At 40.9% G+C, this 57,163-nt stretch carries 58 protein-coding genes and 3 tRNA genes (1 of these 61 cut by a window edge); 41 read left to right on the top strand and 20 right to left on the bottom strand.

Going from position 1 to position 57,163, the window contains the following annotated elements; all coding sequences use genetic code 11:
- The 10 genes from BGO42_RS11655 to BGO42_RS11610 form a co-directional block, all read left to right on the top strand.
- Nucleotides 1-961: the 3' portion of an Mrp/NBP35 family ATP-binding protein gene (locus BGO42_RS11655; protein ID WP_177730200.1), read on the top strand. 170 nt of this gene lie to the left of the window's left edge; 961 of the gene's 1,131 nt are visible here — the last part of the coding sequence; its start codon lies beyond the left edge, outside the window; it ends in the stop codon at nt 959-961.
- A gap of 1 nt (nt 962) precedes the next feature.
- On the top strand, nt 963-1,202 hold the full coding sequence (locus BGO42_RS11650) for a NifU family protein (RefSeq protein ID WP_177730198.1): 240 nt from the start codon (nt 963-965) through the stop codon (nt 1,200-1,202).
- Between the two features lie 179 nt (nt 1,203-1,381).
- Nucleotides 1,382-2,440, top strand: coding sequence for an NAD(P)/FAD-dependent oxidoreductase (locus BGO42_RS11645; RefSeq protein ID WP_177730196.1), 1,059 nt, complete (start codon nt 1,382-1,384; stop codon nt 2,438-2,440).
- Between the two features lie 40 nt (nt 2,441-2,480).
- On the top strand, nt 2,481-2,813 hold the full coding sequence (locus tag BGO42_RS11640) for a 2Fe-2S iron-sulfur cluster-binding family protein (protein WP_177730194.1): 333 nt from the start codon (nt 2,481-2,483) through the stop codon (nt 2,811-2,813).
- A gap of 94 nt (nt 2,814-2,907) precedes the next feature.
- The gene (locus BGO42_RS11635; protein WP_177730192.1) at nt 2,908-3,270 is read left to right on the top strand and encodes an S-adenosylmethionine decarboxylase family protein; all 363 of its coding nucleotides are present in this window, start codon (nt 2,908-2,910) and stop codon (nt 3,268-3,270) included.
- A 3-nt stretch (nt 3,271-3,273) separates the two neighbouring features.
- Nucleotides 3,274-4,506, top strand: a complete 1,233-nt coding sequence (locus BGO42_RS11630) for a DUF4178 domain-containing protein (protein WP_273244516.1) — start codon at nt 3,274-3,276, stop codon at nt 4,504-4,506.
- A 207-nt stretch (nt 4,507-4,713) separates the two neighbouring features.
- A complete protein-coding gene (locus tag BGO42_RS11625; protein ID WP_177730188.1) occupies nt 4,714-4,929 on the top strand; it encodes a DUF350 domain-containing protein in 216 nt (71 codons plus the stop codon).
- Between the two features lie 31 nt (nt 4,930-4,960).
- Entirely contained in the window at nt 4,961-6,439 is a 1,479-nt protein-coding gene (locus BGO42_RS11620; protein ID WP_273244518.1) for a polyamine aminopropyltransferase, read from the top strand.
- The gene (locus BGO42_RS11615) at nt 6,417-8,042 is read left to right on the top strand and encodes an NAD(P)-binding protein (RefSeq protein WP_273244520.1); all 1,626 of its coding nucleotides are present in this window, start codon (nt 6,417-6,419) and stop codon (nt 8,040-8,042) included. The genes BGO42_RS11620 and BGO42_RS11615 overlap by 23 nt, the downstream gene beginning before the upstream one ends.
- Nucleotides 8,020-9,036: a hypothetical protein gene (locus tag BGO42_RS11610; RefSeq protein ID WP_177730181.1), complete on the top strand. Its 1,017-nt coding sequence runs from the start codon at nt 8,020-8,022 to the stop codon at nt 9,034-9,036. Before BGO42_RS11615 ends, BGO42_RS11610 begins: the two co-directional genes overlap by 23 nt.
- A 32-nt stretch (nt 9,037-9,068) precedes the next feature.
- Here BGO42_RS11610 and BGO42_RS11605 read toward each other — a convergent pair whose 3' ends face one another.
- The 6 genes from BGO42_RS11605 to BGO42_RS11580 form a co-directional block, all read right to left on the bottom strand.
- Nucleotides 9,069-9,854 (bottom strand): DUF3050 domain-containing protein, encoded by a 786-nt coding sequence (locus BGO42_RS11605; RefSeq protein WP_273244522.1) that lies wholly within the window; start codon nt 9,852-9,854, stop codon nt 9,069-9,071.
- 94 nt (nt 9,855-9,948) lie between these two features.
- Nucleotides 9,949-10,443 carry a DinB family protein gene (locus BGO42_RS11600; protein ID WP_273244523.1) on the bottom strand — a complete coding sequence of 165 codons (495 nt, stop codon included), beginning with the start codon at nt 10,441-10,443 and terminating at the stop codon, nt 9,949-9,951.
- Nucleotides 10,444-10,539: 96 nt separating this feature from the next.
- Nucleotides 10,540-11,718 (bottom strand): acyl-CoA dehydrogenase family protein, encoded by a 1,179-nt coding sequence (locus BGO42_RS11595; RefSeq protein WP_177730175.1) that lies wholly within the window; start codon nt 11,716-11,718, stop codon nt 10,540-10,542.
- Nucleotides 11,719-11,981: 263 nt separating this feature from the next.
- Entirely contained in the window at nt 11,982-12,689 is a 708-nt protein-coding gene (locus tag BGO42_RS11590) for a tRNA1(Val) (adenine(37)-N6)-methyltransferase (RefSeq protein WP_273244526.1), read from the bottom strand.
- A 23-nt stretch (nt 12,690-12,712) separates the two neighbouring features.
- Nucleotides 12,713-13,243 (bottom strand): ribosome maturation factor RimM, encoded by a 531-nt coding sequence (gene rimM / locus BGO42_RS11585; RefSeq protein ID WP_273244528.1) that lies wholly within the window; start codon nt 13,241-13,243, stop codon nt 12,713-12,715.
- 17 nt (nt 13,244-13,260) lie between these two features.
- Complete coding sequence (locus BGO42_RS11580; protein ID WP_177730169.1) at nt 13,261-13,806, bottom strand: 30S ribosomal protein S16; 546 nt, start codon at nt 13,804-13,806, stop codon at nt 13,261-13,263.
- 228 nt (nt 13,807-14,034) lie between these two features.
- Here BGO42_RS11580 and BGO42_RS11575 point away from each other — a divergent pair, with 228 nt between their 5' ends.
- The 11 genes from BGO42_RS11575 to BGO42_RS11525 all read left to right on the top strand — a co-directional run bounded on the left by BGO42_RS11575 (nt 14,035) and on the right by BGO42_RS11525 (nt 26,179).
- Complete coding sequence (locus BGO42_RS11575; RefSeq protein WP_177730167.1) at nt 14,035-14,718, top strand: DUF6252 domain-containing protein; 684 nt, start codon at nt 14,035-14,037, stop codon at nt 14,716-14,718.
- 148 nt (nt 14,719-14,866) lie between these two features.
- On the top strand, nt 14,867-16,228 hold the full coding sequence (locus BGO42_RS11570) for a TolC family protein (RefSeq protein WP_273244531.1): 1,362 nt from the start codon (nt 14,867-14,869) through the stop codon (nt 16,226-16,228).
- Between the two features lie 41 nt (nt 16,229-16,269).
- The gene (locus tag BGO42_RS11565; protein WP_177730165.1) at nt 16,270-17,310 is read left to right on the top strand and encodes an HlyD family secretion protein; all 1,041 of its coding nucleotides are present in this window, start codon (nt 16,270-16,272) and stop codon (nt 17,308-17,310) included.
- A gap of 2 nt (nt 17,311-17,312) precedes the next feature.
- Nucleotides 17,313-18,896: an efflux MFS transporter permease gene (locus BGO42_RS11560; RefSeq protein WP_273244534.1), complete on the top strand. Its 1,584-nt coding sequence runs from the start codon at nt 17,313-17,315 to the stop codon at nt 18,894-18,896.
- Nucleotides 18,897-18,998: 102 nt separating this feature from the next.
- A complete protein-coding gene (gene dnaE, locus BGO42_RS11555; RefSeq protein ID WP_177730162.1) occupies nt 18,999-23,510 on the top strand; it encodes a DNA polymerase III subunit alpha in 4,512 nt (1,503 codons plus the stop codon).
- Between the two features lie 149 nt (nt 23,511-23,659).
- Nucleotides 23,660-23,977, top strand: a complete 318-nt coding sequence (trxA, locus tag BGO42_RS11550) for a thioredoxin (RefSeq protein ID WP_177730160.1) — start codon at nt 23,660-23,662, stop codon at nt 23,975-23,977.
- Nucleotides 23,978-24,085: 108 nt separating this feature from the next.
- Complete coding sequence (locus BGO42_RS11545) at nt 24,086-25,012, top strand: DUF58 domain-containing protein (protein WP_273244537.1); 927 nt, start codon at nt 24,086-24,088, stop codon at nt 25,010-25,012.
- Between the two features lie 86 nt (nt 25,013-25,098).
- Nucleotides 25,099-25,175 (top strand) — tRNA-Asp (locus BGO42_RS11540).
- Between the two features lie 284 nt (nt 25,176-25,459).
- Nucleotides 25,460-25,536 (top strand) — tRNA-Asp (locus BGO42_RS11535).
- 57 nt (nt 25,537-25,593) lie between these two features.
- Entirely contained in the window at nt 25,594-25,827 is a 234-nt protein-coding gene (locus BGO42_RS11530) for a GIY-YIG nuclease family protein (protein WP_286749336.1), read from the top strand.
- Between the two features lie 118 nt (nt 25,828-25,945).
- Nucleotides 25,946-26,179 carry a GIY-YIG nuclease family protein gene (locus tag BGO42_RS11525; protein ID WP_273244541.1) on the top strand — a complete coding sequence of 78 codons (234 nt, stop codon included), beginning with the start codon at nt 25,946-25,948 and terminating at the stop codon, nt 26,177-26,179.
- 153 nt (nt 26,180-26,332) lie between these two features.
- Here the strand turns inward: BGO42_RS11525 and BGO42_RS11520 are convergent, their stop codons facing one another.
- From BGO42_RS11520 to BGO42_RS11510, 3 genes are all read right to left on the bottom strand, one after another.
- A complete protein-coding gene (locus tag BGO42_RS11520; protein WP_273244543.1) occupies nt 26,333-27,181 on the bottom strand; it encodes an EamA family transporter in 849 nt (282 codons plus the stop codon).
- A gap of 23 nt (nt 27,182-27,204) precedes the next feature.
- On the bottom strand, nt 27,205-28,017 hold the full coding sequence (gene dapB, locus BGO42_RS11515; RefSeq protein WP_273244545.1) for a 4-hydroxy-tetrahydrodipicolinate reductase: 813 nt from the start codon (nt 28,015-28,017) through the stop codon (nt 27,205-27,207).
- 129 nt (nt 28,018-28,146) lie between these two features.
- A complete protein-coding gene (locus tag BGO42_RS11510; protein WP_177730152.1) occupies nt 28,147-28,860 on the bottom strand; it encodes a S24 family peptidase in 714 nt (237 codons plus the stop codon).
- 123 nt (nt 28,861-28,983) lie between these two features.
- On the opposite strand from BGO42_RS11510, the gene BGO42_RS11505 reads away from it, so the two are divergent.
- The 5 genes from BGO42_RS11505 to BGO42_RS11485 all read left to right on the top strand — a co-directional run bounded on the left by BGO42_RS11505 (nt 28,984) and on the right by BGO42_RS11485 (nt 35,229).
- Nucleotides 28,984-29,178 (top strand): hypothetical protein, encoded by a 195-nt coding sequence (locus tag BGO42_RS11505; RefSeq protein WP_177730150.1) that lies wholly within the window; start codon nt 28,984-28,986, stop codon nt 29,176-29,178.
- A gap of 546 nt (nt 29,179-29,724) precedes the next feature.
- Nucleotides 29,725-31,194, top strand: a complete 1,470-nt coding sequence (locus tag BGO42_RS11500; RefSeq protein ID WP_273244548.1) for a helix-turn-helix transcriptional regulator — start codon at nt 29,725-29,727, stop codon at nt 31,192-31,194.
- The gene (locus tag BGO42_RS11495) at nt 31,172-32,644 is read left to right on the top strand and encodes a sigma-70 region 4 domain-containing protein (RefSeq protein WP_273244550.1); all 1,473 of its coding nucleotides are present in this window, start codon (nt 31,172-31,174) and stop codon (nt 32,642-32,644) included. Before BGO42_RS11500 ends, BGO42_RS11495 begins: the two co-directional genes overlap by 23 nt.
- A gap of 169 nt (nt 32,645-32,813) precedes the next feature.
- Nucleotides 32,814-34,235 carry a T9SS type A sorting domain-containing protein gene (locus BGO42_RS11490; RefSeq protein WP_353681431.1) on the top strand — a complete coding sequence of 474 codons (1,422 nt, stop codon included), beginning with the start codon at nt 32,814-32,816 and terminating at the stop codon, nt 34,233-34,235.
- A 136-nt stretch (nt 34,236-34,371) separates the two neighbouring features.
- Entirely contained in the window at nt 34,372-35,229 is an 858-nt protein-coding gene (locus BGO42_RS11485) for a DMT family transporter (protein WP_273244552.1), read from the top strand.
- On the opposite strand, the gene BGO42_RS11480 is transcribed toward BGO42_RS11485, so the two are convergent.
- Complete coding sequence (locus BGO42_RS11480) at nt 35,226-35,726, bottom strand: DUF456 domain-containing protein (protein WP_273244554.1); 501 nt, start codon at nt 35,724-35,726, stop codon at nt 35,226-35,228. The genes BGO42_RS11485 and BGO42_RS11480 overlap by 4 nt on opposite strands.
- 105 nt (nt 35,727-35,831) lie before the next feature.
- On the opposite strand from BGO42_RS11480, the gene BGO42_RS11475 reads away from it, so the two are divergent.
- Nucleotides 35,832-36,311: a hypothetical protein gene (locus BGO42_RS11475; RefSeq protein ID WP_177730143.1), complete on the top strand. Its 480-nt coding sequence runs from the start codon at nt 35,832-35,834 to the stop codon at nt 36,309-36,311.
- Nucleotides 36,312-36,320: 9 nt separating this feature from the next.
- Here the strand turns inward: BGO42_RS11475 and BGO42_RS11470 are convergent, their stop codons facing one another.
- Together BGO42_RS11470 and BGO42_RS11465 are read right to left on the bottom strand one after the other, a co-directional pair.
- The gene (locus tag BGO42_RS11470; RefSeq protein WP_273244556.1) at nt 36,321-37,451 is read right to left on the bottom strand and encodes a glycosyltransferase family 2 protein; all 1,131 of its coding nucleotides are present in this window, start codon (nt 37,449-37,451) and stop codon (nt 36,321-36,323) included.
- On the bottom strand, nt 37,439-38,383 hold the full coding sequence (locus BGO42_RS11465) for a hypothetical protein (RefSeq protein ID WP_273244558.1): 945 nt from the start codon (nt 38,381-38,383) through the stop codon (nt 37,439-37,441). The genes BGO42_RS11470 and BGO42_RS11465 overlap by 13 nt, the downstream gene beginning before the upstream one ends.
- A gap of 23 nt (nt 38,384-38,406) precedes the next feature.
- Between BGO42_RS11465 and ruvC the strand changes: the two genes are divergently transcribed.
- From ruvC to BGO42_RS11430, 7 genes are all read left to right on the top strand, one after another.
- Entirely contained in the window at nt 38,407-38,961 is a 555-nt protein-coding gene (ruvC, locus tag BGO42_RS11460) for a crossover junction endodeoxyribonuclease RuvC (protein WP_177730140.1), read from the top strand.
- Nucleotides 38,962-38,971: 10 nt separating this feature from the next.
- Entirely contained in the window at nt 38,972-40,099 is a 1,128-nt protein-coding gene (gene hemW / locus BGO42_RS11455) for a radical SAM family heme chaperone HemW (protein WP_273244560.1), read from the top strand.
- Between the two features lie 135 nt (nt 40,100-40,234).
- Nucleotides 40,235-41,002 carry a cyclase family protein gene (locus BGO42_RS11450; RefSeq protein ID WP_273244562.1) on the top strand — a complete coding sequence of 256 codons (768 nt, stop codon included), beginning with the start codon at nt 40,235-40,237 and terminating at the stop codon, nt 41,000-41,002.
- Nucleotides 40,999-41,361, top strand: a complete 363-nt coding sequence (locus tag BGO42_RS11445) for a DUF4260 domain-containing protein (protein ID WP_273244563.1) — start codon at nt 40,999-41,001, stop codon at nt 41,359-41,361. Before BGO42_RS11450 ends, BGO42_RS11445 begins: the two co-directional genes overlap by 4 nt.
- Nucleotide 41,362: 1 nt before the next feature.
- Complete coding sequence (locus BGO42_RS11440) at nt 41,363-41,734, top strand: MmcQ/YjbR family DNA-binding protein (protein WP_177730136.1); 372 nt, start codon at nt 41,363-41,365, stop codon at nt 41,732-41,734.
- 99 nt (nt 41,735-41,833) lie between these two features.
- Nucleotides 41,834-42,562, top strand: a complete 729-nt coding sequence (locus tag BGO42_RS11435; RefSeq protein ID WP_273244565.1) for a PH domain-containing protein — start codon at nt 41,834-41,836, stop codon at nt 42,560-42,562.
- A gap of 10 nt (nt 42,563-42,572) precedes the next feature.
- Complete coding sequence (locus BGO42_RS11430; protein WP_273244567.1) at nt 42,573-43,001, top strand: 3-hydroxyacyl-ACP dehydratase FabZ family protein; 429 nt, start codon at nt 42,573-42,575, stop codon at nt 42,999-43,001.
- A gap of 46 nt (nt 43,002-43,047) precedes the next feature.
- On the opposite strand, the gene BGO42_RS11425 is transcribed toward BGO42_RS11430, so the two are convergent.
- The 6 genes from BGO42_RS11425 to BGO42_RS11400 all read right to left on the bottom strand — a co-directional run bounded on the left by BGO42_RS11425 (nt 43,048) and on the right by BGO42_RS11400 (nt 48,593).
- Nucleotides 43,048-44,148, bottom strand: coding sequence for a DUF4407 domain-containing protein (locus BGO42_RS11425; protein WP_273244569.1), 1,101 nt, complete (start codon nt 44,146-44,148; stop codon nt 43,048-43,050).
- A 165-nt stretch (nt 44,149-44,313) separates the two neighbouring features.
- Nucleotides 44,314-45,765, bottom strand: a complete 1,452-nt coding sequence (locus BGO42_RS11420; RefSeq protein WP_273244571.1) for a M56 family metallopeptidase — start codon at nt 45,763-45,765, stop codon at nt 44,314-44,316.
- Nucleotides 45,762-46,133: a BlaI/MecI/CopY family transcriptional regulator gene (locus BGO42_RS11415; protein WP_177730131.1), complete on the bottom strand. Its 372-nt coding sequence runs from the start codon at nt 46,131-46,133 to the stop codon at nt 45,762-45,764. The genes BGO42_RS11420 and BGO42_RS11415 overlap by 4 nt, the downstream gene beginning before the upstream one ends.
- A 6-nt stretch (nt 46,134-46,139) precedes the next feature.
- Entirely contained in the window at nt 46,140-46,559 is a 420-nt protein-coding gene (locus tag BGO42_RS11410; RefSeq protein ID WP_273244573.1) for a hypothetical protein, read from the bottom strand.
- A gap of 78 nt (nt 46,560-46,637) precedes the next feature.
- Nucleotides 46,638-47,186: a class I SAM-dependent methyltransferase gene (locus BGO42_RS11405; RefSeq protein WP_218618736.1), complete on the bottom strand. Its 549-nt coding sequence runs from the start codon at nt 47,184-47,186 to the stop codon at nt 46,638-46,640.
- Between the two features lie 18 nt (nt 47,187-47,204).
- The gene (locus BGO42_RS11400; protein WP_177730129.1) at nt 47,205-48,593 is read right to left on the bottom strand and encodes a dipeptidase; all 1,389 of its coding nucleotides are present in this window, start codon (nt 48,591-48,593) and stop codon (nt 47,205-47,207) included.
- Nucleotides 48,594-48,727: 134 nt separating this feature from the next.
- Between BGO42_RS11400 and BGO42_RS11395 the strand changes: the two genes are divergently transcribed.
- Both BGO42_RS11395 and BGO42_RS11390 read left to right on the top strand, forming a co-directional pair.
- Nucleotides 48,728-48,809, top strand: a tRNA-Leu gene (locus BGO42_RS11395).
- A gap of 142 nt (nt 48,810-48,951) precedes the next feature.
- Entirely contained in the window at nt 48,952-49,494 is a 543-nt protein-coding gene (locus BGO42_RS11390) for an N-acetyltransferase (protein ID WP_273244577.1), read from the top strand.
- Here the strand turns inward: BGO42_RS11390 and BGO42_RS11385 are convergent.
- Nucleotides 49,491-49,847 carry a winged helix-turn-helix transcriptional regulator gene (locus tag BGO42_RS11385; RefSeq protein ID WP_177736125.1) on the bottom strand — a complete coding sequence of 119 codons (357 nt, stop codon included), beginning with the start codon at nt 49,845-49,847 and terminating at the stop codon, nt 49,491-49,493. The genes BGO42_RS11390 and BGO42_RS11385 overlap by 4 nt on opposite strands.
- 111 nt (nt 49,848-49,958) lie before the next feature.
- On the opposite strand from BGO42_RS11385, the gene BGO42_RS11380 reads away from it, so the two are divergent.
- On the top strand, nt 49,959-50,567 hold the full coding sequence (locus BGO42_RS11380; RefSeq protein ID WP_273244581.1) for an FMN-dependent NADH-azoreductase: 609 nt from the start codon (nt 49,959-49,961) through the stop codon (nt 50,565-50,567).
- Between the two features lie 87 nt (nt 50,568-50,654).
- Here the strand turns inward: BGO42_RS11380 and BGO42_RS11375 are convergent, their stop codons facing one another.
- A complete protein-coding gene (locus BGO42_RS11375) occupies nt 50,655-51,092 on the bottom strand; it encodes a hypothetical protein (RefSeq protein ID WP_273244583.1) in 438 nt (145 codons plus the stop codon).
- A 93-nt stretch (nt 51,093-51,185) separates the two neighbouring features.
- Here BGO42_RS11375 and BGO42_RS11370 point away from each other — a divergent pair, with 93 nt between their 5' ends.
- The 4 genes from BGO42_RS11370 (at nt 51,186) to BGO42_RS11355 (ending at nt 56,996) form a co-directional block, all read left to right on the top strand.
- Nucleotides 51,186-51,866, top strand: a complete 681-nt coding sequence (locus tag BGO42_RS11370) for a glycerophosphodiester phosphodiesterase (protein WP_177730125.1) — start codon at nt 51,186-51,188, stop codon at nt 51,864-51,866.
- The gene (locus tag BGO42_RS11365) at nt 51,863-53,074 is read left to right on the top strand and encodes a BaiN/RdsA family NAD(P)/FAD-dependent oxidoreductase (protein ID WP_273244586.1); all 1,212 of its coding nucleotides are present in this window, start codon (nt 51,863-51,865) and stop codon (nt 53,072-53,074) included. Before BGO42_RS11370 ends, BGO42_RS11365 begins: the two co-directional genes overlap by 4 nt.
- Nucleotides 53,075-53,162: 88 nt before the next feature.
- Nucleotides 53,163-55,730, top strand: a complete 2,568-nt coding sequence (locus tag BGO42_RS11360) for a ligand-binding sensor domain-containing protein (RefSeq protein WP_273244588.1) — start codon at nt 53,163-53,165, stop codon at nt 55,728-55,730.
- A 102-nt stretch (nt 55,731-55,832) separates the two neighbouring features.
- The gene (locus tag BGO42_RS11355) at nt 55,833-56,996 is read left to right on the top strand and encodes a T9SS type A sorting domain-containing protein (protein WP_273244590.1); all 1,164 of its coding nucleotides are present in this window, start codon (nt 55,833-55,835) and stop codon (nt 56,994-56,996) included.
- Nucleotides 56,997-57,163 lie beyond the last annotated feature (167 nt).

Raw genomic sequence — 57,163 nt, 5'->3', positions numbered from 1 at the left:
TGAGGTGGATATCATGAAAGTAATTCATGAGCAGGTTTACGATAAAGCCAAAGTAAAAGTAAATATAAAAGTTGAAGCCCCTGAAAAACCGGAAATTAAAGGCAAATCAATTCCGGGAATCAGTAATATTATTGCTGTTTCTTCTGGAAAAGGGGGAGTAGGAAAATCTACTGTAACGGCTAACTTAGCGGTAACACTGGCTAATATGGGCTTTAAAGTTGGTGTCCTGGATGCCGATGTATACGGACCGTCGATGCCTATCATGTTTGACGTTGAAAAGGCCAGACCTATTTCTGTTGAAGTGGATGGCAAATCAAAAATGAAACCAATTCAGAGTTATGGCGTGGAAATACTATCCATCGGATTTTTTACAAATCCGGATCAGGCAGTAATCTGGAGAGGACCAATGGCTTCAAAAGCATTAAACCAGATGATTTTTGATGCCGATTGGGGAGAATTAGACTTTATGTTACTGGATTTACCACCGGGAACCGGAGATATCCATTTATCCCTGATGCAGTCACTGCCTATTACCGGAGCGGTAGTGGTAAGTACGCCACAGGCAGTCGCTTTGGCCGATGCTAAAAAAGGTGTGGCAATGTTCCAGGCAGAAAGCATCAATGTTCCGGTTTTAGGAATTATTGAAAACATGGCCTACTTTACACCGGAAGAATTACCAGATAATAAATACTACATCTTCGGAAAAGAAGGTGCGCGAAACCTGGCAGAAGATTTACAGGTGCCGTTTTTAGGAGAAATTCCAATTGTTCAGAGTATCAGGGAAGCAGGCGATTACGGTCGTCCGGCGGCTTTACAGACCGCTTCTCCGGTAGAAAAAGCATTTGAAGACTTAGCGCGTTCCGTAGTACAGGAAGTAGTAGACAGAAATGAAAGTCTGCCTCCTACAGAAGCAATAAAAATTACCACGATGGCTGGATGTTCAGCTGTAAAAAAGAAATAAAATGACAACAGAAGAAATCAAATTAAACGTTGAGAAAGCACTGGAAGAGATTCGTCCCTTCCTGAATTCAGACGGAGGTGACATCACACTTATTGACATCGAAGATGATAAGCATGTGAAAGTCCGCCTTGAAGGCGCTTGTACAGCTTGTAGCGTGAATCAGATGACCTTGCGTGCCGGAGTTGAAACAACTATAAAAAAATATGCTCCACAGATCGAGACTGTGGTTAATGTAGCATAAGTTCAGGATATTTAAGTCTCAATTTTCGATAACAATATTGAAAATTGGGACTCTTTTTGCTTTCAGGATCCTATCCTGTATAGTTTTTTAATGCTTTCCATTGTTAGATTTCTTGATATTTGTCATAGAATGTGAAAATAATTCTAAGGACTTTTGTGTCCTTAAAAATCCATTAAATAATGATTGAAACAGATATACTAATTATTGGCGCAGGTCCCACAGGACTTTTCGCTGTTTTTGAAGCAGGACTTTTAAAATTAAAATGCCATATCATTGACGGTCTTCCGCAGCCCGGAGGACAATTAACAGAATTGTATCCTAAAAAACCAATCTTTGATATCCCCGGATACCCGTCCGTTTTAGCGGGAGATTTAGTGAACAACCTGATGGAACAGATCAAACAGTTCCAGCCTGGTTTTACGCTGAATGAAAAAGCAGAAACTATAGAAAAACTGGAAGATGGTACGTTTATCGTTACCACCGATAAAGGAACGCAGCATCATGCAAAAGCCGTTGCGATTGCCGGAGGTTTGGGTAGTTTTGAGCCGAGAAAACCAATCCTGAAAGATTTGGAATTCTACGAACAGGAAGACAGAGGTGTAGAATATTTTGTAAAAGATCCGGAAAAATTCCGCAACAAGAAAGTGGTTATTTCCGGAGGAGGCGATTCGGCATTGGACTGGAGTATTTTCCTGGCCGATGTAGCTTCGGAAGTGACTTTGGTTCACAGAAGAAACGAGTTCAGAGGTGCGCTGGATTCTGTGGAAAAAGTACAGGAATTGAAAAAAGCGGGAAAAATCAAATTGGTTACACCGGGAGAAGTTGTCGGATTTAAAGGTTCGGAACGAGTTGAATCGGTAGATATCGAAATTAACGGTGCCCGGATGAATGTGGTTACGGATTACTTTATTCCGCTGTTTGGATTAACACCTAAATTAGGCGCAATTGCAAACTGGGGACTGGAAATCGAGAAAAACGCGATTAAAGTGAACAATGCACTGGATTACCAGACAAATATTGAAGGCATCTACGCTATTGGCGATATCAATATTTATCCTGGAAAATTAAAGCTGATTTTATGCGGTTTCCACGAAGCTACGCTGATGTGTCAGAGTGTATATAACAAGCTGAATCCGGGTAAAAAATATGTGTTAAAATATACAACGGTTAGCGGTGTGGACGGTTTCGACGGTACCCGTAAAGAAGCTGAAAAAGCAGTTGTAAAATCGATAGATTAGAAATAAACGGGCTGTAGCCTGTTTTGTAAACAGAAAAGAAATGTCGCAGGATATAACGATAACAATTACCGATAGAGAAGGCGCTACGCACGAGGTTCAGGCACCAACAGACATGAATATGAATATCATGGAACTGGTCAGAGCCTATGAGCTGGCACCGGAAGGCACTATCGGGATCTGCGGTGGAATGGCAATGTGTGCCTCTTGTCAGTGTTATATCTTAAACGATGTAGCGGTCCCGGAAATGGGCGATGACGAAGAAGCCATGCTGTCGGAAGCATTTAATGTGAAGCCAAACAGCCGACTGGGTTGCCAGATTCACATCACCGAAGATTTAGACGGATTAGCGGTGGAATTAGCACCGGAATATTAAAGCGAAGATTTTTCTTCGCTTTTTTTTGTAACATTTTATAAAGTACTCCGTATAATTACAGTATTTATAAAATTTCCCTTTAGGGATTAAATTAATGATTCAAACTTCCTATTCACCCGGTTTACATAAACTGCTCACACTTTCGGTACAGGACGACGGTATCCTTAAAGATGCCCGGGGTTTTGCCGATTTTACCGAAAAAATTCTGGAAACCTATAATCTGGAAAAAGTAGGCCTGGTAACACATTCTTTCGAAAATAATAGTTTTACAATTGCAGTATGTCTGAAAGAATCCCATATTTGCATTCATACCTGGCCGGAGTTCCATCAGCTGACAATCGATATTTACCTGTGTAATTATCTTCAGGACAATTCCGGAAAAGTTAAAGATATTGCTAACGATTATATCAGTTACTTTCGTGCGGATATTATTAAAGATTTTGAAATTAACAGATAATTTATGAAAGTAACGTGTTATCAGTGTGATACTGCTACGGATATTGATGTGAATTTTGAAGTAGTGCAGTTTGTCTGTCCTGGCTGTAAAAGTGTGTACCTTTCCAATAAAGAGGGTGACTTTGTTTTTAGAAAACAATACAGCTACAAGCGGGAATATGACGGACTGAAAGTGGGGCAGAAAGGAACCTTGAAGAATGTCGAGTATACCATAACGGGTATTATTGTAAAAAACATACCCGAAAATTTCTTTTGGACGGAATATATACTAACGGATGCAGCCGGAAATTTCCGGTATTTATCTGAAGCAAACGGACACTGGATATTGCTGGAAGAAACAGAAGACGCGCATTTGGCAAGCACGAAACTGAAGCATATTACCTATAATGATGTTACGTATAGCCTGTATGAAAGTACCAGTGCTACAATTGCCTCAGCAGAAGGTTATTTTGATTTTGAATTGCCGGTAAAGGCAATAAGAATGACAGAGCACATAGCGCCACCTTATATTATTTCGAAAGAAAATATAAATAGTGAAAAAACCGTATTCACCGGCGAACATATTTCAAAAAGTAAAATAAAGAAGGCATTTAAAGCGGATTATGTGCCTGCAACTGTTGGCATTGGAATCGTACAGCCATTTGTTTTTAATATCCGGAACCTGGCGCTTATTTTGTGTTCCTGTATGCTGCTGATACTGTTAACCCATCTGTTTGTTTATAACGATAGGGAGGAAAATGTTGTTGTGAGCAAGGACCTTCACTTTAGTGAATTTAATAATAAAGAATTTATATCGCCTTCTTTTACTTTAAAAGGAGGAGCAGCACCTTTAACGGTTGCGGTTTTTTCAGAAGTAGATAACTCCTGGGCTAACGTTCAGGTAGCTTTGGTGAATGAAAAAACAAGTGAAGAAATTTACGCCAATAAAGATGTGGAATATTATCACGGCTATACCGATGGTGAAAACTGGTCTGAAGGAGATAAATCGGAGGATTTCAGTATCTGTGGCGTTAGTGCCGGACAGTATCACTTGACCATTACGCCTCAAAAAGCACCCGAAGACAATAGTAATACCTATATGAGGGTTACCGCTGTCTGGAATCAGGCCTCCATGTGGAATGTCTGGGTAATTGTAATAACAATCATTGTTTTTCTGGTTATCGTGTATTATTTAAGCGTGTATTTTGAAAAACAGCGATGGGCAGAAAGTGTGAATTCCCCTTATATAAACGATTAATTTCAGATGGATAGTATTGTAAGCTTTATAAAAAATAATAAATGGTCTTTGCTGGTTGCACTAGCCGTTTATCTGCTGTATTTACAGTTTATATTCTCCGGAAACAGGATCTGTGACTGTGTTGCAACAGAAAAATACGGAAGCAGTAACGGAAGCAGGGTACACGTTGGACGTTTTTATCATAAATAGTTTTAAAAATAAAAATATATGGATCTTATCACATTAAAACCGATTTTAAATTCTGTTGTTTTCTCACTATTAGGAGTACTGATCCTTTTGGGAGCCTATTTTGTCATTGAAAAATTAACCCCGGAAAACACGTGGAAAGAAATTGTTCAGAAAAATAATATTGCCGTTGCCATCGTTTTTGCGGCATTTATAATTGGAATATCAATGATTATTAGTGCAGCAATACATGGGTAAAAAGTACCTGAAATTTGAATTTCTGCTGCTAATGGCTGTATTTACAATTGCCACTTGCGGCCTGGTATACGAGCTGGTGGCAGGAACACTGGCCAGTTACCTTTTAGGGGATTCGGTTAAACAATTCTCGTTCATCATTGGAGTGTACCTTTTTTCAATGGGAATAGGCTCTTACTTCTCAAAATTTATCCGGAAAGACCTGCTCAATACTTTTGTAGAGATTGAGATCCTGGTAGGATTAATTGGCGGACTGAGTTCGGTAATCCTGTTTTTATTATTTGAAAGTGTCGATTACTTCCAGTTTATCTTATACCTTCTGGTATTTGTAACAGGATGCCTGGTTGGTCTGGAAATACCGCTTTTAATGAATATCCTGAAGGATAAGGTAGCCTTCAGGGATTTGGTGTCTAATGTTTTTACATTCGATTATATAGGCGCTTTACTCGCTTCGATATTATTCCCTCTGGTTCTGGTGCCGCAGCTTGGTGTAATGCGAACCTCGCTGTTTTTTGGAATGATCAATGTTAGTATTGCCATCGTATTGTGTTTTGTTTTAAAAAACGAATTGAAACGCCCTTATCTCCTTAAAGCAAAAGCGATAGGCTCTTTCGTATTCCTGCTTCTGGTATTTCTTTTTTCGGAAGCGATTCTTTCTTTTTCGGAAGGGAAATTATACGGTGAAAATATTGTCTATACCAGTTCAACCCCATACCAGCGTATCGTATTGACACATAACAAAAGCGATTACAAATTATACCTCAATAACAACCTGCAATTCAGCTCTGCCGACGAATACCGCTATCATGAAGCACTCGTGCATCCGGTAATGGCTGCAGCAAAAAAAGTGGAAAATGTACTCGTTTTAGGCGGTGGCGACGGACTGGCTGTAAGGGAAATACTAAAATATAAAGACGTGAAAAACATTACCCTGGTCGATCTTGACGAGGGGATGACAAAACTTTTTAAAACCAATAAAATACTGACCGGTTTCAATCAGCATTCCTTAACAGACGCAAAAGTTAAAGTGTTTAACCAGGATGCCTATATATGGACAAAGAACTGCAAAGAAAAGTTTGATGTGGCCATTATTGACTTTCCGGATCCGTCTAACTATAGTTTGGGCAAATTATACTCCTTAAACTTTTATAAATCACTGCACGATATACTTTCAAAAGATGCGGTCGTTGTAGTACAGACAACGTCGCCTTACTTTGCACCCAAATCATTCTGGTGTATCAATAAAACGGTAAAAGAGATCTTTCCTCAGGTGGATGCCTACCATGCCTATGTGCCTTCCTTCGGAGAATGGGGCTATACGATAGCCGCAAATAGCTTTGCAACCTCTTTTGATAAGGTAAACAGAAAAGTAAACGGATTGCGGTTCTATAACTATCAGTTTCATAAATTGAATTATTTTTCAAAAGATATGATTGCAAATTCGGTAGAGATCAATCGTCTTGATAATCAGATTTTAGTACGTTATTTCGATGAAGAGTGGGGGAAACTATAGTTCAAGAAGAACATTTATAAAAGGAATAGCGACATCCGTATTATTGGTTTCCGTTTTACAATCCTGTAAAGAGAAAGTCATTAACTTCATGATCCGCCTTTCCGGAACAAACCATATTTTAGGACACCGGCTAAGGCTTAATGATTTTCCAAAACCGGTAAGAACGATTACAACACCATATCTTATTATTGGCGGCGGAATAGCAGGCTTAAGTGCTGCCCGGCAATTTGCTAAAAAAGGAATTACAGATTTTTTAATCGTTGAATTGGAAAATCATGTAGGCGGAAACTCGTCAAACGGTGAGAACAAATACTCAAAATATCCGTTGGGAGCACATTACCTGCCCCTACCTAATTTCAGTGATAAAGAATTGTTGGCATTCCTGGAAGAAGCACAGATTATTGTCCGTTATGATGAAAAGGGATATCCGGTATTTGATGAAGAACAATTAACGTTTTCGCCTCAGGAACGGCTGTATTATAAAAACAGCTGGCAGGAAAGCCTTGTTCCGAAATCAGGAAACACGGCCGGAGAGAACACAGCATTTCAGTTGTTTTTTGAGAAAATGGATTTTTTCAGAACCGCAAAAGGATCGGATGGAAAATACCTTTTTGATATTCCGTTAGCGCAGTCTTCCAATGAAAAATATGCTAAGGATTTTGATAACATAACGATGAAACAGTGGCTCGGTGAAAACGGATTTACTGCCGGACCGTTATTAAATTATGTAGACTATTGCTGCAGAGACGATTTCGGATATGGAATTGAATTTGTTTCTGCCTGGGCCGGCATACACTATTTTGCCGCAAGAAAACACGATGCAACTTCTGATAAAGTCGAAAATGTACTAACGTGGGCCGAAGGTAATGCAAGATTGGCAGCTCATTTAAAGCAATATGTCGATGGAAAAACCTTAAAAAGACATCTGGCCCATAATATTACGATTCAGAATGATAAAGTTGTAACCAGGGTGTATAGTGATGAAACGAAAGAAACAATAGAAATACTGGCAGATAAAGTTATTTTAGCCACCCCCCAATTTGTAAACCAGTATTTGCTGAAAGACAGAAAACCCATAGCGCAGGCTTTTCATTATGCGCCGTGGCTGCTGGCGACACTCGTTGTCAGGGAACTTTCAGATAATTACAGCTATCCGCTGTGTTGGGATAATGTGATTTATGGCGCTGAGGGATTGGGGTATATCTATGACCAGCACCAGTCATTACAGCAATTACAGTCCAGAAAGGTAATTACCTACTATTACAGTTTTTCTGCTTCCGATTCCGGTAAAAGCAGAAGGGAAATGTATAAGAAAAGTAAAGAATTCTGGAAACAAATGGTTATTAAGGATTTAAAAATTGCCCATCCTGATATTGAAGATAATATTGAAGAAATGGAAATACATCTTTTAGGACATGGGATGATAAGTCCGGTTCCGGGATTTTTGTTTGGCAAAGCCAAAGCGGCAGCAAAGCAGCCAATCGAAAATAAGATCTATTTTGCCCATTCGGATTTATCCGGTATTTCAATTTTTGAAGAAGCTTTTCATCAGGGAATTAATGTAGTTAATACAATCATAGATGATGCAGCCCTGGATACATAGAGCTAAAACAGATACTATATTTATTTTAGCGCCCTCTTTTTTGGTTTTGGGCATTATTGTTTTAGGTCAGCAATGGCTGCTGGAAATAGAAGCGAAGCACTCTTTTTATATCTGGCTTTTTCTGATCGTTTTTATTGACGTGGCCCATGTTTATGCCACATTATTTAAAACATATTTTGTTTCGTCTGAATTTCAGAAGCGAAAAAAACTGATGATAGGATTGCCGGTGCTGTGCTTTTGTATAGGGCTTGTCCTGTTCTCCTTTGGCAGCCGGGTTTTTTGGTCGGTATTGGCGTATGTGGCTGTTTTTCATTTTATAAGGCAGCAGTATGGATTTATGCGGCTATATTCCCGTAATGAACCCAGATTAAAGAGAAACAAATATTTTGACAGCCTGGTAATCTATACCGTTACAGGCTACCCGATGTTGTATTGGTTCTTTTCCCCGGAAAGAAATTTCAACTGGTTTATGCCAAACGAGTTTTTGCAGTTTGAAAATGAAGGTTTGCTGGAAATATTCCGGGTGTTCTACTTTTTAATACTAGTCGTTTACGTACTCAGTGTAAGTTATAAGGCATGGAAAAACCGTTTTTTTAATATCCCCAAAAATGCAATAATCGCCGGAACTGCCTTATCCTGGTATTTTGGTATAGTGTACTATAATAACGATCTGATCTTTACGATGCTCAATGTGGTTTCTCACGGCATACCATATATGGCATTGATTTTTTTGAAAGAGATTGACGGAAAAGGTACTGCTTTATGGGGAGCGATGTCGTATCTCACGAAATTTAAAGGCGTTGTTTTCTATTTGGGAATACTGCTTTTAATTGCCTTTCTGGAAGAATATATATGGGAAATAGCGGTCTGGAACGAACAGTTCTCGATGCGTGGAATGGACTTTACAGCGGCTCATTTTGTATTGGTACCACTGCTTGCCGTTCCGCAGTTTACCCATTATGTACTGGACGGATTTATATGGAAATCAAAATAAAAAAAAACATCCCCAAGGGATGTTTTTCTGTTTTATGTTGTAGCAAGATGCTTCTGGTGTATGTGTGCTTCGATAGCGTTCCATAAGCCGATGCGTTTTTCCAGTGCAAGTATGGAAACAGCTTCCACTTCTTTCCATTTCTGATTGTCTTCACCGCATAGTTCCGTAATCATTTGCATAGCCATAGGACCGTGATCGTCGGCATCCAGCTCAATATGTCTTTCAAAATAATAAATCAGTTTGGAAAGATCGGTAGTCGGGAAATTCGCCTGGAAATGTTTCAATATAGCGGTAAACATTCCCGGGATCAGGTCTTCTCTTCCGAAAGTGAATGCAGCGGCAATTTCATGCGGCTTGCCTTCTTCGATAACCCGGAAAGTAAAATCGAGAAATGCCTTTATGTCAGGATGCAGATCGCTTTGTTTGATGGATACAAAAATATTCTGCGTACGGATCACATTGTCCAGAAAAGCATTAACCTGGCTGGTGTTTGCATTGCAGGCGTGCATCGCATCGAGATACATTTCAAAATGGCTCAGCCTTTTGCCGTCCAGAGATAAATCCGATTCTTCAGCAAGAACGATCTCGTTGATCAGATAGCGGGTCTCCGGATTTTTGGTCGCAAACCAGGGTGTGGTCGTACAGGTCAGTTTGGACTGTAATGCCTTTAGCAATGACATAAAATCCCAAACAGCATAAACATGACCCTCAAGAAAACAATGTAAGTCATCTATGTTCTGGATCTGACTGTATAAAGGATGGCTCAATAAAATGTCCCTTTGTGGCTGTATTTTTTTGTTGACAGATTTTATATTCATGGTAAAAGTTTGCTACAAAAATAAAAAAGCTTCCCGTTTTGGGGGAAGCTTTTAACATTGATTTTATTAATTTAACTATAAACTATTGTGATTCTTAGTTTTCATCGGCTGTGGGTCCGTACATTCCGGGTACTTTGCCGCCAACGGATCGGATGTAGGTCGACATTTGCCCTCTGTGGTGAATGGTGTGGTTCATGACAAACATCCGGTAAACAGACATTTTGGGCAGGGTGAAATAAACCGTTTCACCGTTTCGCATGGTCCACTGTTCCTGAAACGTTTCATTTTGGGCTTCCTGGAGTAGTTTTTGGGCTTCCGCTACATTGGCATCAAAAGCTTCTAAAAGCGCTGCCACCGTTCTGTAGTTGGTCGGGGTATAGTTAAGCGTCGAGAAATCCAGTTCCGGTTGCAGTAAAGTAATGGGAATCCATGTTGGTATTTCGGCAAGGTGATTGGCTAATTCCGCCAGACTCATTGCTTTTTCGTGTGGTTTAAAATCCAGTTCGGCTTCGGGTAAGGCACTCAGCATTTTTCGGGTACTGGCCATTTCATGCTGAAATTCAGGCATTAAAAACTCGCTTAGATTCATAACTATTTGTTTTTTGTTTATTCAAAGCTATGAAGAGTTTGGGGATAAAAAAAGAGTTCCGGAAAGAACTCTTTTTTTTATAGCATTGTAAGACTACTATTTGAAAGCAGCATGACCGGTAATATCCATACCGGTAATCAGTAAGTGGATGTCATGTGTTCCTTCGTAAGTCACAACAGATTCTAAGTTCATCATGTGGCGCATGATAGAGTATTCACCGGTAATACCCATACCACCTAACATCTGACGTGCATCACGTGCAATTGTTAAAGCCATATCCACATTATTTCTTTTGGCCATTGAGATTTGGGCAGAAGTAGCTCTTCCTTCGTTTCTCAATACACCTAATCTCCAGGTTAATAATTGTGCTTTTGTGATTTCGGTAATCATCTCAGCCAGTTTCTTTTGTTGTAATTGTGTTGCAGCGATTGGTTTGTCAAACTGAACACGCTCTTTTGCATAACGCAATGCCGTGTCATAACAATCCATAGCAGCACCAATAGCACCCCAGGCAATTCCGTAACGTGCAGAATCAAGGCATCCTAGCGGAGCACCTAATCCGGATTTATTGGGTAATAAGTTTTCTTTAGGAACTTTTACATTGTCGAAAATTAACTCTCCGGTAGCAGAAGCTCTTAAAGACCATTTGTTATGTGTTTCAGGAGTTGTAAAACCTTCCATTCCTCTTTCCACGATTAATCCGTGAATTCTTCCGGTTTCATCTTTTGCCCAAACTACTGCAATATCAGCAAAAGGAGCATTAGAGATCCACATTTTAGCACCGTTTAATAAATAATGGTCACCCATATCTTTAAAATTGGTTACCATACCACCCGGATTCGAACCGTGATCAGGCTCTGTTAATCCGAAACAGCCAATGAATTCACCGGTCGCTAATTTTGGTAAATATTTCATGCGTTGCTCTTCATTACCGTATTTCCAGATAGGATACATTACTAATGAAGACTGAACAGATGATGTTGAACGAACACCAGAATCACCTCTTTCAATTTCCTGCATGATTAAACCGTAAGAAATCTGATCTAATCCGGCACCACCATATTCAACAGGAATATAAGGTCCAAAACCTCCGATTTCTGCTAAACCATTAATTAATTGTTTCGGAAATTCTGCTTTTTGAGCATATTCTTCAATAATAGGTGTCACATCACGTTTTACCCATGCCCGTGCTGCATCACGAACTAATTTATGTTCCTCCGTCAATAAATCGTCTAATTGGTAATAATCAGGAGCTTGAAATAAGTCTGGTCTCATTTTGTTTATAATTTTGGTTGACAAAAGTAAGGAAACAAAATCAACTATTCAAGTGACAGTATTGTTATAATTATATATTCAATCGAAATTTAAGACTCTTAACGAAGGAATAATTGACAGAAGTTGTTTTAAAAAACAGTATTTGTGATAATCGGTATTTATTGTGTTATTTGTCACAATAATAAGTAGTGCCGCGAATGCAGTACCGGTATGCTGGATATGTTTGGGTGATGGTTGCCTGTTGCAGCAAGGCTGAAAAGGAATTACATTTTCAGGTAAAACGCTTTCGTCAGTTCGGTGTATTCCGGAGTATAATTGTGACGGGAAATTTCAATAACCAGTTCGTCAGTGCTTAAGGTTGTTTCCGGATTTCTGCTAAAAGCAATCAGGCTTCGTTTAACAGCGGTTGCCGGTGTGCCTTTAACACGGGTAATTTTAAAAGGATGCAAGTCACAGTCTTTTGCCAGGGCAATAAAACGTTCTTCTTCTTTAAAAGGAATGATCACGGAAAAAATGCCGGTTTCCGAAAGCAGCACTGCGGCAGCTTCAACCAGATCCTCAAAAGGCATTGCGTCTTCAAAACGAGCGGTGTCGCGTTGTTCGTTCTGGGAGTAATAATCTTCCGTATAAAAAGGGGGATTGGAAACAATTAAGTCGTATTCGTCTTCAATTTCCGCAACAAATTCATCCAAAGCAGCGTGGTAACAGAATAAACGATCGTTCCACGGACTGTTTTCAAAATTTTCAACAGCCTGTTCGTAGGCTTCTTCATCAATTTCAAAGGCATCAACCTGTTCTGCAAAAGAACGCTGTGCAAGCATAAGAGCTATTAAGCCGGTTCCGGCGCCAATATCGAGTATGCTGAAAGGATGGTGTTCAACGGGAGTCCAGGCGCCTAATAAAACACCGTCTGTACCTACTTTCATAGCACATCTGTCCTGTTCTATTTTGAACTGCTTGAATTCGAACATAATAATAAGATGAGGGGTGACGTTTAGCTGTTCAGATATAAATCGACTAAACCTTCAGGGATATCCATGACTACTTTACTGTTCTCACGGTCAATTTTAACAATGAAATTATCAATCATTGGTACTAAAATCTCCGTTTCGCCATTAAGGATTTCAAAAAGCGGCTGTGCGGTACTGTCATTGATCGATACGATTTTACCAATAACGCCCAAACGGCTGTCTTCCACATCAAAACCGATTACTTCATGAAAGTAAAACTTGTTTCCTTCCAGTTTCGGAAGCATGGTTAACGGAAGGTATAATTCGCAGCCCAGTAGTTTGTCTGCTTCTTCTTCGCTGTTAATATCTTCAAAGCGGATACGCAGGAAATCGTTTTTGTGCAGCGAACTGCTTTCAATGAAAAATGGAACCAGGTTTTTGTTGAATTCAACAAAAACCGATTCCATATCTTCATACATCTCCGGTTCGTCCGTGTCTAAATAAGCCAGAACTTCCCCTTTGAAACTAAATTTTTTAGCGATTTTACCTAAATAGAAACAATCTTCTTTACGCATAATAATCGCTAACTGAATTAAGCTTGAGTTTCTTCGTTGTTTTCTTCAACAGCTGGAGCCTCTTCAGTAGCCTCTTCAACAACTTCTTCAGTTGCAGCTTCAGCAGCCTTAGCAGCTTCTTCAGCAGCAGCTAAACGCTTAGCGTTAACTTCTTGTTCTGCTTTGAAAGCTTTAGCTTTAGCATCAGCTTGTACTTTGCTTAAACCGTCTTTTTTAGCATTAACTTTTACTGCTTTCTCCTCTAACCATGCAGCTAATTTAGCATCAGCTTGCTCTTGTGTTAAAGCACCTTTACGGATACCTCCGTCTAAGTGGTGTTTCAATAAAGCACCTTTGTAAGAAAGGATCGCTCTTGCAGTATCAGTTGGTTGAGCACCATTGTGTAACCATTGTACAGCGCTATCAAGGTTTAAGTCGATAGTAGCAGGGTTAGTGTTTGGATTGTAAGTTCCGATTTTCTCTAAGAATTTACCATCTCTTTTTGAACGGGCATCAGCCGCAACGATCCAGTAAAAAGGTTTTCCTTTTTTACCGTGTCTTTGTAATCTAATTTTTACTGACATAATCTTGTGATTAAATTTTGAGGTTCTCGACCTCTGTTAATTAAGGGTGCAAATATAGTAAACTTTGGCATACAAAATAATTTTGCACAATAAAAAAGTATAGGTATCGTTTTGAAAATGGGAATATTAAAGGTCTTTTGTGATTTTTTATGATTTTATTAGCTTATTATCTTTAAAAAACTATTTTTGTAGAAATAAAGTATCCAAACATTTAATTGCGAATTGAAAATGAAAAAAATATTTTCTCTGATAGTTCTTATGGCAGCTTTCTCTTCCTGTGAAGAAGATGTTAAGTTTAATAATCCGTCACTTCAGGGTGAAAAGAACTATAACTTATGGAGAGCTTCCGATGCACATGCAACTATCGGACCGGACGGTTCGGTAACTATCGAAGGAATTACGACAGATGAAGAGGTGATCTTAAGAACATCTTCTTTTGAAAACGGAGTTTATGCTTTGGGAACAACAAATCAAAATAACAGAGCTAGTTTTATCTCTACGTTTGATGGTGAAGAATCTGTATTTACAACAGGTGTTTTTGTAGGACCTGCCAGTAAAATAACACTGCAAAGCGGTGGAACAGGATATACAGCTGCCAATTCGGCACATACATCCGGTGGTTCCGGTTCCGGATTACAGGTTAGAACTACGGTTGCTGCCGGTGTGATCACTAAAGTAATCATCACTTTGAGAGGTACAGGATACCTTCCGGGAGATATTGTAACGGTTGATGGTGGTGACAATACCGCTAAATTCAAAGTTGAGAATGTTTATGGTAGCGATGGAGAAATCAGAATTGAAAAAATTGAAGACGGAACAATGACCGGTAAATTCAAGTTCAATGCAAAAAATGCTAACGACAGTATTGTAACCTATCAAAACGGGGTTTTCTACAGAATTCCGATTTACTAGATAAAACACAAATAAAAAATTAAACCACTCATTTTGAGTGGTTTTTTTGTTTTTAGTAAATGGCTGAAATGAATAAATATTTGGCTTTATGTAATTTTAACACATCGGGAAAACACCGCAACTTTGCCTCATATTTATTGATGAAATTATGCACCTTAACAGGTTGGTTTATCGAAACCACATAAAGAGCAGCTTTTCCGGAAGCATATCTTTAATTTCTTTTCTTCTATTTAGTGTTGGTACCGCAAGTGCACAACACGGCAGCAAGCTAACACTGGCAGACGCTTTGCGCGTAGCAAAAGAAAACAATATCGCGATTCAGAAACAGCAGCTTGAAACACAAATTGCCAGGGAAGAAATCAGTGAGAAAAAAGAACTGCGCCTGCCGGAAGTGGAATTTCATTCGTTATACTCCAGGATTACGGATCTGACGGAATTTAAGAGCGGCTTCCTGCAGGATAAACAGGTTACGAAAACCATACCGGAAATTTACGATGTTTCTGCATCGTTCCGCATGCCGCTGTATGCCGGTAACAGAATCAATAATGCCGTAAAAAAAGCCGGACACGAATCGGAAATAGCATTGCTGAAAGCCGAAAAAACAGAGAATGACGTCAGATTAAGTGTTATAGCCTCCTTTTTAGGAGTCTATAAAATGATGGAATTACAAAAAATTATAACCCAAAGTATTCAGGAAGAGCAGGAGCGGTTAAAAGAAGTTAAGTCCTTTAAAGCCCACGGTACGGTAACTAAAAATGAAGTATTGCGCGCCGAATTGCAGTTATCGGACCGGGAACTTAACGCACTGACCAATCAGAAAAATACCGCGATTGCTCTTCATAATCTTAAAACCCTGTTGCAGTTACCGGAAGATGAAACCATCGCACTGGATACGATGCATATTATCGCTGCTTTGCCGGCTGCTGAAAATTATGATCATTACCTGAAAGGAGCGCTGCACAACGAAGAGATGAAAATCGCACAGCAGGAAATCGCCATCGGGAACCTTGAAAGAAAGATCGTAAAAGCAAATTATTATCCCACGGTCAGCTTTTTTGGGAACTACAGCTTTAAGTATCCCAACTATATGTTCTTTCCGCCCAATCCCTATTTGTACTCCCTCGGGCAGATAGGCGTAGAGGCGACTTTTAACCTGTCTGGCCTTTACAAGAATAAGACCCGGATGCACATCGCCGACAAAAAAGTTGAAGTACAGAAAGTAACGGCAGCACTCGTTAAAAACGAAATGTCCGATAAGGTTTTTAAGGAATACACCCAATATCATGAAATTCTGGACCGGCTTCCGGTGACCGATAAAGCACTCGAACTGGCGGAGGAAAATTATCGCATCGTAAAATTAAAATACCTGAACCAGCTGGTGCTGATCACCGAAATGATCGATGCGGATAATACCTTGCTGGAAGCAAGATTTAAAAAAATCGCTACAAGAATAGATGCGGCAATGAAATACTACGAATTGCTTCATACGGCAGATATGCTTCACGAATAATTTTCTGATTTAACACACAATTCTTAAATACGTTTCATAAGATGGGAACACAAAAGGCACATCGCTCTTTTCACACATTTATTACCGTAATGGCTGGTATTATTGTTTTTTGCGGCATCGTTCTGGGTATCTGGTTTTTAATTTTCTACAACAACCATGAAGAAACCAATGATGCTCAGGTAGACCAGTATGTCACACCGGTTATGGCGCGGATAACCGGTTATGTGCAGGAAGTCCGTTATGAAGAAAATCAATTTGTGAACCGGGGTGATACGCTCGTTATCATAGACAACAGGGAATATAAAGCACATCTGGATATGGCAGCAGCCGAAATGGATAACGCTAAAAGAACCATCAATGTACTTGAAAAAAATGTAGCCACAACAGCAAATGCCGAAACGGTTAGAAAATCGCAATTGGCAGCGGCAAAAACGGAAGTCTGGAAAACCAGACAGGATTACCTTCGTTATGCGGCATTACTAAAAGAAGAAGCGGCCACCGAGCAGCAGCTGGAAAGAGTAAAAGCAGATTATGAATCGGCAAAAGCACATTATGAGGAAATATCCGGAACAATCCAAACGGCTGCTTTAAGCACTTCGGAAGCTTCCGCTAAAATACCAACGGCTGAAGCGGTGATTGCCTCCAAAAAAGCACAGGCTGATAATGCCTCACTGTTTTTATCCTATACGGTTATCACGGCACCTTATGATGGCTGGGTCGGAAAAAAAACAATTCAGCCGGGACAGCTTGTCAAAGAAGGGCAGGCATTGGTTGCTATCGTCAGCAAAGAAAAATGGATCACGGCAAACTTTAAAGAAACCCAGCTGCAGTATCTGGCAGTCGGGCAGGAAGTCACGCTAAAAGCAGATGCTGTAAAAGGAAGAGTTTTTCGCGGAGTTATCGAATCCTTGTCGCCGGCAAGCGGAGCCCGTTTTTCATTATTGCCGCCCGATAATGCTACCGGAAACTTTGTTAAGATCGAACAGCGAATCCCGATCCGTATCAAACTTGTCGACATCGATTCGCAGACCGACTTTTTAAGAGCCGGAATGAACGTTATTGTAGTAGCGGAACACCAGTAAACATGTCCGGAGTAAGCGTTTTTAAACCCTGGGTGCCCAATTGGGCGGTCATCGTGATACTGATATTCTGCATGCTGCATTCCATGGTACTGTTAGGGGTTTATACCTCAAATGTGACCTATTCGGCAAGTTTCTTAGATGTGGATGTGGAAGACCTGCAATTTTCATTGTGTGTGACCTATGGCACCTTTCTGGCGACGATAATGATTGAAAGCAGGCTGTTTAAATTTTTTCCAACCAAAAAATATTTTATTGTTATTTACTGTCTGGCAGCATTAACCTTTATGCTGTCGGCTTATACAAACAATTATTCCCTGTTCATCATCCTCAGAATGGCCGAAGGAATCCTGATGGCGCTGCCGTGGATTCCGCTTCGGCAATTGCTGATCACCCGTTTCAAATCTAAGAATGCGGTGATCATAGGATTTACCTGCAATTATGGCGCACTGCTGCTGGCTTCCCCTTTTATCATGAATATAGCCGTCTGGCTGCTGGAAAATTACGACTGGACCTATATGGCTTACGGCTCGGCATTATTCCAGATCCTTTGCGTGGCACTGGTGCTGCTCACGTTTAACAACAACCGTTTTCATAAAAAAATCCCGCTGTATCAGGTGGACTGGGCAAGTTTTATCTTAGTGCTGACGGCCATACTGAGCGGCTCCTTTTTCTTTATATACGGCGAACGGAAATACTGGTTCGATTCACCGCAAATCATCATTGCTTTAATTGTAACGCTCATTACCGGAGGTCTTTTTATTGTCCGGCAGCAATTGGTAAAGCGCCCTTGCTTTGACATGCAGGTATTTCGATACACTAACCTGCGAACCGGATTTTTCCTGTTTGTGGTTTTTTATATCGCAAGAGCAACGCTGAATATTTGTCACAGCGCGATGTTTACAGTATGGAACTGGGAACCGTCCAGAGTAGCACACGTGCAGTATCTCAATGTGCTGGGCAATATCACGGGACTTGTGCTGGCAGGGATCTTTCTGGCAAAAGCGGTGGCAATGCGCTATATTTTTATGCTGGGCTTCCTCATTTTTGCAATCTATCACCTGTGGTTTACCTTTCTTTTTGTACCCGATGTGGCATTGACGGATATTATGATTCCCTATATATTGCAGGGTGTTGCGGTGGGAATATTATTTGTACCGTTAGTGTTGTTCACGGTTTCGTCTGTTCCGGCACACTATGCTCCTTTTTCGGGAACCATTGGCGTTACCGGGCGTTTCTGGGGAAGTACCGTCGGTTTTTGTATCATGCAAAATGCACAGGTTTTGCTGCAAAATACCCATTTTACCAAACTGCGCCGGTTTGTAGTACCGGAAAGTCCCGAAACACAGGCGCGGATGGAAAAAATTGCCCGGGGTTTTATTGCCAAAGGCTATACCGTGGATGAAGCCCATAAATTATCGGTACAGCAAATCGTCAATACCGTTTCCAGACAGGCGGTTTTGCTTTCGGATATGGAAATTTTTACCGTTGTGGGGTATGCCTTACTTTTTTTAGTAGGGTTTCTTTTAATCAACCGGCATCTGAAACAAACTTTCGACATCTTTAAGAACAGAGTCTGGGGAAGTTAGCGCTTGTTAACAACTTCTGCTGAATTTTTTCTCTAAAAAGCAGTACATTTGACAATTACTTTTTTTGAAATTCTACGGATTTTAAAATTCTGATTTTTAGCTATGTACTTGATTTTTGATACCGAAACAACGGGTTTGCCACGAAGTTGGTCCGCTCCTATTACCGATACTGATAACTGGCCCAGATGTATTCAAATTGCATGGCAGTTGCATGATGAAATGGGAAATCTGGTAGAACATCAGGACTATCTTGTTAAGCCTGAAGGTTTCAATATTCCCTATGATGCAGAGCGTATTCACGGTATTTCTACCGAGCTGGCCATGGAGCAGGGAATTTCACTGCAGGAAGTATTGGAAAAATTCAACATTGCTTTATCCAAAGCAAAATATATTGTTGGTCAGAATGTAGGATTCGACGTCAACATCATGGGATGTGAATTCCACCGAATGAACGTTGCTTCCGATATGGCTAGCATGCCCGTTCTGGATACCTGTACCGAAGTAACGGCAGAACTGTTAAAACTACCCGGAGGACGTGGCGGAAGATTCAAACTTCCTACACTGACAGAATTACACCAGTATCTTTTCGGAGTTCCGTTTGCAGAAGCGCATAATGCTACTGCCGACGTGGAAGCGACAACACGCTGTTTCCTGGAATTGATCAAAAGGGAAGTCTTTACAAAAGAAGAACTGGATGTAACGGAAGACTATTTCGATAAATTCAGAGAACAGAATCCGCAGGAAATTCAGTTGATCGGATTAAAGCATATTAACCTTAAACAGGCATCAGATGTTATTCGTGCCCGTTTGGCGCAGATTCAAAAAGAAGATAACCAGACAAGCGTTTCCGAAGAAGCCAGAAAAGATTTAAAAGAAGCGGCTTTTGCCCATCTTCACAACCATTCCCAATTTTCGGTATTGCAATCTACCATTGGAATAAACGATCTGGTAAAAGAAGCGGCAAAATACAAAATGCCGGCAGTTGCAATGACCGATACCGGAAACATGATGGGAGCTTTCCAGTTTGTAAGCTCGGTATTCAATCACAACAAGGCGGCAGCAGCTAAAAACAAAGAAGCAATTGAAAATGGAGAAGAACCAACCGAAACGGAAGTGATCCCGATTGTAGGCTGTGAATTCAACATTTGCGAAAACCATAAAGATAAAAGCAAAAAAGACAACGGTTATCAGGTTGTTCTTTTGGCTAAAAATAAAAAAGGCTACCACAATCTGGCAAAAATGTCTTCCATCGCTTATACCGATGGTTTCTACTATGTACCCAGAATTGATAAAACGGTTGTCGAACAATATAAAGAAGATATTATTGTCCTGTCCGGAAACCTCTATGGGGAAATTCCGAGCAAGATTTTAAATATTGGTGAAAATCAGGCGGAAGAAGCTTTGATCTGGTGGAAAGAGCAGTTTGGTGCCGACTTCTATCTTGAGGTGATGCGTCACAATCAGGAAGACGAAAACCGGGTAAACCAGACGTTGCTTGCCTTTTCCAAAAAACACGGGGTAAAAATCGTAGCGACAAACAATACTTATTATACCACCAAAGCAGATGCCAATGCCCACGATATTTTACTTTGTGTAAAAGACGGTGAAAAGCAGGCAACCCCTATTGGTAGAGGTAGAGGATACCGTTACGGATTGCCTAACCAGGAATACTACTTCAAATCGGTGGAAGAGATGAAAAAAATCTTTGCCGATTTACCGGAAGCGATTGTTAACATTCAGGAAATTATCGATAAGGTCGAAGCCTATTCGCTGTATCGTGATGTACTGCTTCCGAAGTTTGATATTCCGGAAGAATTTGTTGTGCCGGAAGATGATGAAGATGGTGGAAAACGCGGAGAGAATAAATTCCTTCGCCATTTGACCTATGTGGGAGCGGCAAAGCGCTATACGGAAATTACAGAATCAATTCGCGAACGACTGGACTTCGAATTGCAGACGATTGAAAAAACCGGATACCCGGGATACTTTTTGATCGTACAGGATTTTATTGCCGAAGCCCGGAACCTGGATGTTTCGGTAGGTCCCGGACGTGGATCGGCGGCGGGTTCTGCCGTTGCCTACTGTTTGGGGATTACCAATATTGACCCGATTAAGTACGATTTGCTTTTTGAGCGTTTCCTGAACCCGGATCGTGTATCCATGCCCGATATTGATATTGACTTTGACGATGAAGGCCGTGGCCGTGTTATGGACTATGTAATCAATAAATATGGTTCCAATCAGGTAGCGCAGATTATTACCTATGGTAAAATGGCAACCAAATCGGCAATTCGTGATACCGCCCGTGTATTGGATTTACCGTTATTTGAAGCCGACAGGATTGCCAAATTAATTCCGGGGATGATGCCGTCCAAATGGAACCTGGCACGTTTTCTTTCGGAAGATGAAGATCTGGTAAAAAAAGCACTGAAATCGTCAGATGAATACGATCGTGTCAAGGAACTGATTGCCATTGCGCGGGAAGAAGATCTGGCGGGAGAAACCATTCAGCAGGCAAAAATGCTGGAAGGCTCTTTGCGAAATACCGGTATTCATGCCTGTGGGGTAATTATCACACCGGATGATATCACGAACTTCGTTCCGGTTACCACGGCAAAAGATTCCGATTTATATGTAACCCAGTTTGACAACTCCGTTGCCGAAAGTGCCGGATTGCTGAAAATGGACTTCCTGGGTCTGAAGACCCTTACACTGATCAAAGACACGGTAAAACTTGTAAAATACAGATTGGGCATCGAACTGGATCCGGAGAATTTCCCGATTGACGATGTCAAAACATACGAATTATTCCAGAGAGGGGAAACGGTTGGTATCTTCCAGTACGAGTCACCCGGAATGCAGAAATACATGAAGGAACTGCGACCGACGGTTTTCGCCGATTTAATTGCGATGAATGCCTTGTACCGTCCGGGACCTTTGGAGTACATCCCTTCCTTTATCCGGAGAAAAAACGGGGATGAACCAATTACGTACGATTTGGATGCCTGCGAGGAATATCTGGGGGAAACCTACGGAATTACCGTTTATCAGGAGCAGGTAATGTTGCTGTCGCAAAAACTGGCGAACTTCTCTAAAGGTGATGCCGACGTATTGCGTAAAGCGATGGGTAAAAAACAAAAAGACGTACTGGATAAAATGAAATCCAAGTTTATCGACCAGGCGGTTGCAAACGGACATGATGCTGTTAAACTCGATAAGATATGGAAAGACTGGGAAGCCTTTGCGAGTTACGCCTTTAACAAATCCCACTCGACCTGTTATGCCTGGATTGCCTATCAGACAGCTTATCTGAAAGCACATTACCCGGCCGAATATATGGCAGCGGTACTGTCCAATAACATGAACGATATTAAACAGGTATCCTTCTTTATGGAAGAATCCAAAAGAATGGGACTGGTTGTATTGGGGCCGGATGTAAATGAATCCTTTTATAAATTTACCGTAAACGAAAATTATGCGGTCCGTTTTGGTATGGGCGCTATTAAAGGAGTTGGAGGCGGAGCGGTGAACACCATCGTAGAAAACCGTAAAGACGGTAAATACAAATCCATCTTCGACCTGGCAAAACGTATCGATTTGCGTGCGGCTAATAAAAAAGCATTTGAAAACCTTGCTCTGGCAGGAGGATTCGACTGTTTTGCAACCACACACAGAGGGCAGTATTTCCATTCAGACGGCGATAACCTGACGTTTCTGGAAAAAGCAATCCGTTACGGTTCCAAATTCCAGGAAAATGAAAACTCCTCACAGGTAAGTCTCTTCGGAGAAAGCAGTGATGTACAGATTCCGGAGCCGGTTGTACCGCCATGTGAAGAGTGGAGTACGATGGAAAAACTGGCTAAAGAAAAAGAAGTTGTAGGGATTTATATTTCCGGACATCCGCTGGACGATTATAAATTTGAAATGAAATACTTCTGTAATGCCAGTCTGGATGCGCTGAAAAACATGGAACAGCACCTCGGGAAAAACCTCAGTTTCGGAGGGATAGTAACCGGAGTGGAGCACCGTGTGGCTAAAAACGGAATGGGATTTGCCAGTTTTAATCTTGAAGGATATGACGAAAGCTACCGTTTTTCGATGTTTAGGGAGGACTATCTGAAATACCGTCACTTTTTGGTTGCAAACTACTTTATGTACTTTAAGATTAATATTAAGGAAGGCTGGGTAAATAAAGACGGAAAACGTACGGAACCGAGAATTCAGTTCCTGGATGTCAAACCGCTGCAGGATGTACTGTCAACGTTTGCAAAAAAACTGATTATCCAGATGAACATTGCCGAACTGCAGCAGAATATGATTGCAGCACTGCATGAAATATTCCAGTCCAACCGCGGGGAACACAGCGTTACTTTTGAAGTAATGGAAATTGAAAGAGTCAAAAAAGCGCTTGAAATTGCCCTTTCGCCGGCAGATGATGAAGCCGCTGCGGGTGACGATATCGCAGAAGAAACGGAAATGGAAATCCCGGAAGAAAAAGAAGAATTAAGAGTGGTAACCAAGCTCAGTATGCCAAGCCGGAAATTAAAAGTAAATATTTCTACAGATTTGTTACAGGAGCTGGAAAAGATGCAGATTAACTTTAAATTAAATTAAGGTATTGATAATTAGTAATTTGATTGCAAAATGTTAAAAAGAACATAAATCAATTTTAACAATTGAGGCATAATCAAAACTGATTTCAAGACACTTCAATAATTAAAATAAAAGTCTATTTTTGTATCATAATTATAAAAGAAAATAAAATGGCACAAGCAATAACAGATGCTACTTTCGATGAGGTAGTATTGAAATCAGACAAACCGGTTTTGGTTGACTTTTGGGCAGCATGGTGTGGTCCTTGTAGAATGGTAGCTCCTATCATTGATCAAATCAGTGAAGAATATGCTGGGAAAGCCGTGATTGGTAAAGTTGATGTAGATGCTAATCAGGAATTTGCTGCAAAATATGGTGTTCGTAACATTCCTACTGTTTTGGTATTCCAAAACGGAGAAGTGGTAGGACGTCAGGTAGGTGTTGCTCCAAAGCAAACATATACCGATGCAATTGACGCATTACTATAATCGGAATACGATTATATCAATATAAAAAGCCCGGCTATGCCGGGCTTTTTATATTTTAAGACCTGTAAAATTTTAAAATCATCAAATTATCTCATTATCTTTGAGACTATGAAGATTGACGATCAAATAGCAAAAATATCCAGTTTTCAGCATCTGGAACTGCTGGCAAACCAGATTGTGGAAGGATTTGTATCCGGAATGCACAAAAGTCCCTTTCATGGCTTTTCTGCCGAGTTTGCCGAACATAAGGTTTACAATACCGGAGAAAGCACCAAACACATCGACTGGAAGCTTTTTGCAAAAACCGACCGGTTATACACCAAGCGTTTTGAAGAAGAAACCAATTTAAGATGCCATCTGATTATTGATAACTCTTCCTCAATGCATTATCCGAAACTGGCAGGCGGACAGCTTTTCTATGAAAATAAAATAGGATTTTCCGTGCTGGCCTCGGCGGTACTGATGAACCTGCTTAAAAAGCAAAGGGATGCGGTAGGACTGAGTGTTTATTCCGATACATACGAATACTATGCACCCGAAAAAGGCAGCGAGCGCCATCACCGGATGCTGCTCAATGTGCTTGAAAACGTATTGCAGGCATCGCAGCAGTCTAAAAATACGGATACCATTACCTTTTTACATCAGATAGCCGAAAAGATCCACAGACGTTCCATGGTGATTTTGTTTACCGATATGTTTCAGGGAGAAGATGACGAACGCTTGTTTAAAGCCTTGCAGCATCTCAAACACAACAAACATAAAGTGGTCCTTTTTCATGTTATTGACCGGAAAACGGAATTTCAGTTTGATTTTGACAACGCTCCGAGAAAATTTATTGACATGGAAACCGGTGAACAGGTCAATCTTTTTGCGGAAAATATTAAAAACGACTATGAAAAGCTGGTGCAGGACTACTTTGATAAAGTGGCAAACACCTGTGCTTTGTATAAAATCAGGTATATTCCTGTTTCTGTAGATGAAAAATTTGAAAAAATTTTAATGACATACTTGGCTGAAAAACAAAAGTTTGGCTGATTAAGGAAAATAAAAACGGATTTTTTTTATAAAAACATTTGGAGAAATGGAAAAGGGTTGTATATTTGCAACCGCAATAAAGCACTGGTTTGGTAGTTCAGTTGGTTAGAATACATGCCTGTCACGCATGGGGTCGCGGGTTCGAGTCCCGTCCAGACCGCCAGTAAAGAGGAAGCCTTTCGAAGAGAAAGGCTTTTTTGCCCTCTTAAAATATTTAAAATTAGTTGTGTTGTTTAGGTACGTAAGTACCAGGTTTAGTAGTTAGACCAATGAAAAGCTTTCCAATGTTTCTGAATGTTCAGAATCCGGAGGGCTTTTTTGATTTACATGTTTCTGAATATCGGAAATATTGGCAGTCAGAAGCTTAACAAAAAACTTACTTTTTTTACTGAAAAATGTTTGCAAATGAATAAAAAAGTTCTACATTTGCACTCGCAATAAAGCACTGGTTTGGTAGTTCAGTTGGTTAGAATACATGCCTGTCACGCATGGGGTCGCGGGTTCGAGTCCCGTCCAGACCGCCAGTAAAAAGGAAGCCTCTCATATCGGGAGGCTTTTTTTGTACCTTTATTTGATGTATTATGTTTATATCATTTATTCGGATCACCTGGATGTTTTATTGTAAAGGATTTACGATGAATCCGGATGAACGTTTGAAGTGCCATTTAGAAGGAGGCAGTGAGTTCACTTCACGCGCATCCGATTGGAAGTTGGTTTACAGTAAAGCATTTGAAACTAAAAAAGAAGCCTTGATAGAAGAGAAACGTTTAAAGAAATTAAACCGTTCTTCGATTAAACTATTGTTGCAGGGTTAGGATACATGCCTGTCATCTCGTCTTCGGGACGAGACGGGTTCGAGTCCCGTCCAGACCGCCAGTAAAAAGGAAGCCTCTCATATCGAGAGGCTTTTTTTGTACCTTTATTTGATGTATTATGTTTATATCATTTATTCGGATCACCTGGATGTTTTATTGTAAAGGATTTACGATGAATCCGGATGAACGTTTGAAGTGCCATTTAGAAGGAGGCAGTGAGTTCACTTCACGCGCATCCGATTGGAAGTTGGTTTACAGTAAAGCATTTGAAACTAAAAAAGAAGCCTTGATAGAAGAGAAACGTTTAAAGAAATTAAACCGTACTTCGATTAAACGATTATTACAGGGTTAGGATATATGCCTGTCATCTCGTCTTCGGGACGAGACGGGTTCGGGTCCCGTCCAGACCGCCAGTAAAAAGGAAGCCTCTCATATCGGGAAGCTTTTTTATTTTCTGATTATTGGTAATAACCTTCTTATACGGTTATGGTGATTCGTAATATCGTTACTTTTTTGAAAAAAGGGTGGCGCCTATACTTGCTGTGATCACACAGCCAATGGAAAGGCATTGCAGCAGGCTTAACTGCTCTTTTAGGAATAACAACCCGGAAAGAGCGGCAAAAGCCGGATGCAGGCTCATCAGGATACTGAATGTCTTGGCTGGTAAATGTTTTAAAGCACCCATGTCGAGTGTAAAGGGGATTGCGCTGGTCAATAAAGACACGGCGGTGCCCAGAAGGAGCAGGTGTCCGTTTAGAGCCAGCAAATCGCCGCTAAAAAAGCCAAACGGCATGATGAACAGGGTAGCGAAGACCATACCGATCGTAACCGCCTCTCCTTTTTTCATTATTTTTGAAACTTTTCCGCCCAATACAATATATCCCGCCCAGAAAGCTCCGGCCAGAACCGCTAAAAACATACCGAATAAATCGATATGGTTGCCATGAAGCGGGGCGATCAGGAAGATCCCTAAACCGGCTAATGCCACCCATAAAAGATCGCTGATCTTTCGGGAACCTAACAGAGCAAGTACCAGCGGACCGATAAATTCGAGTGTAACGCCTAAACCTAACGGGATTCGCTTGATGGCAAAATAAAACACCAGATTCATAGCGCCCAGACAGGCACCATAGGCAAGACCGGCCAGCCATTGCCGGCGGCTGAACTTCCGGAAATCGGGTTTGAAAAACAAATAGAGCAATATAGCCGAGATACCCACGCGTAAGGTTGCGGTACCGCCAATTCCCAAAGAAGGAAATAACTGTTTCGCAAGCGAAGCGCCCATCTGTATGCTCAGCATGGATAATAAGACTGCCGGTATGGGCGGCAGGGAAAACTTTTGTTTGAATGACATTATTTTTGGGGACTGTTTAAAATTTAAAAATCCATAACCTGGTCAAGACCTCTTTTTAACCCGGTAAAGGTGTTTACCTTCCGGATGGCTAACAAGGCGCCTTTTACATAAGGTTTGGCGCTGTCGCCGGCTTCGTGCTTCAGGATCAGCTTTTCACTCTCCATTCCGAAAATGGCTTCCAGGGAAATAACATAACCCGGCAGCCTGACAGCGTGTACCTGCGTTCCGCCTATATTGGCTCCGCGGGTTGCTTTTTCACCCTGTACGGCTTCGGTAGGAATTGTAATGACCGCTTGTTGTTTCGATAAACGATTGGCAAGTTCCAGGGCGCTTCCGCTTGGAGCATCAACCTTGGTATCGCTCGCATAATCGATAATTTCCCAGTGCGGCATGTATTGGGAGGCCATTTCTGCAAATTTGTTTAGCAGTACAACGCTGATTGCGAAATTGCCCACGGCAAGTACCGGTCGGTGCTTTTCGGTTGCGAGCCTGCCTATTTCGTCATAATCGGCATCGGATAAACCCGAAGTGCCTACCACTACAGCTACTCCTTTGTGAAGCGCGGTGAGAATGTGGTGCCTGGCGATTTCCGGAGCGGTATAATCGATCAGGACGTCACAGGGGATTTGCAGGGCTTCTTCCAGTGTGCTGAAAATCGGGATATTTTTTTCGGATGTAAAACCCAGAACCGTATTCAGGTTTTTTCCGGCGGTTTTCCGGGCCACGGCAGCAACCAACTCAAGATCGGTTGTGGCGGCAATGCCTTTTGATAATTCGGAAGCGGCCCAGCCGGTTGCGCCGGCTACACAGACGCGTATTTTGTGTGATGGTTCCATATTAGTGCGCTTTAATAGGTCAGACAGGAATTCGTATAATACTGCTAAAATAAGGGAATAGCATAGCGGTAAAGTGAGTATCTGCAGGATAACACTTTAGGAAATACTTTCCGGTATCTGGACTTTTTATTATTCGTTGTGGATGACACCCACAATTATGGCAATGGCGTTTAGTTCACTTTTGTTTAGTTGGAACGGTTCAAATTCCGGATTCTCAGAAACAATAAGAATGTGGTTGTCGTCTTTGCCTTCGCGGACTCTTCTAATCAGGGAACCTTGTGTAGTGCTCAGCACATATACATTATTCCATTGCAGGAAAGAATCAAGAGGCACTCTTTTACAGGCTACCAAATCACCATTGCTATATTTGGGAATCATGGCGTTTCCTTTGATGCTGATCAGAAATTCCGCTCCCTTGAATAAAGGCACGTGGTATTTCTCAATTTCATGATCCATGGAAATGATGCCGCGGTATTTTATTCTTGCGAAAGCCTCTTCCGGAACCAGCGGAATCAATTCGGCATTTCGGATAAACATTCCGTCATAATACTGTTTTTTGCTCTCGCTGTTTCCGGTTGGATTGTCACTGGCAACATCATCCGGATTGGTATTTTGATAAGGTGTCTCTTTTCGGAACATGGTCCCTTTTCCGGTTAATAGCCATTCGGCAGAAATATCCGGGAAAGCTTTTAGAATGTTGTTTAAAGTGTCGTCTTTCAAATTGGCGACTCTTTTGATGGCAGTCTGAATGGAGTTGTTTGACATCTGTGTTCTTTTTTCAAAAGCACTGATGGATAAGTTGTAAAACTTGATTATTTCCTTGACACGTTCTATTGGCTTCATAACTGAAAAAGGTGTTAAAATTATAAACAATGTTCATGGATATTTAGAATATTGTTTTAATTTTAGAATAAAGTTTATATATTTGTTTTGTGTTCCGAAACAAACGGAGCAACAAACAAAAATATGGAAAAAAATAAGCAAAACAAGTATAACACGCTTGTAATTAATAAACTCGTTGAAAAATATGGGTTTACAGGCTATTATATTCGGCAATGTTTGCGGGGTGACCGCAACAGTATAACCGCAGATTTATTGCGAAAAGAGTATAACGGTCTCAACAAGGCCATCAAGAAACTGCTTGATGAACAGGGAACCTGAATTCCGGCGAAACAAAATTGATAATCTGCCTGAATGAAAAAATCACAACAGTTGAATAATGCTGTATGACACCCTTGGCATTTTTTAACAACATAAATCTCTATCTGCCAGTTATCCAGGCAGCTATAGTATGGAATAAGCGTGATTTTTTGGTAAAAAACGATTTTTCAAATCTGCTATGGTATTTTTTTTGTGATAACAGTATTTTATTTCTTAAAATTTTAAAGAATAAAATTTTGAAAACAGATAAAATAATTTATTTTTGAACAGTTGAGAATAATATAGCGGTCTTTTTAACAAATGTGCATTTTAATGGTTGTTAAACAGATTTGAATTATTCATTCCGGATGGAGAACATCCTGAAGAATAACTATATTTTTTACCCTTCCCTTTTTTTGTCATTTATAGCTTCCGTTTTCAAACGAGAGGTATAATAAAAATGATATATCGACATCTTCCCTAAATGCCGGTATGATTACTGGATTGCCTGCAATCCTGAACAGTCATATTGTGACTACTAAAAAAACCTATTAAATATTAATTGCTATGAAAAGAACGCAGCTTTTCATCCTGCTGTTCGTATTTACAAGTGGGATTTCTCAGAACAAGAGAAATAAAATTGACAGCTTGTTGCGGCATGCGGTAAGTATTGGGGAAGAAACACCGGAACTGGCTATCCGTGAAGCGTTAAAAGGAATTACACTGTCTGCCGGATTAGGGTATAAAAAAGGAATTGTTGTTGGCAGTCTTTTTATTAGTGAAAGCTATAGAAGGAGTAAAGATGATGGCGAGGCACTTTTTTATGCAGTAAAGGCAGATAAAAACTGTCGGGCTTCCGATAGTTACTATAAGTCCAAGGCACTTCGCTTAAAAGGAATCAGCCTGGCACGGCTGGGGTTTTATAAAGAGGCGGAAAACCTTTTAAATAAAGCGCTCTATTTTGCCAATAAAATCAAAGACAAGAATAATAAATACAGAAGCCTCGGCTTTATTTATGCCAACATCGCGATCAACCATGACGATAATGGCGGATCGAAAGATCTGGTCGCTGATTATTTGCAGAAAAGCGATGCCAGTTTTAGCAGTATGGATGTGACTGATGTTCATAAAAAGCGCTGTATGGCCTTTGCCTATCTGAACTGGGCTGCTTTTCATATTCGGGGAAACCGGCTGGATAAAGCCCGTTTTTATCTGGACGAGTCAATTGCGGCATCACAGCGGCTTCACCTGAACTATTTAACGATTGAGCAGGACTATTCCCAGGGAACCTTATCCTATTGCAAAGGGAACTTTGAAGCCGCAAAAAAGCAGTTTTTAAAAGCCTTATTGCTGAGTAATGCGAACGGAAGGATTTTCTATAAAAAGGATTTGTATTACAGCCTTTTTAAAACATACGAAGCACAGCGCCTTCCGGACAGTTCCCGCTATTACAGAGCGCAATATATCGTACTAAACGACAGCCTGAACGGCCTTTACAAAAAAGCTATAAATACATCGCTCAATCTTTTTGTAGAAGAGGAATGCAGTGAATCACTGCTAAAACTGGAAAAACAACTTTTAATTATTGGCATCAGCTTTTTGCTGATGGTGCTGGTGTATCGCTATACAAAAGTGTACCGAAGGAAATGGCACAAAGCCCAAAAGGAAAAAGAAGCGATAAATCGTTACCTGCAACGGCAAAGCGAACTGCTCCGGCAACTGAAAAAAGGAAGCAGCTATTCCAGAGACCGAACCCAAAAACTATTGCAGCTCGTCGCTACCGGAAATCCGGCGTTTCTTTCTGAATTTAAAGAAACATATCCCGATTTCTGTCCGCGGATCATTGAAATATCCCCGGGTATTATTGGCAATGAACTAAAATTCTGCGCGATGCTAAAACTGAATCTGACAACATCGGAGATTGCCGAATATACCAAAAGTACACTGCGGGCAGTCGAGTCGAAAAAATACAGAATACGAAAGAAACTAAACATACCACAAGATAAGGAGCTATATGAATGGATTTCAAGATTATAATATGATGAAGAAGATCTTCTTTGCCCGCTTTTTTGCATTGTCATTAACCATAACATGCACGGCACAACAATACTCGAAAGCGAAAATTGACAGTATGCTCACCACTTTGGTGAACATGCATGACAGTATACCGGGCAAAGTACTGATGAAAGGTAAGACCTGTTATACCTATGCTGAAAAAATAGACTATAAAGAAGGAATGATTAAAAGCGCATTGGTGATAGGGGAGAGTTACCTGACGATGGGGCAATATGATATTGCGCTGGAATTTGCAAATAAAGCCGAAAAGAACGCTGTGGGCATAAAGAACAATGAATTACTGTCGGAAGCCTTCCGGTTAAAAGGACAATGTTATGAAACCCTCAGTTTTTTTGATATAGCGTTTGAAGAATTTGGAAAAGCCCTGAAAGCGGCCGGCAAAATGGAAGCGAGCAATGATCGTTTCCGGCAGGAAGGCTATATTTTTAGTGATATGGCTGATTGTCTCAGCCAGAATAAAAAAAACACCGATTCGGTAAAAGCCTACTACAGGCGAAGTGCTTATGCTTTTAGCAAAATGGAGGATGACCGCATCAAAAGAAGAAACCTTTCGCTGGTTAATGCCAATATCGGAGCCTGTTTTATCGCCGGAAAGCAATATGATTCGGCAGCCATTTATATTGAAAATGCGGTGCGGCTTGCCGAAATAACACAATGCGATAAAGCACAGCTGCTGGCGTCATTTAATATGGGCAATCTTGAACTGGCAAGGGACAATATGCAGGAAGCGATAGTACAGTACAATTATGCGCTGGCTATAGCCAATAAGTTCCAGAGGAATGCGTTAATGTCGACGATGCATTCCAACCTGTCTAAGATTTATGACAAACTGGGAGATAAGGAAAAAGCAGATTATCATTTTCAAAAACTGATCTCCGAAAACAGTATTGTAAAACAATCCCAAAAGAAAGGCCTGGAAAAACCAACGAAAGAACTGGTGCGGAATACCACGCAGAAATTCCAGCAGTATAGCCAGGGAGCACTTATCAGCACCATTTCATTTATTGTTCTGGCGGTGTTGCTGCTGGCAAGGGTTGTCCGGTTTTACAGAAGAGCAGAAGAAGAAAGACAGGAAATAGACAAACAGAAAGACCGCTTGAAAAGCAAAGAAAAACTGCTTGAAAAAGCCAAAAAGATGGAGCCGGTTTGCCTGGAAAACGTTATCAGGCTTGCCCAGAATAATGACGACAGCTTTTTATTTCAGTTTTCGGTCCTGCATTTCGATTTCTATGAAAAAATTACGGCATCCATACCGGCTTTAAATCTGGAAGACCAGAAAGTATGCGCCTTTTTGAGGCTCGGATTCCAGATAAAGGAAATAGCATTGATTACAAATGTTACCGTTCGTTCTGTAGAAGCCAGGATATACAGGATCCGGAAAAAGATAAACATTTCTTTCGATGAAGGGTAGCAGCAACAGCCGTTGTTTGTAATAGTAACAATACGTTACTTTTTTCCGGAATAAAAAACTGTTCTGTGAAATAGTTAAGACTTTGTTTTTTAGTATTTTAAAATGATTATTTTTATACGATAATCGCAAAGACCGAAAACCAGACGTATGGCAAAAAAAATACTATTTACTGTCACTTCCTTTTATAATCAATACCCTGCAGGCTCAGGAATTCATTATTAAGGAAACACCTTCCGTTATCAATGTTCAGTACAGTTCCGTTGCCTTTGCAGATGTCAACGGCGATGGATTTGCCGATGTTCTGGTAGCCGGAGCGGATGGTGGTTATAACCTCCGGTCCAATTTGTATTTTAATGACGGTCACGGAAATTTTACACTTTCCAATAATCCGAACCTGTTGGTAATCCGGGAAGGGGCTGCGGCTTTTGCCGATATTGATAATGATGGTGACCAGGATTTGCTGATCACCGGAATTACGGAAGTAATCACACCCAGCGGATCGTATGGTAACAGAACGAAACTGTACCGCAATGACGGAACCGGGATTTTTACCGAAATACAGGATCACGGAATAGAAGCTTTCAGCAATAGCGCCATGGTGTTTGAAGATGTGGATAACGACGGCGATAAAGATTTGATTATAGCAGGATTCAAAGGCGGGAACAGCACCACAAACCTGTATCTGAATAACGGAGCCGGAAGTTTTGCTTTGGCAAATGCCAATATAAACGGACTGATAAACATAGCCCATCCGGCAATTGCACTGGCCGATATTGACAACGATGGCGATAAGGACCTGTTACTGTCCGGAATTGACCATACGGATTATCAGATAAAAATGGGATTGTATAAAAACGGAGGTTCCGGAACGTTTACCAAAGTAAACAACCCCGGAATTGAACCGATCTTTACCGGAGGAGCAGTTTTTGGCGATATCGATAATGACGGCGATATTGATTTGCTGATGGTGGGGGCCGATCCGGTATATGCCAAAGTCGCTAAACTCTATACAAACGACGGAACCGGTGCTTTTACACCGGTAGCCGATACCCCTTTTATCGGAGCGCAATACGGCAGTGTAAAATTAGCCGATGTGAATAATGATGGCTTTAAGGATGTGCTGATCACCGGGTATCGGAATCCGAATATGCGGGCAGACCTGTATATGAATAATGGCAGTCTGGGGTTTACCCCGGCGGCAGATATGCCTTTTATAGGCATGTCCAATAGTGCTTTTGAATTTGCCGATGTGGATAATGATGCCGATATGGATGTGCTGATAACCGGGCAAAACAGCCCCTTGGGGACGCTTACAAAATTATATATCAATCAGACAAATACTTTGAGTGCTGCCGAACGGGAATTAGTAGCCGTAAAACTATACCCGAATCCGTCCGGCGGCAAAATCAGGATTGCATTGCCGGAGCATATTGTGGTAAATAAAATAGAAGTGTATGATACGACCGGTAAAAAGGTGTGGACGCCTCAGCCGGCATCGCTGATAGACATAACGGCATTGCCGGTGGCTGTTTATATTGTCAGGATTTATACCGATAAAGGGATACTGATTCGAAAGATCATAAAAAACTAAGGAATTGTAAAAGATTAGCGGTCAAACAGGATGCGATCAAAAGGGTATCCGGGTATTTAACGGAGGATTCTCAATAAAAGCAAAAGCATTTTAAAATAGGGGTATTAATGATATATTTGCCCTTAATCTGAGAGTCATGAAAAATCCCCGCATTGCCTTACTGACAGGTATAATCTGTATCTCTATTTTCCCGATTTTAGTAAAATGGACTCCGGTTTCAGGGCTGTCATCGGCTTTTTATAGAATGGCAATCGCTACGGCATTGGCATTGCCGTATGTATTGCTCCGTAAAAAACTGGAAAAACCGGATACGAAAACACTTTGGGTAATTTTATTGTGCGGGATCTGTTTCGGTTCCGATATCGCGGTCTGGAATATTTCCATCCAGAAATCAACCGCAACACAGGCAACCTTACTGGCAAATTTAGCTCCGGTCTGGGTCGGCTTGGCGATGTATCTTTTTATGCCGGATAAACCCACCCGCAATTTCTGGATAGGAGCCTTTTTTGCGATACTCGGCATGGTTATCCTGGTAGGTTTTGATACGTTTTACAACCTGTCGTTCGATATCGGATTTGGATTTGCGATGCTTTCAGGATTGTTTTATGCCGCCTATATACTGATGAGCAAATATGTACTGAACCAGATGGCACCGATTAGTTTTATGGTGTACAGTATGGCGGTTTCCAGTGTTTTCCTGGGGATTATATGCCTGTTGCTGGACCAACCGTTTCAGGGTTTTTCCAATACCGTTTGGGGGGTATTGTTTGTTCAGGGAATTTTATGCCAGCTAATCGCCTGGTCGCTCATTAGTTTTGCCACCCAAAAAATGGAAGCAAACAGGGTTTCCTTGAGCCTGTTGAGTCAGGTGATCTTTACCTCTTTTTTAGCGTGGCTGCTTTTGGATGAAAAAATTACGGTTCAAATGGTTGTTGGCGGTCTTATCATCCTGATCGGAATCGGGATTACCTTCTACAAAAAGCAGGGAACCTAAAACCAGATAGCACGGTACTGCCATACCGTGACGATAAAAAGTCCTAAGTAGATTATACAAACCAGGAATTTGATAAAGGTAGAAGCCAGGAAGCCGATAAAAGAACCGGTAGCCGCTTTTACAGCCCGGTGGTGATCTTTGCTATCATAAATAAGCTCGCCGACCAGGGCACCTACAAAAGGACCAATGATAAAACCGAATGGAACAGGAGCGATCAGCCCCACTATCAAACCGATATTGGTGCCCCAGATACCGTATTGACTGCCGCCAAATTTTTTTGTACCTTTTGCTGGAATGATATAATCCAGAATAGCGACCGCTAAGGCAATGAGTAATGTAATGCCCAATATCCAGTAGCTAAAAGGAATTCCTTTGGTAAGGTATAACAGCAGTAATCCGACCCAGCTAATGGGCGGACCGGGCAAAATGGGAAGAAAACTACCCAATATGCCCACAAGCATACAAATAAAACCGATTATCAATAAAAAGTATTCCATAATTTTTTTAGTACTTTTGACGACTTAAAGTTACGATTTATCATTTATGTAATCAACGAAAGGAACAACAGGATGTTAAAGTTCCGGACATAAGAACAATAAATAATGAAAAAATATTTGCTATCACTCTTTTTACTTGTTGCGGTGACCTCTTGTCAGCTGTTTGATAAGAAAGTACAGTCGGAAGAAGAGTTACTGCAAAAAGAACTTAAAAAGATAGACTGGAAAAAAGTAGATGCCTTTCCTACGGTTGATGCCTGTGAAGTAATTACAGATGAAACCCAGCGCAAGCAATGCTTTTTTGAATACCTTACCCAGACAATCCAGGAAAAACTGAATGTAGACACACTTTCCATTTTATATCCGGAAATCGATACCATCGAAGTAAAGGTGACTGTATTTCCCGATGCCAGCATTAAATTTGAACCGCAGTTCCCCAAAGACAGTGTTGCTTACGACAAAGTAAAAATTGACAGCATCCTGCACAGCCGTCTGGTTGACTTTCCTAAAATTAATCCTGCCATCAAAAGAGGCATCCCGGTAAAAACACAATTTGTACTGCCGGTGATCATTAATGTGGAATAAAAAGAATCGTTACGCTTTAAACGTTCTCCCTTTCCACGAATACCTCCCTATTAGCGAATAGAGCGCTACTTTTACACAAAAGAAAGGATAAAGAATACTGCTGATAATCACGGAAATCATAGCCATTTTAAGAAACCGGTTGGTCTGGAACATCAGGATAAAATCGACGGTGAACTTTAACAGGTAAAAAGCAAGTAAATAGCGCCAGTCCATCCAATGGCAGATAACAAGCCATAAGGAAAGTACTAAGCACAGATTGGTCAGGAAAACAACTAAGGCAAGTCCTTTTGGAAAATCGGTCTGATAGGCCGCCGACTTGGAAGCCCAGCGTACCCGCTGAAAAAATAATGCCCACCAGCTTCGTAAAGGTTTGGTTGTAACAATGGCTGCTTCCGATTTTAAATAACACACTTTTTCAGGAACGGCACGGATAGCTTTTTGCAATAAAAAAACATCATCGCCGCTTGCCAGGGCAGTATTGCCTTCAAATCCTTTTAGATCGTAAAACAGTTTTTTGGAATAGGCAAGATTAGCCCCGTTGCACATAAACGCTTCGTCCAATCCGAAACTCCCAATGGTAGCACCCTGAAGGCTGAGCATATCCATTTGCTGGAAATGGGACAGCAATCCGGATTTTTTCTGAAAAGTAACGGCACCGACTATCAGTTCGGCATTATTTTGCTGAATGCAATTGTCAAAAGTACTGAGCCATTCCGCGGGAAGTATGCAGTCTGCATCGGTAGTAATGATCCAGTCTTTTTTAGTAACGGAAACAGCACGGGTGATCGCATCCTTTTTAGGTGCATTGGTGGTGCGTACGTTATCCAGGATCGTAACGTGAAAAGCCGTATGTTCCATACGCCAGTTGTTGATAATGCGCACCGATTCATCTTCGGAAGCATCATCGACAAAAATAATTTCGAACAGCGCTTCCGGATAATTTAAAGCCGTTAGCGAATGTAATAAATCCGGTAAATTTCCGGCCTCATTCCGGAAAGGAACCACTATTGAAAATGTAGTCCGGACAGGCAGCTCCTTTTTTTGAAACGATTGTACTTTCGAAAAACCATAAACAAGCAAACCGATAAAAAGAGTATAGTCTATAAAAACCAGACAGAAAAATAAGATCAGGATTTCCATTGCGATTTAAAATTTAAAACAAAATAGCTGCCGATGATCACAGGGAGCACCACATTTAAAAACCACATTAAAGTACTAATAAAAACGACAATCCATTCGTTTACACCCAATAATCCGAAAAAATAGACGGCTACACTGCCTTTTACCGCAAAATCCAGGAACTGGAAAGTAGGCAGGGAAGACGCCAGAAAATAAACGCTTGTTATGGTTGCTATTAACAGGAAATAGGATAAATCAACATCAAAAAGAAGGAATAAAAAATAATACTGATGTGAAAAAACCAGGTAACGCGCTACCGCCAGCAGTATGTTTTTCCGGTGTACTTTTTTAGGGATTTCGTTAATTTTATGAATCAGCTTTTCAATCGAATAACCTTTAATCGTAATTTTCTTAACAGAGAACAGTATGCCGAAAAGCAATAACAGCAGTCCGAACAGTATCAGCACCGTTTGGGAGGTTATCACATTATAGACCGTATTAAAATAAAGCAGCCCGAAAATTCCGAATACAACGGCCAGCACCATTTGAATGCCATTGCAGATCAGGTTCAGGAAGACAATTTTTTTCGTTTGCGATTTTTCAAAAAACAAAGCTTTCCCGGCATATTCGCCAATTCCATTTGGAGTAAATATGGCTGCGGTTAACGCTCCCAAAACCTGTTTTGAAGCGGCTCCTACCGTAATTTTAGCAATAACGCTCACTAAATTCTGCCATTTCAGGATCTCTAAAAACCGGTTCAGGAAAGACAGGAATAAAATAAAGGCAAAAGCGCCAAAAGACTGTTTGCTTTTTACCAATGCTATGAATTTTTCCCAATCCAGCTGGTCATTATGCATCAGTTGGTTGTAAATAAAATAAAAAGCGCCTCCCACAATCAAAAGTTTGATTACAAGAACGAGGAATTGTTTAGCTTTGTGGGGTACAGAAATCATCGCTGCAAAATAACAAATTAAAATTGGCAAACGAACGCATCATATTAGGAATTGACCCGGGAACGACCATCATGGGTTTCGGATTGATAAAAGTCATCAATAAAAAAATGGAATTTTTGCAGTTAAACGAATTGCAGCTATCCAAATATGATGACCATTATACCAAACTGAGAATCATTTTTGAGCGCACCATTGAATTAATCGAAACACATCATCCCGATGAAATTGCGATTGAGGCACCTTTCTTTGGAAAAAATGTCCAGTCCATGCTGAAATTGGGAAGAGCACAGGGTGTTGCCATGGCGGCCGGTTTGTCGCGCCAGATTCCCATTACGGAATATGAGCCCAAAAAAATAAAAATGGCCATTACCGGAAATGGTAATGCGAGCAAAGAGCAGGTTGCCAAAATGCTGCAGCAATTGTTAGGACTGAAAGAACTGCCTAAAAACCTGGATAGTACAGACGGACTTGCCGCGGCAGTTTGCCATTACTTTAATTCCGGTAAAATAACCATCGGTAAAAGCTATACCGGTTGGGATGCCTTTGTAAAACAAAACGAAGACCGAGTAAAAAAATAAACCACACACGTTGGCAGGAATTTATATTCATATCCCATTTTGCAAGCAGGCTTGTCATTACTGCGATTTTCATTTTTCGACGTCACTGAAGAAAAAAGACGGGATGGTTTTGGCCTTAGCCAAAGAAATCCGGCTGCGGAAACATGAATTTGAGCAGGAAACCGTTGAAACGATCTACTTTGGAGGCGGAACACCCAGCATCTTAGCGGTTGAAGACATTCGCCTGTTAATCGATACGGTTTACCAAAACTACAAGGTTGCCGATAATCCGGAAATTACCGTTGAAGCCAATCCGGACGATTTATCCGAAAAGCGGATTGTGGAACTGCATCAGCATAACATCAACCGTTTGAGTATCGGGATCCAGTCGTTTTTTGAGGAAGACCTGAAACTGATGAACCGTGCGCATAACGCGGCAGAAGCCAAAAAGTGCCTGCAAATAGCAAGGCAGTATTTTGATAATATTTCCATTGATCTGATTTATGGAACTCCGGGCATGGACAATAACCGGTGGCTCGAAAATATCCGGACTGCTTTGGAACTGAACATACCACATATTTCCAGTTATGCTTTAACGGTCGAGCCGAAAACGGCTTTGCAAAAATTTATCACGCAGGGCGTTATCCCGCAACCGGACGATGAGGTGGCACACGAGCAATTCTTAATGCTGGTGGATGCGCTGGAAGCCAACGGATTTATTCACTACGAGCTTTCCAACTTTGGAAAAGAAAACTATTTCTCCCGGAATAACTCGGCCTATTGGCTGGGGAAAAAATATATCGGTATCGGACCATCGGCACACAGCTATGACGGAGTACACCGGAGCTGGAATATTGCGAACAACAGCCTTTATCTTAAATCACTGGAAAACGAAAGCCTTCCAAGTGAGGAGGAAACCCTTTCCAAAACCGACCGTTATAACGAATACATCATGACCGGACTGCGAACCGTCTGGGGCGTATCGCTGGACAGGATCCGGAATGAATTTGGCGAAGATTACCAGAAAGCACTGCTACAGCAGGCACAGCAATACCTGGATAATGGTAAACTGGAAGTATCGGAGCATGTGTTGCGGACTACCCGGAAAGGAAAGTTTTTCAGCGATGGTATTGCCAGTGATTTGTTTATCCTGAACTAATCCGGAAATCTTCAAAAAACAGCTTAAATTACAGTCGTAGAATTTAAGAAAACTGCCATATCCTGAATTAAAAGATTTATATTTGGATGTATAAAAGCATTTCAATAGTAGGAGATGCCGGAAATTTCAGTACGAATGAAAACAAGCATCAGTCACAAACAGCAAAATTTCGAAATTGATTTATCAAAACCGATTGATATCTCCATCCCGTTAACCAATACCGACAGTAACCCGATAGCCTGGTATATCGAAAAACCGGTTATTGAGCCGGTACGGTTTGGCGACTGGATTGGTAAAGTAAGCGAAGGGAAATCGTCGACAAACTTTAATAATATTTTCTTCAACCCGCATGGACACGGTACACATACCGAATGTCTGGGGCATATTACCCGGGAGTTTTACAGCATCAACCAGGCGTTAAAACAGTTCTTTTTCACTGCCGAACTGGTTAGTATAAAACCACACCAGCAGGATGAAGACCTGGTGATTACCAAAGAACAGCTGGAAAAAGCACTGCATGGGAAAAAACCGGAAGCGGTTGTTATCCGGACACTGCCCAACGATACGGTAAAACAATCCACAAACTACTCGAATACCAATCCGCCGTATTTAGATGAAGCGGCAGCAGTATGGATCCGGGAAACGGGTATCGACCACCTGTTAATCGACTTGCCAAGTGTGGATAAAGAACACGACGAAGGAAAATTACGCGCACACAAAGCATTCTGGAACGTTAAAGATGTGAACCAGCTAAATGCAGATGCGCGGATGAATGCCACCATAACCGAAATGATCTTTGTACCGGATACGGTAATTGACGGAAGCTATTTCCTGAACATTCAGATCGCCTCTTTTGAAAACGATGCCTCTCCGAGTAAACCGGTTTTATACAGCATACAATGAAAACAGTACTCAAACTGGAAGAAGTAATACAATTTCTGGCAGGCTTGTTGCTGTTCCTGCAAACGGATTATGCCTGGTGGTGGTTTCCGTTACTGCTTTTTACGCCCGATTTTTCAATGCTGGGATATGCCTTCGGGAACAAAGCGGGTGCTTATGCTTACAACCTGTTTCATCATAAAGGCGTAGCGGTTTTAGTGTATCTCTGCGGCATGTACACGCTGAATGAAGAACTGAAATTAGCCGGAATCATACTATTCAGTCATTCCTGCCTGGACAGGGCTTTAGGATATGGTTTAAAATATAACGAAGGATTCTCAAAAACACATTTAGGAATAATAGGAAAGGATAAAACACAATAAAATGGATATTCAGGCGTATTATGAGTATTGTCTGTCAAAAAAAGGAGTAACCGAACATTTTCCTTTTGATGAAGACACTTTGGTATTTAAAGTAGGCGGCAAAATGTTTGCGCTTGCCTCGTTAAAAGAGTGGGAAAACGGAAATCCGTCCATAAATTTAAAATGTGATCCGGAAAGGGCACAAGAATTGCGGGGACAATATGACGACATCAAACCGGGTTTTCACATGAGTAAAGTGCATTGGAATACGGTTGCCGTCAATAAGGAACTAACCGATAAGTTTGTAAGGGAATTAATTGCACATTCCTATGATTTGGTATTTAACAGTCTGACAAAGAAAATTCAAAGTGAAATTAATCAGGCTGAAAATTAGATAATTTCAAAAGGACTTTGCAACTTTACAGCCTGAAAATGAATTCAGAACAAATTGCCTGAAAGGGCAGACAGCACAAGATTAAAAAGTAACGATTATATGAAAGATCAAATTAAAAAATTTTTAAACGAAGATCAGGATCCTAAAGCGATAGAGAAAATCACCTCCAAATTACAGGATTTGTTGATGAAAAATGAAGAAGTAGGATATATAGGAGTACAGAAAAAACCGGCCATAACGGTATTTCCGGATAGTATCGTGGTAACGAATAAACGGATTATTATGTGCCGTCCTAAAAATTTAGGATTATCCATGGATTTTGTAGATTATGACTGGGACGATATAACCGGAACATTTGTAAAAGAAAATATCCTGGGGTCGGAATTCTCGTTTGCAACCAAAAGCGAACTGACCATTTCGATTGATTATATTCCGAAAAACCAGGCACGCAAACTGTATACTTTTGCCAAAGAGCAATTGGATGCTTTAAAAATGAATACTGTAAATGCCCAATCGGTTGCCCCAACGGCACCAATAGTGGAAGATGCGGTTATCATTGAACCGGTACAGGAAGAAGAAGTGGAAGAAATAGAAGCAGAAGAAGTAACCAGCTTTGCCGAAATAATGCCGGTAGCTCCGGTTACGTTCCAGGAACCTGTAGCAGAACCGGTACCTGCGCCAGCGGCATCCGGTGATAAAAAACTGAGTGAATTGTCCAAAGAAGAGCTTTTCGAAAAGCTGCAAAACTATAAGAAACTATTGGATAACGGATTGATCCTTCAGGGAGAATATGATGCTTTTAAAAAAGAGATTTTAACCTATCTGTAAACTGTATGTTATGGAAAAACCTAAGAACGTCGAAGAACTGATACCGCACCGGGCTCCGTTTTTATTTGTAGACGAGATCCTTTCGGCAAACGAAAAGGAAATTACCGGAGTGTATACCTTTAAAGAAGAGATGAATGCTTTTCTCAAAGGAAGTTTTCCTGCAATGCCCTATATTCCGGCAACGATTCTTATTGAGTCAATGGCACAATGTGGCGGAGCGGGTGTACGATTATTAGGTGTTTCGAAAGGTGTTTTTGCATTAGCACAGATCGAGAGTGCGCAGTTTTACAAAGGTGTGCAGTATGGCGAGCAGGTAAAATATACCATTGCGATACAGCGAATGAGTGAAAAGATCATCAAACAATCCGGAAAAGCTTATGTAGGGGATAACCTGATACTGGAAGCATCCTGGATGTCCATACGGATCGAATCGGCCTGATCTGATATAATAATAAAAAAGCTCCTTATTAAAGGAGCTTTTTTATTTACATTACTTTTTTCTGTTTTTCAACATAGGTGTCGGCCTGTAACTCTAAAAGTTCCAAAGCCCGTTTCTTTTTATAATCGTAGATGCCTTTCTCATCTTTAATATCGGCATAAACCTTGTCATAAATGGAAGCATCCGTCTGTTTTTGCAGACTGCGTTGGTAGTTGTTTTGCTCGATATGCGTTTTTAAAGCCGTTTCGTCGTCTTCCAGTTTAAAATCATATTCACCTTTAGGGGATAATAGTTTGGCGATAATAGGAGAGGTTTCGATGGCTAAAAACAATAACATGATAAATAAAGAAGGAAGGCTTGGCAGTTTGTTCAACGCATTGATACGAGCCATTAAACCGTCAAAGCCGTCAATTATAGGCTGTGTTTCGGTTACTTTTTTATCCAGATCCGCCTGCAGCGTTTTGGCTTTTGCTTCCTTTTCGGCAATCTTGGCCAGATTACCTTTACGCAAGTCGTCCAATGCCTTTAAAGCGGCATCATGTTTCTCCCTTTTCTCTTTATAAACAGGACCTTTGCCCAATTTCATAGTGCCTTTTGTACCTTCGGCTTCCGTGATATAGGTAGCATAAAGCGCATTTACCTCTTTTTCTTTGTTAAGTATTTCCGACTTTAAACTGTCAATTCCCGCCTGGTTTTTGGCTACATCTGTCTGATAATAATTAGCAACCTCTTTTTTATTGGCCAATGCCATTGCATTCTTTTCCTTAAGTAAAACCGTATTGATCTCCTTCTCAAATATCTTGATCTCCAATGGTTTTGAAATAACAATAGCAATGATCATTGCCAGGATAATTCGGGGTGTTGCCTGCAAAAATTCGCTCCAGAAACGATCTCTTTTCCTGATGGTCGACACAATAAAACGATCCAGGTTAAAAATCAGCAATCCCCAGACCAATCCAAAGAAAGTGGCCGTGTAAATGTTGTCGAAAACAGTGTAAAGGGCATAACTGCTGGCAATAACGGCCATTACTGCGGTGAAGAATACCGTAGCGCCTATTCCGGCATACTTGTTTTGTTCGCCATCGCTACAGGTAGCAATGAGATTTTTGTCTGCACCGGAGCACAGGATAAAAAAACGTTTTAACATGATTGATGATTTTGATTGATGATGATTGTGCAAATTTAACGCCAAAAAGTATAGATTGTTGTAAAAAGCTGATTTATTTTAGGTTACAAAAAAGAAAATCCGCTTCAATCGAAGCGGATCATACTGTTCATCGCAACCTGTGTTACGACAAACCGGCCTGTTCTCTTATTTATGTAGCACCATTAACGGCAGATAGAATTCACTTCTTATCGCTTTCCCTTCTGATTTTCCGGGCACCCATTTCGGACTGCTTTCAATAAGGGCGGTAATCGATTCTTTCATTATATTGGTCGGGTCTTTAACAATCGCAACATTGGAAGTACTGCCATCTTTTTCGACCACAAACCGAACAGCGATACGTTGCGGAGTATCACTTTTTGGAAAGTTTTCCGGTATTTTAAGATTCTTTTGCACATATACATTCCAGGCATTCATGCCGCCTGCAAACTCCGGAATTGTTGTTCCGGGAGCCGGTGGTGACGGGAACTCGTTTAATGCCGTCTTTTTAGGCCTTGGTTCTGCTGGTGGCGGAGGTGGCGGTAATAGTTTGTCTTTGCCGTTGTTTGAGGTCGTCTTTTTAGAACTTTCCCGTGGCGGTGGCGGTGGTGGCAGTTCTGCTTTACCGTTTTTCGATGCTGCTTTTTTGGGCCTTGCTTCAACAGGTGGCGGCGGTGGCGGCAACTGTGGGGCTGGCGGCGGTGTAGGTGGCGTAGGCGGTGGTAAAGGTTTGCTGCCATTGTTTTTTGTGGTCTTGGCAGCTGGTTTCTCCTGAGCCACAACTTTAGTGCTGAAAAGGAATACCATTCCGGACATTAACGGAATCATGCATAACTTGATAAGGGTCAGCCGGAGCGGGGGCGATGTTTTGGTCATCATAATGAAACGTTTTTTGGTTACTAAATAGGCTAAATTACTGGTGAGTGCCATAGGCTTTTCGGTAGCAACCTTGGAAAGAATTAAATTCTGATAATCGGTTACTTCGGTATGCTTTTGCGTTACCGCTTCATCTGCCAGGAACTCATGATTTAAGCGGATGGCTTTTTTATAGAAATACAATAATGGCTGGAACCATAAAAAGATCTGAAGCAGCTCGATAAAAAGAATATCCAGGCTGTGCATTTGTCTGGCATGTGCTGTTTCATGAAGCAGTAATTCCGGTTCAATCTTGTTTTTACGGATTTGCTTTTTATTGATAAAAATATAATGCAAAAAAGTGAATGGCAGCACTTTATCCGGAATCAGGACCAGTGTCCGGGAATCCTGTTTGATCTGTTCGCCGGATCGTATTTTTCGGAATAAGGAGTTGAGGTTCATCGTAAAGCGAAAGAACAGTAAGCCCGATACAAACAGGTAAACCGCTATAAGTCCGTTTTCTAAATTCAGGAAAGAATCATCGGCTATCGCTCTGGCATATAATGCCGCTGTGACTACCGGTGTTTTGGCTGCAGCCGAAACGGTTTCCGTCAGGGTATTGAAAGGGATTAAAAGGCTGAATACAATAGCTGTTAACAGGTAGAAACGGTTAAAGTGATACATCTTTTCTTTGCTTAACAGAAAATGATAAACAACTAATAAACAGCACAGGCACAGGCCGGATTTGATGAAATGCGGTGTCATTTTTTCTTTTTTTGAAGTTCCTGATCTACGATTTTCTTTAGTTCTTCCAATTCTTTTTCCGTCATATTGGTTTCTTTTGTGAAAAAAGAAGCAAACTGAGCGGCCGAATTGTTGAAGAAATCCTTAATGATGTTGTTGACATGTTTGGAGAAATAATCCGTTTTTTTTACTAACGGATAATATTCCCTTGATTTTCCGTATTCCTTGTAAGCCACAAAGCCTTTGTCGGACATTCGTTTTAAAAGTGTTGCAATCGTGGTCGTTGCCGGTTTCGGCTCAGGATAGGCTTCCAGCAGGTCTTTCATAAAAGCCTTTTCCTTTTTCCACAGATATTCCATAAGTTGTTCTTCGGTTTTTGATAATTGCATTTCTTTTTATTTAATGATTAATTCGTTCACTTCTTCTCCGTTCTCGTAAGTGCGGATGCTTTCCAGATTTCCTTCTCCGTCATAATATTTCCAGTCGTCATAGTAAAACCAGTGTACCAGTTTGTCGGTTATGACCATCCGGGATTTTCCTCTTGCCATTACGGTACCGTTCTCATTATAAAACGTCGTAAAACAGATTTGCTTGTTGTACAGCTGTTTTTTGACTAGTTTGTTACCGGAAAATTGTTTCCATGTTCCGGTTTCCAGGCCTTTTCGGTAGTTCCCTTTTGTGGTGTAATGTTTTCCGCCAAAAGTGTCTTTAAAAATCCATTTACCGACCCGTTCGTTTTTGACAACCCGGTTGGTTTTACAACTCACGATTAGCAAACCTATCAGCAGCAGGACTATAGCCGATGAAAATTTCATATTCTATGTTTTTAGAACTAACTCTACAAATGTAGAATAAAAAATTAAAAAGGGGATAAAAAAATAAAAAAAGTGAATTTATTTTTTGCAGGTGAAGATAAAAGCGGGCGGAATATTTAAAAAAGTGAACTCAATGGTTACACTCGAAAAGATTTCTTTTAATTTATTAAGGGCATTCAGCGAGTATTGAAATTGAATATACTTTCCTTTTAAAGCCAGGCAGCACTTCGAAGTGGTCAGTATGGCATTGACCAGTTCATCCGGCAGGACGGCCAGCGGTAAGGAAGAAACGATATAATCGGCTTTTTCCAGCTTATATTCAATAAGGTATTTTTCTAATTTTTCTGCACCGTCATTGATAATGATCAGTCGGCTGTCGTTTATTTTTTTCAGCTCTTCACAAAACTCTTTATTGATTTCAAAAACCATAAGTTTTCCGTTCGGGCTGAGTTTTTCCAGTAGTTTTACAGTAAAAACACCGGTTCCCGGACCGAATTCAACAATGCATTGTGCCGATTTGAAGTCAATGGGCTTCAGCATTTTTTTAGCCAAAAAAGAGGAACTTGGTGACAAAGCACCAATAGTTCCTCCTGATTTTATGACTTCTGAGATGAATTTTGTATCCAAATCAAATTTTGTAAAATATTACTTATTCAGTTCCGTAAAGTATTTGTAAAACAAAGGAATGGTCTGGATTCCTTTAAGGTAATTAAATACTCCGAAATGCTCATTAGGCGAGTGAATAGCATCACTGTCTAATCCGAATCCCATTAAAATAGTCTTGCTTTTTAATTCTTTTTCAAACAAGGCTACGATCGGGATACTACCTCCGGAACGAACCGGAATGGGCTGTACGCCGAAAGTTTCGTGATATGCTTTGGCAGCAGCCTGATAGCCAATGCTGTCAATCGGGGTTACGTATCCCTGTCCGCCATGATGCGGTTTTACAACCACTTTAACAGATTTAGGAGCGATATTTTCGAAATGTTTCTGGAATAATTCGGTGATCTCTTTCCAGTCCTGGTTAGGAACCAGACGCATGGATATTTTTGCAAATGCTTTGCTGGCAATAACGGTTTTGGCACCTTCGCCGGTATAACCGCCCCAGATTCCGTTTACATCCAGTGTTGGACGAATGGAATTTCTTTCGTTTGTAACATATCCGGTTTCGCCGTAAACATCATCAATGTTTAGCGCTTTTTTATAATTTTCCAAAGAGAAAGGTGCTTTGGCCATTTCGGCTCTTTCTGCAGCAGAAAGCTCTTCTACCTTATCATAAAATCCCGGAATGGTAATATGATTGTTTTCATCGTGAAGCGAAGCAATCATTTTGGCCAGGATATTAATCGGGTTCGCAACAGCTCCGCCATATAATCCGGAATGCAGGTCACGGTTAGGTCCGGTAACTTCCACTTCTACATAGCTCAGACCTCTCAATCCGGTGGTAATGGAAGGCTGGGTATTGGAAATCATCCCCGTATCGGAAATAAGAATAACATCGTTAGCCAGTTTTTCCTGGTTGCGTTCCACGAACCAGCCCAAACTTGCCGAACCAACTTCTTCTTCTCCTTCAATCATGAATTTAACATTACATGGAAGCGTATTGGTCTGTACCATATATTCCAAAGCTTTCACATGCATAAACATCTGTCCTTTATCGTCACAGGCACCACGGGCAAAAATAGCTCCTTCCGGATGAATATCGGTAGTTTTGATTACCGGTTCAAATGGAGGAGAGGTCCACAACTCGATCGGATCTGCCGGTTGCACGTCATAATGTCCGTATACTAAAACAGTAGGTAATTTCGGATCAATCATTTTTTCTCCGTACACAATCGGGTAACCGGGAGTCTCGCAAAGCTCTACAAAATCACATCCGGCTTTTTCCAGACTTACCTTAACCGCATTAGCAGTGTCTATAACATCTTGAGAGTAAGCACTATCAGCACTTACAGAAGGAATCTTTAATAAATCAATTAATTCATTTATAAAACGTTCTTTATTTTCCTGAACGTATTGCTTTATACTATCCATTATAATTTAAATATGATGAAAGCCAAAAGTACAAAAAAAAGAAACAAAAAATTTTTTCGATTTTTCTTGGATGATAAGAACTAATGCGTATATTTGCACCCGTAATACTGAAAGAAACACTTTCAATTTGTGCCGCGGGTGTGGTGAAATTGGTAGACACGCCAGACTTAGGATCTGGTGCCTCACGGTGTGTAGGTTCGAGTCCTATCACCCGCACTTTAAAAGCCTATTTACTTCAAAAGTAGATAGGCTTTTTTTATTGCCTTATTTTTAGAACTGCTATTTGTTTGATTTTTAAAGAAATCCGGTAGTTTTCGTTCAGATAAAGTATCTTTGAAGGAGAAGCATTGGTAACAATATGGCACATTACCTGATTAAAAAACCGGACGAATTAACAGTTTCCGAGATAAAATGCATCTTGGAAGCCTGGTCGGTTTCCGAATGGCTGCAGCTGGATGCGGACGGTTTCAGGAAACAATTCAGGCATTCCGAATTTCATTTACTGCGCGATGATGCCCAAAAAATTGTTTGCCTGACCCGGATAAACCGCAATTTTACCGTTCAGTTTGCCAATACTACCTGTACGATTCCGGAATTGGTGGGTTTGATATCCTTACAGGAAAGAAAAGGTTATGCAAAACGACTATTAAACGAAGTTGTTGCCAACCTGAACAGCAGAAATCTGGAGTGTGTTGGTTTTTGTGCTAAAGACGTCCGCACATTTTATGAAAAATCGGGCATCCCGATATACTACAACCAGGCGAAGTTTTTAATGGAAAAGGAAAATGACGTGCCCGATCCGGTAACCGATGATGACATTCTTGCTGTTTGCCTTTCTGCGGAAACGGCGGTTCTGTTTCAAAACCTGAGCAGTGCTTCGCCGGCCTACATTGTAAATTAGTTCCCGATAATTTTTTTACGGTGCAGCAATCCCCATTCTCTTAGCGCTTCGATTACTTTGGTCAGTGTCTTGCTGTGTTCGGTTGAAGCATATTCTACTGTTGGCGGGAAAGTATCATAAACCGTCCGGGTAACCAGTTGGTGCATTTCCAGCTCTTTTAATTCTTTCGACAGCATTTTGTCGGTAATACCGTTTATCTCCCTTGAAATTTGTTTAAAGCGTTTCGGCCCGGATGATAGCGAGATCAATATCGGCAATTTCCATTTCCCGTTTAAAACTTCCAGGGCATCCCTAACCGGAAGCAGTGCGCCGGTACATTCCTGTGGCGTGTGAATTTTTTCTGTTGTTTCCATACTGTTTTCATTACTATCCGTTTGGATAGCGCTATCCAAACGGATAGTAATATATTTTAGATAGCGAATGTAGATAAGTTTGTATTGTAAAACAAAAAGATATCTGAAACAATGAAAAAAATATTGCTGATTACTTCAAGTGTAAAGGGAAAAGATTCTTTCAGCATCCGGTTATCAAATGCGATTCTTGAAAAACTGACGGCTGCCTATCCGGGAAGCAGTGTTTATACCCGTGATTTAACGGTAAACCCGCTGCCGCATCTGGACGAAACGCATCTGGGCGCTTTTTTTACGCCAAACGAATTACAGACGGAAACGCAGCAAAAAGCGATTCAGTATTCCAATCAGGCAATACAGGAGTTAATGGAAGCCGATATAGTGGTGATAGGTGTTCCGCTTTATAATTTTGGTGTTCCGTCCACATTAAAGGCCTGGGTGGATCATATCGCCAGAGCCGGAGTGACGTTTAGTTATGAAGACGGTTTCCCGAAAGGACTTGTCGTAAATAAAAAAGTGTATCTGGCAATCGCTTCCGGAGGTGTTTATTCGGAAGGACCGCGAAAAGGCTATGATTTTTCCGATCCGTTTTTGAGAGCGGCACTTGGATTCCTTGGTATAACAGACGTTACCACTTTTCGTGTAGAAGGAATTGCGATGCCGGAACTTCAGGACAGTGCTTTCCCTAAAGCACTGGACACGCTGGATGCCTTTGCTTTTTAAGGGAGCTTAACCACTGGCGTTCCTCAAATCATGTTGTACCCGATTTGAGGAACGTTTTGTTTTTAAGTAATGCCGGTTTTCGTTCCGTTACATAGGGCGAAGTGTATTGCTATAGGTGATTTTATAAGGATTTTTTGCTGCTGCATTGTCCTTCATCACATAGATGAATTTGTATTGCTTTGCCTTTTTACTTTCAATAACGGCTTCTTTACTGCTTATTTTATCGGTAATCGTGGTGTTTATCGTGTTGTCTATCCGTAAAGTATGGGCAATGCCATTGCCAAGGTTGGTAATGACCGTGCCTTTATATAGGGTGCCTTTTTCGTTAAAAACCGTAACGGATTCCCCTTTAAAACCTTTTGTGAGTACTACCACGGCATAATTGGCTCCGTTTGCATTGAGCTCATTCAGGAACTTCTTTTTCTGAGCATCGGAAGCCGCCCGGAAATCGTCCCGGTATTGCACGTTTGAAGTGCCGCACATCGTAAAAAGCGCTATAAAGAAAACCAAAAGTATTTTTTTCATAATCGTATTTCTTGAGTCTGTTCTATAAAATTAACGAATTTCAAGCCAATTCTATTATATCTTTGTGTAGTTAAATAAAAGTCAAAATCAGCAATGATTCAAAAAATCGGACATAGAGGTGCAAAGGGATTGCTGGCAGAGAACACGTTGGAATCGTTCCGGAAGGCACTGGATCTGGGAGCTACAGCTATCGAGCTGGATGTTCATGTTACTGCTGACGGCGCCATTGTGGTGATTCACGATTTTACGGTAGACCGGACGACAAACGGTTTTGGTGAAGTCCATAAAATGACGGTAGCGGAACTGAAAAAACTGAAAGTGGAAACGCTGTACCGCATTCCGTTACTGGAAGAGGTGTTTGACCTGATTGACCGGAAATGTTTGATAAATGTAGAATTAAAAGGTCACGAAACGGCCGGACCGGTCGTAAAACTGATCGAAAAATATGTTGCTGAAAAAGGCTGGACTTATGAAGATTTTATCGTTTCCAGCTTTCAGAAAGACGAGCTGAAAAAAGTAAAAGCGTTAAACCCTGAAATAAATCTGGGTGTACTCACGCAGGCCAGTGTGGAACAGGCTTTGGAATGGGCACATCAGTTATCGGCGAAAGCCATCCATCCGCATTTTTCACTGCTAACGGCAGATAATTGTAAAGAAGCCCGTGAAAAAGGCTATAAAGTTTTGACCTGGACGGTTAATAATGAGGAAGATATTCGCAGAGTCATCGCTTATGGCGTAGACGGAATCATCTCCGATTTCCCCAATAGATTATGAATTCCAATTTTGATGTAGTTATAATAGGTGGCGGTGCTGCCGGTTTTTTTACGGCAATTAATATCGCTGAAAACAATTCCCGATTAAAAATCGCGATCCTGGAGCGGGGAAAGGAAGTACTTTCGAAAGTGCGTGTTTCCGGCGGCGGACGCTGTAATGTAACGCATGCCTGTTTTATCCCGAACGATCTGGTTAAGTTTTATCCCAGAGGCGAACGGGAATTAAAAGGACCGTTTCATCAGTTTTGTTCCGGCGATACGATTGAATGGTTTGAACGGCATGGCGTGGAACTGAAAATCGAGGAAGACGGAAGAATGTTTCCGGTTACCGACAGTTCGCAAACCATTATCGACTGTTTCCAGAAAGCGGTTAAGCAACTGGGCATTCAGGTGCTGACCGGGCAAAGCGTGCAGTCGCTTTTTAAATCGGACGATTTCTGGAAAGTGGAAACCAATCAGGAAACGTTTGTAACGTCAAAAATAGTCATGGCAACCGGAAGCAATCCTAAAATATGGGAAGTGCTCAAAAATATGGGGCACTCAATTGTAGAACCGGTTCCGTCTCTTTTTACCTTTAATATCAAAGATACCCGTATTAAAGACTTAATGGGTGTTTCGGCTTTTGCTGCGGTTAAGGTTAAAGGAACCAAACTGAGCGCTGCGGGACCGTTGCTGATTACCCATTGGGGAATGAGCGGTCCGGGAATTTTACGACTTTCCGCCTGGGGCGCCAGAGAACTTTTTGCTAAAAATTACCAGTTTGTTTTACAGGTTAACTGGCTTAATGACCAGGATACCGAAGCAACACTGGAACTGCTGAAAACGCTCAAACTGGAACAGGCTAAAAAGCTGGTCGTGAAAAAATCACCGTTTGATTTTCCAAACCGTTTATGGGAAAGTCTGGCTTTTGCTTCCGGGATTTTACCGGAAACCAAATGGGCCGATTTGTCTAAAAAACAACTGAATGATCTGGCAAACCAATTAACAGACGGACATTTCCAGGTTAACGGCAAAAGCACCTTTAAAGAAGAATTCGTTACAGCCGGCGGAATCGATCTGAAGGAAATTAATTTCAAAACTATGGAAAGCAAGGTACATCCCAATTTGTATTTTGCAGGCGAAATCGTGAATATTGATGCGATAACCGGAGGGTTTAACTTTCAAAATGCATGGACGGGCGGCTATCTGGTAGCGCAAAACTTCGCGTAATGACATTTATTTGAAAATCTTGTTAAAAATTATGGGATTTTATTTTTATTTTAGTGCATCATTAACAATGCAGTAGAATAAAAAATGTATGCCCTTTAAATTTCTTTTCTGCCAATTGCTATTTTGTGTGCTGTTTGGCCAGCAGCTTGCATCCCAAAATTACACGCTTAAAAACTTTACCCAAAAAGACGGCTTGTCCAGTAATGAGGTTTATGACGTTATTCAGGATAAAAACGGTTTTATGTGGTTTGCTACAGACAGAGGGCTGACCCATTATAACGGAAATGAATTCAAGCGGTTTGAGCCTAAAGACGGCCTGACCGATATTACCATATTTGATTTCTTTAAGCAGGATAACGGCCAGATCTGGTGCATTACACTCAATAATAAGCTTTTTTATATTCAGGACGGGACGGAAAAATTTATTCCCTATAAATACAATGCCGTTATCGAACGGTTTGTTAAGGAAAGAAGGCTTACGGCTTTTTTTATTGCAAACCTGGCTGTCGATCACAATAACACGCTGCATCTTTTTATGACGAACGGGCATTATATCACGATTGATGCGAAGGGCAGGCTGGTTATCGAAGCTGATGTTGATGCGAAAAAAAGACCCAGTGAGCGGTTAGGTAAATTCTTCCGGTCAAAGAAGATCAACAGGCACCAGGAAATCAATTATTTTACCAATACGCCAACAGCGTTTCTCAGAACCGGGGAAATGCGGGCGATCCGGCGTATTTTAAGTTCCGGAAATGATTATATGGTTGTAATGACCGACGGATCGGTGTTTATACAAAATCGTCAGGGAGCAATCACCACGATTACCTACCCTAATTTTGAACCGATAGAAGGCGGAATTTATGACGAGCATCATTTCTGGATCGGGTATCGCGGTAAAGGAATGTATGTGTATGACTATAAGGGAACGCTAAAAAAGAAGTATCTGGAAAAACATTCCGTAACCAAAATTTATGAAGACAGCTTTGGCGGATTATGGTTTTCGACTATAGATTCCGGAGTCTTTTTTCTGAAAAAAGAACAGATCAACAGCAATCTTTTAAAAGGGATTTATGTCAATTCCCTGACAAAGGATAACGACGGAAATTTATACACCGGCTGTTTTAACGGTGACATTTATAAAATTTCAGCTAAAGGCGATCTGGCGAGGGTACACACCGGATTGGTAAACAAACCGGCAATTGTGCAGTTTAATCCTGCCGAAAACCAGGTGTATTATGCTACGGATAATGTTCTTTTCACGTCATTTGGAAACCGCCTGGAATACTGCGGGGTACTAAAAGTTTCGGACGATACCAAAAAGATCATTGCTTCCCGGTTCGGGGTTTATAATGTTTTCGAAAATGAGAAAGAATTGTTTGCCGATACGCTTAACGTAAGGATTCAGGACATTTCGGAAGTCAACGGAAAATACTATATAGCCACTTTAAAAGGACTCAAAATTGTCGATAAGGGCCGGCTTGTGGATAAGAAAGGCAAATTAGCAGATTACCGGATAGACGATGTGGATTATGAACCCGGGAAACAGCTTTTTTACCTGGCCAGTATGGGAGCCGGCGTTCTGGTTTATAATCCTAAAACCGAAAAAGTAATCACGATTGATAAGTCGGACGGACTATCCAATAATCTGGTTACAGAAGTGTATATAGAAGACAAAAATACCATCTGGGCGTGTACGAATTACGGTTTGAACAGGATACGGTTTCAGGAAAACGGCAGTTATACAATACAGTATTTAACTGCAGCCGACGGTTTGCCTGAAAACCAGATACGGGATGTGGAAATTATTGATGAAGTGATTCATATCGCGACCACCAACGGATTGTGCAGTTTGTCCAAAGCAGATTTTGAACAGATCTTTTCGAAGCGGAATTATTTTTTGCGCTTAAAGACCATCGCCATAAATGCGGTCAAGCAGGTAACACCTCAAAAATTACTGGACTTATCCTATAATGAAAACCAGCTCGATTTCTGGATTGAATCCGTGTCCTTTAAAAATAAAGAACAGGTGTACCGTTACAAATTAAAAGGACTGCATGACAAATGGAATTACACTAAGGACAGGAAAGTTTCGTATGAATTCTTACCACCGGGAGATTATGAATTTATCGTTCAGATTTTGGAGGATAACCGCCTGTTTTCGGATGAAAAGATCATTTTACCGATACATATCAGCGAGCCGTTTTGGAAAAGAAGCTGGTTTATCTGTCTTGTTATATTCTTAACCGCTGCGCTGATCTATGCTTTTTTTAAGATTAGGATACTAACCTATAACCAGGATATAATCCGGGAATTGTTACGACTGTGGGTGCGAAAAATAAAAAAGAAAGAAAAGTATTTTACTTTCCGGGAACAGGGTAAAGAAATCCGGATCAAGACCGATACGATACTGTATGTCAAATCATCCGGAAACTATATTGATGTTATCACCCGGGAAAGGTCCTATACGATACGGTGTAAAATAGGAGAGTTTATAACCAAGGTACCGGATCCTTTGGAATTTTTAAGAGTACACCGGTCGTATATTGTCAGAATCGACCAGGTTGCACAAAAAAATAAAAAAGCGGTATTTGTGAATCAGCAGGAAATTCCTGTCGGGGAAACCTATCTTGATGAACTGGATAAAATAGTTTTTTGATTTGTCACTTTTTTAAGTTATTTCGTCACAAACTGCGATTTTATTGGTGGTTCTGATGGGAATAAAAATAGTTTTGTGTTGTTAACTTAAAAAACACATAACATGAAAAAAATTATTTTTAATCTAAAAACAAGAGTTGCTTTTTGCTGTCTGTTTTTAATTTCTGCCTTTGCAGTGAATGCACAAACCCTTAGTCTGGGGACTACTAATGCCGTTAGTGTGTCGGGACCAACTATTTCCGGAGGAGCCTATAACTATAATGTTGTAATTCCTTTTTATGCAACCGATCTTACCGGGACATTCAGTTTAACTTATGCCAGCACTTATACTTGCGGACAGGGGTATTTTAAATACATCACCCTGAATAAAAGTACCGGAGCATTCGTTGCCAATTCCAGTAACAGTAATTCGGTTAGCATCGTGCCGGGAAACATGCCGGTTGGAACAAACAGCTATGTGATGCGTGTGTATTGTGCCAATGGAGCACCGGATCTGCCGTCAATACTAAAAGCAACGTTAAACATTAATATAACGGTAACAAAAGAGGCGACACCTGCTGTAAACCTATCGTTTGCTCCTTATTGTAAATATGTAGCCCATTCGAATCCGCAGGTATACAGCGGTTATATCGGATTTAATGTTTCCGGGAATTATGCCAATGCTTCCAAGTTATATTTAAGAGTAACGAATACGGCTTCTGCCTGTCCGACAGCAGATTATCCGTTAACCTATTTAAATACGTCCGGTTCCGCAACGGCTACGGTTGGACCGGGAATGAGCTTCTATGATTGTGCTGCCAATACGGCCTATACGATCCAATTGGTCTACAAGAGCGGAGCAACCGTATATGTAATACCAAGCGGCAGTTACGGATGGACCAATTATACCTGGACCAAAACCTTTAAAAACTGTATGAATGTATTACAGCCGGATCCGGGACCATTTGAGCCGGCATTCGGGAAAACGGCCGCTACAAACGAAATGGCAATTACCGATCCTAACGATCAGAACAGAACTAATAAAAAAGGTAAATACAGCCTGTACCCAATTCCGGTTACCACTACGTTGAGTGTACTTTCTGTAGAAGACGGCAAGCTTGTTAGCATCCGCGTTTACGATTTTAACGGCATCGCTCAGGTGTCTAAAGTATTGGATAGCAAAGCAGGTTTGCAGCAGCTGGATGTTACTGCGCTGAAGCCGGGTATTTATTTTGCACAAATAGAAACCAGTGAGGGTGTTTTTGTAGAAAAGATCGTTAAGAATTAAACATAATCCTGTGAAAAAGGCGGTTCATACGAACCGCTTTTTTTATGAAATATGTCCCGTCCTGAAATAAGTTGACACAAAATCGACTTATTATGAAAGACACAACAACAACGCGAGTTAAGCGTACTCAAAAGGATTATAATATGGCTTTTAATTAGCTGTAGTTT

The sequence above is a fragment of the Flavobacterium sp. 40-81 genome (assembly GCF_001898245.1).
Classification (GTDB): domain Bacteria; phylum Bacteroidota; class Bacteroidia; order Flavobacteriales; family Flavobacteriaceae; genus Flavobacterium; species Flavobacterium inviolabile.
This window is presented reverse-complemented; position numbering and strand designations above follow the sequence as displayed.

Excerpts from the sequence above, each read along its gene's own strand:
- BGO42_RS11650 (WP_177730198.1), top strand. The coding sequence starts at position 963 with ATGACAACAGAAGAAATCAAATTAAACGTTGAGAAAGCACTGGAAGAG.
- BGO42_RS11645 (WP_177730196.1), top strand. The coding sequence starts at position 1,382 with ATGATTGAAACAGATATACTAATTATTGGCGCAGGTCCCACAGGACTT.
- BGO42_RS11640 (WP_177730194.1), top strand. The coding sequence starts at position 2,481 with ATGTCGCAGGATATAACGATAACAATTACCGATAGAGAAGGCGCTACG.
- BGO42_RS11635 (WP_177730192.1), top strand. The coding sequence starts at position 2,908 with ATGATTCAAACTTCCTATTCACCCGGTTTACATAAACTGCTCACACTT.
- BGO42_RS11630 (WP_273244516.1), top strand. The coding sequence starts at position 3,274 with ATGAAAGTAACGTGTTATCAGTGTGATACTGCTACGGATATTGATGTG.
- BGO42_RS11625 (WP_177730188.1), top strand. The coding sequence starts at position 4,714 with ATGGATCTTATCACATTAAAACCGATTTTAAATTCTGTTGTTTTCTCA.
- BGO42_RS11620 (WP_273244518.1), top strand. The coding sequence starts at position 4,961 with ATGGCTGTATTTACAATTGCCACTTGCGGCCTGGTATACGAGCTGGTG.
- BGO42_RS11615 (WP_273244520.1), top strand. The coding sequence starts at position 6,417 with ATGAAGAGTGGGGGAAACTATAGTTCAAGAAGAACATTTATAAAAGGA.
- BGO42_RS11610 (WP_177730181.1), top strand. The coding sequence starts at position 8,020 with ATGATGCAGCCCTGGATACATAGAGCTAAAACAGATACTATATTTATT.
- BGO42_RS11605 (WP_273244522.1), bottom strand. The coding sequence starts at position 9,854 with ATGAATATAAAATCTGTCAACAAAAAAATACAGCCACAAAGGGACATT.
- BGO42_RS11600 (WP_273244523.1), bottom strand. The coding sequence starts at position 10,443 with ATGAATCTAAGCGAGTTTTTAATGCCTGAATTTCAGCATGAAATGGCC.
- BGO42_RS11595 (WP_177730175.1), bottom strand. The coding sequence starts at position 11,718 with ATGAGACCAGACTTATTTCAAGCTCCTGATTATTACCAATTAGACGAT.
- BGO42_RS11590 (WP_273244526.1), bottom strand. The coding sequence starts at position 12,689 with ATGTTCGAATTCAAGCAGTTCAAAATAGAACAGGACAGATGTGCTATG.
- rimM (WP_273244528.1), bottom strand. The coding sequence starts at position 13,243 with ATGCGTAAAGAAGATTGTTTCTATTTAGGTAAAATCGCTAAAAAATTT.
- BGO42_RS11580 (WP_177730169.1), bottom strand. The coding sequence starts at position 13,806 with ATGTCAGTAAAAATTAGATTACAAAGACACGGTAAAAAAGGAAAACCT.
- BGO42_RS11575 (WP_177730167.1), top strand. The coding sequence starts at position 14,035 with ATGAAAAAAATATTTTCTCTGATAGTTCTTATGGCAGCTTTCTCTTCC.
- BGO42_RS11570 (WP_273244531.1), top strand. The coding sequence starts at position 14,867 with ATGCACCTTAACAGGTTGGTTTATCGAAACCACATAAAGAGCAGCTTT.
- BGO42_RS11565 (WP_177730165.1), top strand. The coding sequence starts at position 16,270 with ATGGGAACACAAAAGGCACATCGCTCTTTTCACACATTTATTACCGTA.
- BGO42_RS11560 (WP_273244534.1), top strand. The coding sequence starts at position 17,313 with ATGTCCGGAGTAAGCGTTTTTAAACCCTGGGTGCCCAATTGGGCGGTC.
- dnaE (WP_177730162.1), top strand. The coding sequence starts at position 18,999 with ATGTACTTGATTTTTGATACCGAAACAACGGGTTTGCCACGAAGTTGG.
- trxA (WP_177730160.1), top strand. The coding sequence starts at position 23,660 with ATGGCACAAGCAATAACAGATGCTACTTTCGATGAGGTAGTATTGAAA.
- BGO42_RS11545 (WP_273244537.1), top strand. The coding sequence starts at position 24,086 with ATGAAGATTGACGATCAAATAGCAAAAATATCCAGTTTTCAGCATCTG.
- BGO42_RS11530 (WP_286749336.1), top strand. The coding sequence starts at position 25,594 with ATGTTTATATCATTTATTCGGATCACCTGGATGTTTTATTGTAAAGGA.
- BGO42_RS11525 (WP_273244541.1), top strand. The coding sequence starts at position 25,946 with ATGTTTATATCATTTATTCGGATCACCTGGATGTTTTATTGTAAAGGA.
- BGO42_RS11520 (WP_273244543.1), bottom strand. The coding sequence starts at position 27,181 with ATGTCATTCAAACAAAAGTTTTCCCTGCCGCCCATACCGGCAGTCTTA.
- dapB (WP_273244545.1), bottom strand. The coding sequence starts at position 28,017 with ATGGAACCATCACACAAAATACGCGTCTGTGTAGCCGGCGCAACCGGC.
- BGO42_RS11510 (WP_177730152.1), bottom strand. The coding sequence starts at position 28,860 with ATGAAGCCAATAGAACGTGTCAAGGAAATAATCAAGTTTTACAACTTA.
- BGO42_RS11505 (WP_177730150.1), top strand. The coding sequence starts at position 28,984 with ATGGAAAAAAATAAGCAAAACAAGTATAACACGCTTGTAATTAATAAA.
- BGO42_RS11500 (WP_273244548.1), top strand. The coding sequence starts at position 29,725 with ATGAAAAGAACGCAGCTTTTCATCCTGCTGTTCGTATTTACAAGTGGG.
- BGO42_RS11495 (WP_273244550.1), top strand. The coding sequence starts at position 31,172 with ATGAATGGATTTCAAGATTATAATATGATGAAGAAGATCTTCTTTGCC.
- BGO42_RS11485 (WP_273244552.1), top strand. The coding sequence starts at position 34,372 with ATGAAAAATCCCCGCATTGCCTTACTGACAGGTATAATCTGTATCTCT.
- BGO42_RS11480 (WP_273244554.1), bottom strand. The coding sequence starts at position 35,726 with ATGGAATACTTTTTATTGATAATCGGTTTTATTTGTATGCTTGTGGGC.
- BGO42_RS11475 (WP_177730143.1), top strand. The coding sequence starts at position 35,832 with ATGAAAAAATATTTGCTATCACTCTTTTTACTTGTTGCGGTGACCTCT.
- BGO42_RS11470 (WP_273244556.1), bottom strand. The coding sequence starts at position 37,451 with ATGGAAATCCTGATCTTATTTTTCTGTCTGGTTTTTATAGACTATACT.
- BGO42_RS11465 (WP_273244558.1), bottom strand. The coding sequence starts at position 38,383 with ATGATTTCTGTACCCCACAAAGCTAAACAATTCCTCGTTCTTGTAATC.
- BGO42_RS11450 (WP_273244562.1), top strand. The coding sequence starts at position 40,235 with ATGAAAACAAGCATCAGTCACAAACAGCAAAATTTCGAAATTGATTTA.
- BGO42_RS11445 (WP_273244563.1), top strand. The coding sequence starts at position 40,999 with ATGAAAACAGTACTCAAACTGGAAGAAGTAATACAATTTCTGGCAGGC.
- BGO42_RS11440 (WP_177730136.1), top strand. The coding sequence starts at position 41,363 with ATGGATATTCAGGCGTATTATGAGTATTGTCTGTCAAAAAAAGGAGTA.
- BGO42_RS11435 (WP_273244565.1), top strand. The coding sequence starts at position 41,834 with ATGAAAGATCAAATTAAAAAATTTTTAAACGAAGATCAGGATCCTAAA.
- BGO42_RS11430 (WP_273244567.1), top strand. The coding sequence starts at position 42,573 with ATGGAAAAACCTAAGAACGTCGAAGAACTGATACCGCACCGGGCTCCG.
- BGO42_RS11425 (WP_273244569.1), bottom strand. The coding sequence starts at position 44,148 with ATGTTAAAACGTTTTTTTATCCTGTGCTCCGGTGCAGACAAAAATCTC.
- BGO42_RS11420 (WP_273244571.1), bottom strand. The coding sequence starts at position 45,765 with ATGACACCGCATTTCATCAAATCCGGCCTGTGCCTGTGCTGTTTATTA.
- BGO42_RS11415 (WP_177730131.1), bottom strand. The coding sequence starts at position 46,133 with ATGCAATTATCAAAAACCGAAGAACAACTTATGGAATATCTGTGGAAA.
- BGO42_RS11410 (WP_273244573.1), bottom strand. The coding sequence starts at position 46,559 with ATGAAATTTTCATCGGCTATAGTCCTGCTGCTGATAGGTTTGCTAATC.
- BGO42_RS11400 (WP_177730129.1), bottom strand. The coding sequence starts at position 48,593 with ATGGATAGTATAAAGCAATACGTTCAGGAAAATAAAGAACGTTTTATA.
- BGO42_RS11390 (WP_273244577.1), top strand. The coding sequence starts at position 48,952 with ATGGCACATTACCTGATTAAAAAACCGGACGAATTAACAGTTTCCGAG.
- BGO42_RS11385 (WP_177736125.1), bottom strand. The coding sequence starts at position 49,847 with ATGGAAACAACAGAAAAAATTCACACGCCACAGGAATGTACCGGCGCA.
- BGO42_RS11380 (WP_273244581.1), top strand. The coding sequence starts at position 49,959 with ATGAAAAAAATATTGCTGATTACTTCAAGTGTAAAGGGAAAAGATTCT.
- BGO42_RS11375 (WP_273244583.1), bottom strand. The coding sequence starts at position 51,092 with ATGAAAAAAATACTTTTGGTTTTCTTTATAGCGCTTTTTACGATGTGC.
- BGO42_RS11370 (WP_177730125.1), top strand. The coding sequence starts at position 51,186 with ATGATTCAAAAAATCGGACATAGAGGTGCAAAGGGATTGCTGGCAGAG.
- BGO42_RS11365 (WP_273244586.1), top strand. The coding sequence starts at position 51,863 with ATGAATTCCAATTTTGATGTAGTTATAATAGGTGGCGGTGCTGCCGGT.
- BGO42_RS11360 (WP_273244588.1), top strand. The coding sequence starts at position 53,163 with ATGCCCTTTAAATTTCTTTTCTGCCAATTGCTATTTTGTGTGCTGTTT.
- BGO42_RS11355 (WP_273244590.1), top strand. The coding sequence starts at position 55,833 with ATGAAAAAAATTATTTTTAATCTAAAAACAAGAGTTGCTTTTTGCTGT.